The sequence below is a fragment of the Salinivibrio sp. ML290 genome, from assembly GCF_001995695.1.
Classification (GTDB): Bacteria; Pseudomonadota; Gammaproteobacteria; order Enterobacterales; family Vibrionaceae; genus Salinivibrio; species Salinivibrio siamensis.
Genome location: NZ_MUEY01000007.1, coordinates 115,344 through 173,014 on the forward strand (window position 1 = coordinate 115,344; position 57,671 = coordinate 173,014).

At 49.1% G+C, this 57,671-nt stretch carries 51 protein-coding genes and 5 pseudogenes (2 of these 56 cut by a window edge); 20 read left to right on the top strand and 36 right to left on the bottom strand.

Annotated features, from left to right (window positions below; genetic code table 11):
* The 7 genes from traF to BZG23_RS08140 form a co-directional block, all read right to left on the bottom strand.
* Positions 1 to 723, bottom strand: the 5' portion of a protein-coding gene (gene traF / locus BZG23_RS08110; RefSeq protein ID WP_077606615.1) for a conjugal transfer protein TraF. The gene continues 408 nt to the left of window position 1, outside the view; the window shows 723 of its 1,131 coding nt (coding positions 1-723); it begins with the start codon at positions 721 to 723; its stop codon lies beyond the left edge, outside the window.
* 123 nt (positions 724 to 846) lie between these two features.
* Positions 847 to 1,749 carry a DUF2861 family protein gene (locus tag BZG23_RS08115; protein ID WP_077606616.1) on the bottom strand — a complete coding sequence of 301 codons (903 nt, stop codon included), beginning with the start codon at positions 1,747 to 1,749 and terminating at the stop codon, positions 847 to 849.
* Positions 1,749 to 2,414 (bottom strand): response regulator transcription factor, encoded by a 666-nt coding sequence (locus BZG23_RS08120; protein ID WP_046075870.1) that lies wholly within the window; start codon positions 2,412 to 2,414, stop codon positions 1,749 to 1,751. The genes BZG23_RS08115 and BZG23_RS08120 overlap by 1 nt, the downstream gene beginning before the upstream one ends.
* Positions 2,386 to 3,825, bottom strand: a complete 1,440-nt coding sequence (locus tag BZG23_RS08125) for an ATP-binding protein (protein WP_046076074.1) — start codon at positions 3,823 to 3,825, stop codon at positions 2,386 to 2,388. The genes BZG23_RS08120 and BZG23_RS08125 overlap by 29 nt, the downstream gene beginning before the upstream one ends.
* A 155-nt stretch (positions 3,826 to 3,980) precedes the next feature.
* Positions 3,981 to 5,357, bottom strand: a complete 1,377-nt coding sequence (gene pntB / locus BZG23_RS08130; protein ID WP_046075871.1) for a Re/Si-specific NAD(P)(+) transhydrogenase subunit beta — start codon at positions 5,355 to 5,357, stop codon at positions 3,981 to 3,983.
* Between the two features lie 9 nt (positions 5,358 to 5,366).
* Positions 5,367 to 6,920, bottom strand: coding sequence for a Re/Si-specific NAD(P)(+) transhydrogenase subunit alpha (locus BZG23_RS08135; protein ID WP_046075872.1), 1,554 nt, complete (start codon positions 6,918 to 6,920; stop codon positions 5,367 to 5,369).
* Positions 6,921 to 7,232: 312 nt separating this feature from the next.
* Positions 7,233 to 7,514 carry an HlyU family transcriptional regulator gene (locus BZG23_RS08140; protein ID WP_077606617.1) on the bottom strand — a complete coding sequence of 94 codons (282 nt, stop codon included), beginning with the start codon at positions 7,512 to 7,514 and terminating at the stop codon, positions 7,233 to 7,235.
* 663 nt (positions 7,515 to 8,177) lie between these two features.
* Between BZG23_RS08140 and BZG23_RS08145 the strand changes: the two genes are divergently transcribed.
* Positions 8,178 to 9,110: a hypothetical protein gene (locus tag BZG23_RS08145; protein ID WP_198532124.1), complete on the top strand. Its 933-nt coding sequence runs from the start codon at positions 8,178 to 8,180 to the stop codon at positions 9,108 to 9,110.
* A 229-nt stretch (positions 9,111 to 9,339) separates the two neighbouring features.
* Here the strand turns inward: BZG23_RS08145 and BZG23_RS08150 are convergent, their stop codons facing one another.
* Positions 9,340 to 11,088 carry a bifunctional metallophosphatase/5'-nucleotidase gene (locus tag BZG23_RS08150; RefSeq protein WP_077606618.1) on the bottom strand — a complete coding sequence of 583 codons (1,749 nt, stop codon included), beginning with the start codon at positions 11,086 to 11,088 and terminating at the stop codon, positions 9,340 to 9,342.
* A gap of 107 nt (positions 11,089 to 11,195) precedes the next feature.
* On the opposite strand from BZG23_RS08150, the pseudogene BZG23_RS08155 reads away from it, so the two are divergent.
* Both BZG23_RS08155 and ylqF read left to right on the top strand, forming a co-directional pair.
* Positions 11,196 to 12,107 (top strand): annotated as a pseudogene (locus BZG23_RS08155) (NAD(P)-dependent oxidoreductase); the annotation flags it as partial.
* A 325-nt stretch (positions 12,108 to 12,432) separates the two neighbouring features.
* On the top strand, positions 12,433 to 13,377 hold the full coding sequence (gene ylqF / locus BZG23_RS08160; protein ID WP_077606734.1) for a ribosome biogenesis GTPase YlqF: 945 nt from the start codon (positions 12,433 to 12,435) through the stop codon (positions 13,375 to 13,377).
* A gap of 70 nt (positions 13,378 to 13,447) precedes the next feature.
* Here the strand turns inward: ylqF and BZG23_RS08165 are convergent, their stop codons facing one another.
* The 3 genes from BZG23_RS08165 to nrdD form a co-directional block, all read right to left on the bottom strand.
* Positions 13,448 to 14,638, bottom strand: a complete 1,191-nt coding sequence (locus BZG23_RS08165; RefSeq protein WP_077579160.1) for an amino acid aminotransferase — start codon at positions 14,636 to 14,638, stop codon at positions 13,448 to 13,450.
* A gap of 74 nt (positions 14,639 to 14,712) precedes the next feature.
* Positions 14,713 to 15,210 (bottom strand): anaerobic ribonucleoside-triphosphate reductase-activating protein, encoded by a 498-nt coding sequence (gene nrdG, locus BZG23_RS08170; RefSeq protein WP_077606620.1) that lies wholly within the window; start codon positions 15,208 to 15,210, stop codon positions 14,713 to 14,715.
* 8 nt (positions 15,211 to 15,218) lie between these two features.
* Positions 15,219 to 17,360 (bottom strand): anaerobic ribonucleoside-triphosphate reductase, encoded by a 2,142-nt coding sequence (gene nrdD, locus BZG23_RS08175; RefSeq protein WP_077579162.1) that lies wholly within the window; start codon positions 17,358 to 17,360, stop codon positions 15,219 to 15,221.
* A 350-nt stretch (positions 17,361 to 17,710) separates the two neighbouring features.
* Between nrdD and BZG23_RS08180 the strand changes: the two genes are divergently transcribed.
* The 4 genes from BZG23_RS08180 to BZG23_RS08190 all read left to right on the top strand — a co-directional run bounded on the left by BZG23_RS08180 (position 17,711) and on the right by BZG23_RS08190 (position 20,160).
* Positions 17,711 to 18,556: an endonuclease/exonuclease/phosphatase family protein gene (locus BZG23_RS08180; RefSeq protein WP_158010038.1), complete on the top strand. Its 846-nt coding sequence runs from the start codon at positions 17,711 to 17,713 to the stop codon at positions 18,554 to 18,556.
* Positions 18,557 to 18,678: 122 nt separating this feature from the next.
* On the top strand, positions 18,679 to 18,822 hold the full coding sequence (locus tag BZG23_RS16595; RefSeq protein WP_158010265.1) for a hypothetical protein: 144 nt from the start codon (positions 18,679 to 18,681) through the stop codon (positions 18,820 to 18,822).
* A gap of 92 nt (positions 18,823 to 18,914) precedes the next feature.
* The gene (locus BZG23_RS08185; protein WP_046075884.1) at positions 18,915 to 19,232 is read left to right on the top strand and encodes a hypothetical protein; all 318 of its coding nucleotides are present in this window, start codon (positions 18,915 to 18,917) and stop codon (positions 19,230 to 19,232) included.
* A gap of 100 nt (positions 19,233 to 19,332) precedes the next feature.
* The gene (locus tag BZG23_RS08190) at positions 19,333 to 20,160 is read left to right on the top strand and encodes a DUF2797 domain-containing protein (RefSeq protein WP_077579164.1); all 828 of its coding nucleotides are present in this window, start codon (positions 19,333 to 19,335) and stop codon (positions 20,158 to 20,160) included.
* A gap of 71 nt (positions 20,161 to 20,231) precedes the next feature.
* Here the strand turns inward: BZG23_RS08190 and BZG23_RS08195 are convergent, their stop codons facing one another.
* Positions 20,232 to 20,456, bottom strand: a complete 225-nt coding sequence (locus BZG23_RS08195) for a DUF3389 family protein (protein ID WP_077579165.1) — start codon at positions 20,454 to 20,456, stop codon at positions 20,232 to 20,234.
* A 5-nt stretch (positions 20,457 to 20,461) separates the two neighbouring features.
* The gene (locus BZG23_RS08200) at positions 20,462 to 20,908 is read right to left on the bottom strand and encodes a hotdog fold thioesterase (protein ID WP_046076078.1); all 447 of its coding nucleotides are present in this window, start codon (positions 20,906 to 20,908) and stop codon (positions 20,462 to 20,464) included.
* Positions 20,909 to 21,092: 184 nt separating this feature from the next.
* Here BZG23_RS08200 and BZG23_RS08205 point away from each other — a divergent pair, with 184 nt between their 5' ends.
* Both BZG23_RS08205 and BZG23_RS08210 read left to right on the top strand, forming a co-directional pair.
* Complete coding sequence (locus tag BZG23_RS08205) at positions 21,093 to 21,917, top strand: M48 family metallopeptidase (RefSeq protein WP_077579166.1); 825 nt, start codon at positions 21,093 to 21,095, stop codon at positions 21,915 to 21,917.
* 144 nt (positions 21,918 to 22,061) lie between these two features.
* Entirely contained in the window at positions 22,062 to 23,612 is a 1,551-nt protein-coding gene (locus BZG23_RS08210; protein ID WP_198532125.1) for a sensor domain-containing diguanylate cyclase, read from the top strand.
* A 28-nt stretch (positions 23,613 to 23,640) separates the two neighbouring features.
* On the opposite strand, the gene BZG23_RS08215 is transcribed toward BZG23_RS08210, so the two are convergent.
* From BZG23_RS08215 to BZG23_RS08225, 3 genes are all read right to left on the bottom strand, one after another.
* Positions 23,641 to 24,108, bottom strand: coding sequence for a PAS domain-containing protein (locus tag BZG23_RS08215; RefSeq protein WP_069362946.1), 468 nt, complete (start codon positions 24,106 to 24,108; stop codon positions 23,641 to 23,643).
* 4 nt (positions 24,109 to 24,112) lie between these two features.
* Positions 24,113 to 25,114, bottom strand: a complete 1,002-nt coding sequence (locus BZG23_RS08220) for a response regulator (RefSeq protein ID WP_077606622.1) — start codon at positions 25,112 to 25,114, stop codon at positions 24,113 to 24,115.
* A 124-nt stretch (positions 25,115 to 25,238) separates the two neighbouring features.
* Complete coding sequence (locus BZG23_RS08225; protein WP_077606623.1) at positions 25,239 to 26,804, bottom strand: hypothetical protein; 1,566 nt, start codon at positions 26,802 to 26,804, stop codon at positions 25,239 to 25,241.
* A gap of 286 nt (positions 26,805 to 27,090) precedes the next feature.
* On the opposite strand from BZG23_RS08225, the gene BZG23_RS08230 reads away from it, so the two are divergent.
* Positions 27,091 to 28,239: an acyl-CoA desaturase gene (locus BZG23_RS08230; RefSeq protein ID WP_077606624.1), complete on the top strand. Its 1,149-nt coding sequence runs from the start codon at positions 27,091 to 27,093 to the stop codon at positions 28,237 to 28,239.
* Between the two features lie 93 nt (positions 28,240 to 28,332).
* On the opposite strand, the gene BZG23_RS08235 is transcribed toward BZG23_RS08230, so the two are convergent.
* Positions 28,333 to 29,307 carry a CobW family GTP-binding protein gene (locus BZG23_RS08235; protein ID WP_077606735.1) on the bottom strand — a complete coding sequence of 325 codons (975 nt, stop codon included), beginning with the start codon at positions 29,305 to 29,307 and terminating at the stop codon, positions 28,333 to 28,335.
* A 213-nt stretch (positions 29,308 to 29,520) separates the two neighbouring features.
* Between BZG23_RS08235 and BZG23_RS08240 the strand changes: the two genes are divergently transcribed.
* Positions 29,521 to 30,909, top strand: a complete 1,389-nt coding sequence (locus BZG23_RS08240; RefSeq protein WP_077606625.1) for a TldD/PmbA family protein — start codon at positions 29,521 to 29,523, stop codon at positions 30,907 to 30,909.
* The gene (locus BZG23_RS08245; protein WP_077606626.1) at positions 30,906 to 32,258 is read left to right on the top strand and encodes a TldD/PmbA family protein; all 1,353 of its coding nucleotides are present in this window, start codon (positions 30,906 to 30,908) and stop codon (positions 32,256 to 32,258) included. Before BZG23_RS08240 ends, BZG23_RS08245 begins: the two co-directional genes overlap by 4 nt.
* A 25-nt stretch (positions 32,259 to 32,283) precedes the next feature.
* On the opposite strand, the gene BZG23_RS08250 is transcribed toward BZG23_RS08245, so the two are convergent.
* Positions 32,284 to 33,189 carry an alpha/beta hydrolase gene (locus BZG23_RS08250; protein ID WP_077606627.1) on the bottom strand — a complete coding sequence of 302 codons (906 nt, stop codon included), beginning with the start codon at positions 33,187 to 33,189 and terminating at the stop codon, positions 32,284 to 32,286.
* A 97-nt stretch (positions 33,190 to 33,286) separates the two neighbouring features.
* Positions 33,287 to 33,877 (bottom strand): TetR/AcrR family transcriptional regulator, encoded by a 591-nt coding sequence (locus BZG23_RS08255; protein ID WP_046076083.1) that lies wholly within the window; start codon positions 33,875 to 33,877, stop codon positions 33,287 to 33,289.
* A 417-nt stretch (positions 33,878 to 34,294) separates the two neighbouring features.
* Between BZG23_RS08255 and BZG23_RS08260 the strand changes: the two genes are divergently transcribed.
* The 3 genes from BZG23_RS08260 (at position 34,295) to BZG23_RS08270 (ending at position 39,310) form a co-directional block, all read left to right on the top strand.
* Positions 34,295 to 35,686 carry an L-cystine transporter gene (locus BZG23_RS08260; protein ID WP_046075893.1) on the top strand — a complete coding sequence of 464 codons (1,392 nt, stop codon included), beginning with the start codon at positions 34,295 to 34,297 and terminating at the stop codon, positions 35,684 to 35,686.
* 185 nt (positions 35,687 to 35,871) lie between these two features.
* The gene (locus BZG23_RS08265; protein WP_077579173.1) at positions 35,872 to 36,435 is read left to right on the top strand and encodes a PhnA domain-containing protein; all 564 of its coding nucleotides are present in this window, start codon (positions 35,872 to 35,874) and stop codon (positions 36,433 to 36,435) included.
* Between the two features lie 199 nt (positions 36,436 to 36,634).
* Positions 36,635 to 39,310 carry an EAL domain-containing protein gene (locus tag BZG23_RS08270; RefSeq protein WP_077606628.1) on the top strand — a complete coding sequence of 892 codons (2,676 nt, stop codon included), beginning with the start codon at positions 36,635 to 36,637 and terminating at the stop codon, positions 39,308 to 39,310.
* A 290-nt stretch (positions 39,311 to 39,600) separates the two neighbouring features.
* On the opposite strand, the gene BZG23_RS08275 is transcribed toward BZG23_RS08270, so the two are convergent.
* The 15 genes and pseudogenes from BZG23_RS08275 to BZG23_RS08340 form a co-directional block, all read right to left on the bottom strand.
* Positions 39,601 to 40,338, bottom strand: coding sequence for a hypothetical protein (locus BZG23_RS08275; protein ID WP_131825373.1), 738 nt, complete (start codon positions 40,336 to 40,338; stop codon positions 39,601 to 39,603).
* Positions 40,339 to 40,417: 79 nt separating this feature from the next.
* Positions 40,418 to 41,197: a hypothetical protein gene (locus BZG23_RS08280; RefSeq protein WP_077606630.1), complete on the bottom strand. Its 780-nt coding sequence runs from the start codon at positions 41,195 to 41,197 to the stop codon at positions 40,418 to 40,420.
* 66 nt (positions 41,198 to 41,263) lie between these two features.
* Positions 41,264 to 42,220, bottom strand: a complete 957-nt coding sequence (locus BZG23_RS08285; protein WP_077606631.1) for a hypothetical protein — start codon at positions 42,218 to 42,220, stop codon at positions 41,264 to 41,266.
* 1 nt (position 42,221) lies between these two features.
* Entirely contained in the window at positions 42,222 to 43,178 is a 957-nt protein-coding gene (locus BZG23_RS08290) for a hypothetical protein (protein ID WP_077606632.1), read from the bottom strand.
* Between the two features lie 25 nt (positions 43,179 to 43,203).
* Positions 43,204 to 46,755, bottom strand: coding sequence for a toxin VasX (locus BZG23_RS08295; RefSeq protein WP_077606633.1), 3,552 nt, complete (start codon positions 46,753 to 46,755; stop codon positions 43,204 to 43,206).
* Positions 46,748 to 47,554: a DUF4123 domain-containing protein gene (locus tag BZG23_RS08300; protein WP_077606634.1), complete on the bottom strand. Its 807-nt coding sequence runs from the start codon at positions 47,552 to 47,554 to the stop codon at positions 46,748 to 46,750. The genes BZG23_RS08295 and BZG23_RS08300 overlap by 8 nt, the downstream gene beginning before the upstream one ends.
* Positions 47,551 to 47,811, bottom strand: a complete 261-nt coding sequence (locus tag BZG23_RS16900; protein ID WP_077606635.1) for a hypothetical protein — start codon at positions 47,809 to 47,811, stop codon at positions 47,551 to 47,553. Before BZG23_RS16900 ends, BZG23_RS08300 begins: the two co-directional genes overlap by 4 nt.
* Positions 47,778 to 49,334 (bottom strand): annotated as a pseudogene (gene tssI, locus BZG23_RS08310) (type VI secretion system tip protein TssI/VgrG); the annotation flags it as partial. The pseudogene tssI and the gene BZG23_RS16900, both read right to left, overlap by 34 nt.
* Positions 49,325 to 49,777: pseudogene (locus BZG23_RS08315) on the bottom strand (contractile injection system protein, VgrG/Pvc8 family); the annotation flags it as partial. The pseudogenes BZG23_RS08315 and tssI, both read right to left, overlap by 10 nt.
* A gap of 231 nt (positions 49,778 to 50,008) precedes the next feature.
* Positions 50,009 to 50,443, bottom strand: a pseudogene (locus BZG23_RS08320) (Hcp family type VI secretion system effector); the annotation flags it as partial.
* A pseudogene (locus tag BZG23_RS08325) lies at positions 50,440 to 50,820 on the bottom strand (Hcp family type VI secretion system effector); the annotation flags it as partial. The pseudogenes BZG23_RS08325 and BZG23_RS08320, both read right to left, overlap by 4 nt.
* A 284-nt stretch (positions 50,821 to 51,104) precedes the next feature.
* The gene (locus BZG23_RS16465) at positions 51,105 to 51,458 is read right to left on the bottom strand and encodes a hypothetical protein (RefSeq protein ID WP_198532126.1); all 354 of its coding nucleotides are present in this window, start codon (positions 51,456 to 51,458) and stop codon (positions 51,105 to 51,107) included.
* A gap of 9 nt (positions 51,459 to 51,467) precedes the next feature.
* Positions 51,468 to 51,725, bottom strand: a complete 258-nt coding sequence (locus tag BZG23_RS08330) for a glutathione S-transferase N-terminal domain-containing protein (protein ID WP_025744429.1) — start codon at positions 51,723 to 51,725, stop codon at positions 51,468 to 51,470.
* Positions 51,726 to 51,910: 185 nt separating this feature from the next.
* A complete protein-coding gene (locus BZG23_RS08335; protein WP_077606640.1) occupies positions 51,911 to 52,429 on the bottom strand; it encodes a GNAT family N-acetyltransferase in 519 nt (172 codons plus the stop codon).
* Between the two features lie 12 nt (positions 52,430 to 52,441).
* Positions 52,442 to 52,843, bottom strand: a complete 402-nt coding sequence (locus BZG23_RS08340; RefSeq protein ID WP_046075574.1) for a GFA family protein — start codon at positions 52,841 to 52,843, stop codon at positions 52,442 to 52,444.
* 364 nt (positions 52,844 to 53,207) lie between these two features.
* Between BZG23_RS08340 and BZG23_RS08345 the strand changes: the two genes are divergently transcribed.
* From BZG23_RS08345 to BZG23_RS08360, 4 genes are all read left to right on the top strand, one after another.
* On the top strand, positions 53,208 to 53,888 hold the full coding sequence (locus tag BZG23_RS08345; protein WP_052708106.1) for a hypothetical protein: 681 nt from the start codon (positions 53,208 to 53,210) through the stop codon (positions 53,886 to 53,888).
* A gap of 92 nt (positions 53,889 to 53,980) precedes the next feature.
* Positions 53,981 to 54,313, top strand: a complete 333-nt coding sequence (locus BZG23_RS08350) for a hypothetical protein (protein ID WP_077606641.1) — start codon at positions 53,981 to 53,983, stop codon at positions 54,311 to 54,313.
* Between the two features lie 146 nt (positions 54,314 to 54,459).
* On the top strand, positions 54,460 to 54,915 hold the full coding sequence (locus tag BZG23_RS08355; protein WP_369795711.1) for a CreA family protein: 456 nt from the start codon (positions 54,460 to 54,462) through the stop codon (positions 54,913 to 54,915).
* Between the two features lie 50 nt (positions 54,916 to 54,965).
* Complete coding sequence (locus tag BZG23_RS08360; protein WP_077606642.1) at positions 54,966 to 55,520, top strand: DUF1415 domain-containing protein; 555 nt, start codon at positions 54,966 to 54,968, stop codon at positions 55,518 to 55,520.
* Here BZG23_RS08360 and BZG23_RS08365 read toward each other — a convergent pair.
* Positions 55,481 to 56,176, bottom strand: coding sequence for a fumarylacetoacetate hydrolase family protein (locus BZG23_RS08365; protein ID WP_077606643.1), 696 nt, complete (start codon positions 56,174 to 56,176; stop codon positions 55,481 to 55,483). The two genes, BZG23_RS08360 and BZG23_RS08365, sit on opposite strands and share 40 nt — an antisense overlap.
* 154 nt (positions 56,177 to 56,330) lie before the next feature.
* On the opposite strand from BZG23_RS08365, the gene BZG23_RS08370 reads away from it, so the two are divergent.
* A complete protein-coding gene (locus tag BZG23_RS08370) occupies positions 56,331 to 57,023 on the top strand; it encodes an HAD-IA family hydrolase (RefSeq protein WP_046075578.1) in 693 nt (230 codons plus the stop codon).
* Here BZG23_RS08370 and BZG23_RS08375 read toward each other — a convergent pair.
* A protein-coding gene (locus tag BZG23_RS08375; RefSeq protein WP_077606644.1) for a GntR family transcriptional regulator crosses the window boundary here: on the bottom strand, positions 56,979 to 57,671 show its 3' portion. It continues 27 nt past the right edge of the window; only the last 693 of its 720 coding nucleotides appear in the window; its start codon lies off the right edge, out of view — the gene reads right to left on this strand; it ends in the stop codon at positions 56,979 to 56,981. The two genes, BZG23_RS08370 and BZG23_RS08375, sit on opposite strands and share 45 nt — an antisense overlap.

A 57,671-nucleotide genomic window follows, 5' to 3' on the forward strand; every position in this document is an offset into this window, starting at 1 on the left:
CCCCACCCGATAAGGGCCGGACTGCCAGACGGCGCCAAGGTCCAGGTTAAACGTGTTTTCTTCTTCACGGTAGCGGCTATCATCCCAATCATCCGTATCGTAATCGTCAACCGCGACACCGTAATTATAGGTGGTAATTCTCTCTAGTTTCGGCGTCACTCCCACCGCCACTCGCTGACCCGCGAGCTCGAGGTTAGTGGCCAACGCGACCCCTAACTCACCAATACCCGCGGCAATAATGGTCGCAGTTGAATTGGGGTTGGAAGTGACACCAAAATCACTGGTGTCGATATCAGGTAACACCGCGCCTTCAATCAACCCTGAGGTATAAAGGGTGGCCGAGACAGAGCCAGTAGGAATGCCGACTGCGGCACCGACGCCTGCATCGAGATACGCTTTATCGCCTTGCACCGCTCTCAATGATTGTTCAATTTGATTGGCATCATTGGTATCAAACGCATCTGCTACATCATCAAGCCCATCAACCAGCTCATCAGGGTCACGCACCTCAGCGCCAAGATAAGGCACGAGAACACCAAACGCGCTGTCAGGGTCAAGCGCCGCCAAAGCAGGATTATGAAAGCCAGCAGAGAGGTAGTCGCCCGATGCGACACCCACCCCGCCCATCGCATTGCCGCGCGCATCGGTGGGATTGGTTGCAGCCATCGCACTGGCAGAGCACGTGGCTAACGCTAGAACAAGTGCTTTCGTTTTAAAAGTCATTGAGCGGCCTCTATATTGTTTGTCTCGCTACTAAAAGCAAGAATAGAGGCAAAACCCAATGGGTGGAGAGCGTTCACTAAAACCTGTGAGCTTTATCAAACTACGACACATCTAAACGTCGTTTTACTGATTATCAGCCTCAGGCGCAATCGCCTCAAGTGAGCCAGGGTCCAAGTCCGGCAGATCAATCGCACGCCCGATGCGCTGTACTTCTTCTATCGATAACGCGCCTTGCCAGCGACGCTCAATCAAGGCAACACTGAACCAATACTGTCCATTGGGTACATCCAGCATGGGCAACTGAGTCGGGAGTCGTTTGTGCTTCTCTGCCGACCAAATCGGTGCGCCATCAGTTTGGTTTTGCGGATAAAGGTTAAGCGTCAAAAAAGGACGCTGGCAGGTTGAGTTAAAATCATCAAAAGGCGCAATGTGCCAACTGCGGGTGTCTTTCCAGCTCAGCGTTTGACGCGGCTGAGGTTGTGTCAGCAATAACCAACTAGACCATGTCTCTCCCGCCACTGACTCAGCGGTTAACTGGTAAAGCCCTTCAGAAACCGGCTCTGATAGCCCATCTTTCATAAGGCGCCAGCGATGTTGTTGCTCTGTCGATAAATCGTCACTGATGACGGTTTCGTCCGGCCATTTTTTCAGTGTAAACGCCTCAACGCCAGGCTGCGACTCTCCCGCCACTTGGACGCGGTAGTAAACGCGACTGGTAGTCTGCACCGTTTCTCGACGAATGGAGACATTATTCAGCCAATCCGGCAACGTCTGACGACTCAAACTACGGCCACAATCTTCAGTAATGGCCAGTGCCAATAACTGAGCCAGATGATCCTGACGCGACGCTGAAAGACTGGGCTGTTGCCACGCCTCAATCATCGATTCGACACTGGCCGCGGTTTTCCCCTCTAACAGGCGCTGATGGGCACTGGTTAATGCATCATTGCCATCAAACCATGCTGCATGCACACCACTTGCAGTCAAAATCGTCAGTAATGTTCCAGAAACGACCCACTTTTTCATCATGCTTTCATACGGTAGCCAACGCCACGCAAGGTTTCGATATTGACCGAAGGTAGCTTTTGCCGCAGCTGTAATATGTGCGTATCGACGGTGCGAGTTGTGGGATAATGGTTGTAGCCCCACACTTGATCCAATAGTTCATCACGCGTAAATACCCGTCCCGCATTCTTGGCCAAAAAGTGTAAAAGGTCGAACTCAGTTCGTGTCAAAGTCATCTCTTCTTCGCCACAAAATACCGCTCGGCTCGCGGTATCAATACGCACATCATTGATAATGAGGTCATCGCTCGAGACTTCCACCTCACCCACGGGATGGCGAAGATGCACACGCACGCGCGCAAGCAACTCGGCCTCCGCAAAGGGTTTGGTGATATAGTCTGTGGCGCCGGAGTCCAGGCCGCCTACACGATCGCGCACCGAGACCATGGCCGTCAGTAAAATCACAGGAATGGTTTTAAGCTTATTCCAATCCGCTAGCCACTCAATGGAGTCGCCTTCTGGCAATTGGCGATCGAGGATCACGAGATCGGCATCTCTCCATAATTCGGCCACTTTTGTCGCATTTTCTGCATATAAGCAGCGGTAGCCTGCTTGTTCCAAGCTTGCCAGTAAACCATCAGCCAGGTTGGCATCATCTTCAACCAGAAGTAACGTCGCTTGCGTCACAATGAATCTCCAAAGTAAATGTGGTGGGTGGGCCAGATAAAATTAACTTCCCCCCCATTCGCTCAATCATGGATTCTACAATCGTCAGCCCCAGTCCAAGTCCACTTTGGCTGACAAAAGGTTTGCGTATGTGTTTCCAGTCCTTGGCCGTGAGTTCCCCTTGATCGCGTATCGCGATCGTAAAACGATCCTCAGACACGTGAGCATGAACATCGACGGGTGCAACGCCATATTTGACCGCATTAGCAATCAAATTGTTCAACGATGTTGCTAACCAATAAACATTCGCTCGCACGGCACCATCTTGGCTTACGTGTAACGTAACTTGGTGCTCGTCGCAAATATAACCCAACCACTCTTCAACAGAAGGGATCGTCTCTTTACTGAGAGGTTTCTGGTTGGATTGTAAATAATCTTTACTTGCCTCTGCCAATTGTTTTAGGCGTCGCGAATCCTCGCAAAGCCGGCGGAACTCCTCATAAAAATCATCGGGTAAACTATCAAATTTGCGCCGAAAGCCCTCCACTGTCATGGAGAGGCTCGCAATCGGCGTGCGCAGTTCATGGGTGAGAATTTGCAACACCAGCATACGCTCTTGCATCAACCGGCGCTGCACCGTCCAACGGTTAAACGCCCAACCACCCAGTGCCACAAGGTTGATAACGATTAATGCTCCGACCAAGTAGGGCCAATAACTGGGCGCTTTTTCCTCATTCCAACAAATGTTGCCCACTCGCGCCAAACAGAAATCTTGCTCCCCACGAGGGGTGATCCTTAAATCAAACTCGGCCAGTAATGGCTGCCATTGCGAGGCTTGGTATAAATGGTAATAACTGCCAACGCGCACCCACATCTCATTCTGACTGATTAACGATTTAGCGCCGCTGTTTAAGGCATCAACGGCATTAGACTCCATCCGCTGCAATCGTCCCAACAAGCTGTCTGGTTCTGCTTGAGGCCGCTCTTGAATATGAAAAAAACGCATTAGTTCGCTGCGCCGCTCAGGAAATTGCTCTGCATATTTTGCCGCGTAACTTCCCCCACCGGGATGAATAAAGCCAGACCGAGAGAACCATGCCACCGGAAGCTGAGTGTTATTACACATCGCTCGCGTGAACACCAACGGCTCTGTCACCTTTGGATTGACCGGCCACGGGCCTTGGCATTTTTGTGCAGCTTGATAAAGGCGGCGAATATCTTTTAAAGGATAATTAGCGCTCTGCGGCAACAAGCTATCGGGGCTAAGCAGCACACGAGGGAACGCACGGTTAATACCAATCAGGTTATAGCGTGCAACGGGATCGGCAAGCAATAACTGCGCACGAAAGGCAGTCATCTGTTCCGAGAACGTGCTCGCGGCCAAGGTTGGCCAGCCAGTCAATGTGAGAATGAGTAGCAGCAGAATTCGCATGATCGCAAGCTTACCATCAATTTTTATCAAAATGTCAGTGCCGTGTAAGTTCCAAGGCCGCGCCCGGCACTCTCCGTCACGCCAAAAGACGTAGCGAAAAAAAGAGCCAGTCGAAACTGGCTCTTTTCGGCAACGCCACCAATCAGTAGACGTCATTACAATGCTTTAAAGATCGCTTCAACGCTTTGTTTCGCGTCCCCAAATAGCATACTGCTATTGTCTTTGAAGAATAGCGGGTTTTGCACCCCGGCATAACCTGTGTTCATTGAGCGCTTAAATACCACCACATTTTTGGCGTTCCAAACCTCAAGGACCGGCATGCCAGCGATGGGGCTCGATGGATCGTCCGTTGCCGCAGGGTTTACCGTATCGTTGGCACCAATGACCAAAACCGTATCTGTGTCAGGGAAGTCATCATTGATTTCATCCATCTCCAGTACAATGTCATAAGGCACTTTGGCCTCAGCCAACAAGACGTTCATGTGGCCTGGTAAACGACCCGCAACAGGGTGAATCGCAAAGCGCACCTCAATACCCATACTCCGGAGTTTTTCTGTCACCTCGTAAACAGGGTATTGGGCTTGCGCAACCGCCATGCCATAACCCGGGGCGATGACGACGCTGTTAGACTCTTTCAGCATTTCGGCAACTTCTTCGGCTGTGCTTTCTCGATACTCACCGACTTCGTCATCACCAGAAGACGCAGTGCCATCAGAGCCAAAGCCACCGGCGATGACACTAATGAAAGAACGGTTCATCGCTTTACACATGATGTAAGACAGAATCGCCCCCGATGAGCCCACTAGCGCGCCTGTCACAATCAAGAGATCATTTGCCAACATAAAGCCAGCTGCAGCGGCGGCCCAACCTGAATAGGAGTTCAGCATCGATACCACCACGGGCATGTCTGCACCACCGATCGAGGCCACTAGGTGATAACCAAACGCTAACGCAATTACGGTCACTATCAGCAGTGCCGCTGTTGAACCTTCTGCGTTGACAAAGCTGATTAGCAACAGGAACGACACAACGACAGCAGCCAAGTTAAGCTTGTGGCGATGTGGCAACATCAAAGCCTTGGAAGAAATCACGCCACGTAGCTTACCAAAGGCGACAATCGAGCCGGTGAAGGTGATCGCACCGATAAAGACACCGAGGAAAATCTCAACCAAATGGATATTAAGCATCGCGCCCGTCAGCGGCGGGTGATCGATGTAGGTATTAAAACCCACCAATACCGCAGCCAAACCCACGAAACTGTGTAGCATCGCCACCAGCTCAGGCATTTCTGTCATTTCTACGCGCTTAGCGTAATAAATACCGATCGCGCCACCAATGACCATGGCCAGAATAATCCAGCCCACACCTTGCACTTCCGGCCCCCAAATAGTGGCAACCAGAGCGATCGCCATCCCGGTAATCCCGTAATAGTTGCCTGCGCGCGCTGACTCTTGCTTTGATAGCCCAGCCAAACTGAGAATAAAACAAAGCGCAGCGACAATATACGCAGCTTGTACCAATCCTTCAGACATTCTTTCTCCTTACCCTTTACGGAACATTTCAAGCATGCGCTTTGTAACAGTAAAGCCGCCAAATATATTGATGCTGGCGATCAACACGGCAATGAAAGCAAGGAAGGTTACAAAGCCAATGCCTTGTCCTACCTGCAATAACGCCCCAACGATGATGATGCCTGAGATCGCATTGGTCACGGACATCAGCGGGGTATGCAGCGCGTGAGTAACATTCCATACCACGTAGTAGCCCACCACACAGGCCAGTACGAAAACGGTAAAGTGTGAGAGGAATTCACTGGGGGCATAATTGGCAATCCACCCGAACGCCCCGGCGGCAGCGGCCATCAGGCCATACTTGGTCGCACGAGAGGTTTTTTTGGGTGCCGGCTTAGGAGCGGGTTCTGCTTTAGGCTCTGCTTTGGGTTGCGCAGAGACTTGAATCGGTGGCGCAGGCCAGGTGACCTCGCCTTCTTTGATCACGGTAACGCCGCGCACGACCACATCATCAAAATCAATTTGGATGTTGCCGTCTTTCTCTTTGCAAAGCAATTTGGTGAGGTTGACTAAGTTAGTCGCATAAAGCTGTGACGATTGGGTGGGCAAACGGCCGACCATATCGGTGTAACCAATCACTTTTACACCATTGGGCGTGGTGATCACTTGGTCTTTTTCCGTGTACTCACAGTTACCACCATTCGCTGCGGCGAGATCGACGATCACACTGCCCGGCTTCATGCTGTCAACCATCTCTTTGGTGATCAGCGTGGGCGCTGGCTTACCAGGGATCAGTGCGGTCGTGACAATAATGTCGACATCTTCTGCTTGCTGCGCATAAAGCTTTTCCGCCGCCTGATTAAACTCGTCAGACATTTCTTTGGCATAACCATCGCCACTGTCTGAGTTGTCTTGTTTAAAGTCGACTTCTAGAAACTCCGCGCCCATGCTCTCGACTTGTTCTTTCACTTCAGGACGAACATCAAAAGCACGGACAATCGCCCCCAAGCTACCGGCTGCGCCAATCGCCGCTAGCCCAGCAACGCCAGCCCCCGCGACAAACACTTTCGCAGGCGGTACTTTACCCGCCGCCGTGATTTGTCCGGTAAAGAAGCGACCAAACTCATGCGCTGCTTCAACCACCGCACGATAACCGGCGATGTTCGCCATCGAACTTAACGCATCCAATGACTGCGCACGCGAAATACGTGGGACCGCATCCATGGCCATCACATTCACGTTCTGCGCTGACAGACGTTCGAGTAATTCTTCGTTTTGAGCGGGCCAAATAAAGCTCACCAAGGTGGTGCCTGCTTGCAGCAATGCCACTTCATCTTGGCCTGTCTCTTCAATCACGCCTGGTGCATTAACTTTAAAGATGATGTCAGACTGCCAGGCAGCATCTGTATCAACAATGTTCGCCCCAGCTTGTTCGTACGCAGTGTCTTCAAAGCTTGCTTTTTCACCTGCACCCTTCTCTACTACGACGTCAAAACCGAGCTTGATAAGCTGCTCAACCGACTTAGGTGTCGCAGCTACCCTCGTTTCATTAACGAGCCTCTCTTTTGGAACACCAATCTGCATAGCTATTCCCTGAATGTTGGCTTATAAGAAATTTTTTTGGTTATCACAGGCGCTAAAACCGCGGCCTGAAATAGGTTCACTGACAAAAATAAGCATTCCAAGCGGTTTTATTCGCTTATCACGCTGTTGCGGTCTGTTGTCAGTATTTCGTGCTTAGCAACGCAACAGTGTTAACTTAACGAGTTTATTCCTTAATCACCACAGGGCGGGGATCGCCATTGGGGCATAAATGTGATCTGGGCTACACTTTATCCGAATTAATTGCTCATATTTATGCATTATTTTTGCTATCGCGCGATTCGTTGACGCCCCTCAATCAAATAGCCGATCACCGTTTTGATCAATCATCATCTTTGCTTTTGTGACCATCAAGCTGTTGGCATCTTCCTGACTTCCCAGCAAATCTGAGCGAATAAACGTATGAGTGAGTACCTTGTAATCAAGCGGTTTGCAAATGCGGCCACTGACACGATATTGACCGTTTTCGGCGGTCGATTCAGGGTATATTAAATAGCCTTGGTATTCTGTGGGGGTGACTGACATCTGTGGTTGTTTGTCGCTTCCCTTGGAAAACAGTGCAGAAAACCATCCCATCTTTTGTACTCCTCAATTGATCGCATTCGTCGGCTTAGCAAGCCACTCATTTTACGTAAACATTCGAGAACGATTAAACCATAAAAAAAACGCCACATCTCGATGATGTGGCGTTTCGCGTTCTATCCGTTTTAAGTCGTCTTATCGGTTTATACCAATATCACGCTGCAAATGTGCCGGTAAGCGACTGGCATCATAAGCGGGAGCGTGTGTGCTGCTAGTGAACAGCACATCCATGGCGTGAGCGATCAGTCCTTTGATTGTTACCGCGTAAGATCGACGAGAACGGGGCATATTAACCGTTGCAGTCGTCATAAGATCCTCGCTTTGTTGTCTTAATCACTCGCCGCAAATTATAAGGTGCTGCCCCGAGATTTAAACTGATGAAAATTAAACCAATGGATTAGTTTTTCTAATCTAAAGTGCTTGCCGGTTAGCACGTATTCATTATGTTAAGTTGCAGTAAAATAAGCTAATCACTTACCTGACATACAAACCATCAATGAATTCAGTTTGTCTGTTTGAATTCACTGCTCGCTCCCTTATCCTGTCTGACTTTTTGTACGATAAGGCGTATTAATCATTGAAAAAGACTATTTTTCACTCGATTAGTTGTGTAAACCTGATAACATCGTGATTACACATGTGACCAAGGTGTTGACCATGCTCGCGTTTCTCGCCAAACATTCAGCGTTGTGTCTTTTTATTGCCGCATTGATTGGCTTTGCCTTTCCGAGCGTCTCGTTAGCCTTATTTCCGTTTTTACCTTATGTGCTATTCGCCTTGATGCTGTTTACCCTACTTGGCATTCATCAAGGCCTATTAGTGAAAGCGTTAGCTCAGTGGCAGGTCTGGGTGTACGCATTAGTTCACTCAGTGCTACTTACCATACTCACTTGTTCTCTCGCGTGGCTACTCGGCGCGTCTGCACCTTTGTTACTTGCCATCAGTGGTATTTGCGCTACTGGATCTTTGTTTGCAACACCAGCCATCATTCGTTCTTTGGGAATGGATGCGCTCATCGCCATGGCATATACCATTGCTTCAACGTTGCTGATGCCCGTGGTCTTGTTTATTAATCTCACGGTGCTATCCGGTGACTCATTTTCACTGGACCTGCAAAGCTATGCCGTGCGATTGGTGATCTTCATTTTTGGGCCCATGCTGTTTGCCGCGCTTTTTCACGCGCTGATCAAACCAGAAAAGCTCAAACGCATTCACAGCAAACTGGCACAGTTTACGATTGTGCTAGTGTTCAGTTTTCCATTAGGGCTAGTAGGGCCATTCGGGGCAATGTGGCAAAACGACTCTGGGTATGCGTTAGAACTTTTAGCCATTTCAGTTGCAATTTGCATACTTTTTTTCATCATTGCGTATGGGCTATATCGCAAACGGGGGCGGGAGGCGAGCATGATCGCCGCCGTTTCGGCGGTCAATCGGAATGTACTGCTAACGTACACCGTTGCCGGTGCCGCGCTCGGGCCAGCATTTCTGCCATTAATCGGCGCGATACAGCTGCCAATCTATTTACAACCATTGTTAGTGCGTTGGGGAACCCGGCTCAAACAGGCTCCCCCGCAATCCGCGGATCAGTAAATGGGTTAAATGACCGGCACAAAGTAGACAATCGATGCCCAAGCCACCAACCAAAAACTGATCAAGCCGATATCAAACCAATCACGTTTTTCCATAACCCCTCACCTTTCGATAGTGTGTCGATCAATTCAGGTTCACTCTATGTATCGACAATCTTGTCAAAAACTTAAACGGCAATTGTCTGCCGTAAACACCAAGCTGACTATCAATAAGCAAGGGATAGGCCAAGTTATTCACCCCAGCAGGTTTTTCTCTCACCAGACGTTCGGAGGTAACACACTAAAGGCTCAGTAGGTAGCGCTAACACTGGCTGCTGACGCGCATAGTCAATAAAGCACTCCGCCATGGATAAACCAATCGAGCGACGGTGGCCGGTTTGAATCGCATCGTATCCTTCTTTTCCTTGGGCGGTATAAGATGACGACACACCTGTGTATTGTCGCTCATTATCTATGGCTATCCAGTGATTACCGCGCTTTATCTCGAGTTGTGTTACCCGCGCACCCATCGGCTGCCACGCTTCGTAGCGATAGCGTATATCGGCGCAATACGGAAAACTGCCTGACCCGAGGCCCGTCATGCCATTGTCTGTGGCATTGTTGATTGCGCCTTCAATCGCACGACGGATCTGTGCCCCGGTTACCTGGTAGGCGATCACGTCGATAGCAAACGGTAACAACGCGCCTGCAATTAAAGCGGCCGAGAGCGGCCCGGCGTTTAAACTGACTCTCACGCCACCCGCATTATGAATAGCAAAATCGGCTTCAATACCTTGCTCACGAGCCGCCCATAAAAAGCTTTCTGTCACCAGCGGCGCCACTTCGCTGCCGCCCTCGCTGTCAGGCACGCGCACATGACGGAGTCGTTGAGGCACATGTGTGACAACGTCACTTTCTAGTTGCGCCACATGGGGACGGTAGGTGCGCTGTAGATATTGTTTCAATGCAAGATCACTGGGTAATATCAGTACATTGTCTTGTCGGTTAAGATAGCTTCTTACTGCTTGATATGAGCCTTCAGTCAATTGCTGTTCCCGCGAGGCATCCATCGCGAGACTGCGCCCGAGCAACAAGTAATTTTGACCATCAAAGGCAACTGGCCGACCGTTTTCATCGATAGATAACGTAAAGCGGCCGATGGCTTGCGCATGGCAACCCGCTTGCACAATCCAGGTATCATTGACTTTATAGCCGTAGGGATCTTCTTTCGCCAAACCAAGGTTTTGAAAGTCTCCCTGCAGCACATGGGTATGTCCTCCCACAATCACATCAATCCCATTAACCGCAGCCGCTAATTCCTTGTCTTTGTCATAACCCAAGTGGCTCAATAGAATAATGGTGTTCACGCCTTGTTGACGCAAAAAAGCTACGGTGTTTTCGGCGATGCGTGTTGCAGGCAAGAAAGGAGTATCATGATCAGGGTGTGCCAATGCCGCCATTTGCTCAACCGCTAAACTGAAGATGCCCACTTTGTGTCCGGCATAGGTTTTAATGAGTGCACTCGCGCGCTCCTCCGGGGCGATGTATGGCAGTAAAGCGGGTTTCTCACTGACGCGCTTGTCCTTGTCTTTTGACTCATCCGCCACATGCCAATTCCCCGCAAGCAATGGGAATTGAATATCATCAAGAAAGTCAGCCACGGGGCCATTCCCTTGGTCAAGCTCGTGATTACCAATCGCCATCGCATCAATACCGAGTCGATTCAGCAAATCTGCATTCGCCTTACCTTTGAACAAGGAGTAATACAGAGTCCCTTGAAAGCAATCACCTGCGTGCAGAAAAAGGAATGCATGGTCATCTTGCTTAGCCTGCTCACGAAAATGTGCCACGGCTGAAGCAATGCGTGCGAACCCGCCGCTATTGGCATAAACCGGTGTCGCATTATCATCCAAGTTTAGCGAGACAGGCGTGGACTCAAAGTGAGAGTGCGTGTCGTTAATATGGGCAATCGTTAACGAGAAAGGTTGTCGTGCTGTCATAATTATCCGTGTTACAACACAAAAAAGGATGATACAAGCTTAACATTGACACATGCAAGAAAGGTTAAGTTTCTGATAAATTAACGACAACGAAACGACAAGGAAGCAAGATGACCATGCAAGTTAATGATATCAAGGTGGCCTTTATTGGCCTAGGCGTGATGGGCTTTCCAATGGCTGGGCACCTTCAGCGCCACGGCTACCCAACTTGCGTCTATAACCGTACCACCGGCAAAGCCGAAGCTTGGTGCGACGCCTATTCAGGCACATATGGAATAACGCCAGCCGAAGCCGTGGCTGATGCTGACATCGTCTTTATGTGCGTGGGAAACGATGATGACGTACGCAGTGTGGTGTATGGCGATATTGGTGTGTTAGCCAATATGAAAAAAGGCAGTACGCTGGTCGATCACACCACCACCTCTGCCGAGCTGGCCCTTGAGTTGGCACAAGTATGCGAGCGTCAAGGCCTGAGCTTTCTCGATGCCCCCGTCTCAGGCGGCCAAGCCGGTGCGGAAAAAGGCGCACTCACCATCATGGTCGGTGGCACCCCTAATGTGTTCAGTAACGTTGAACCGGTCATGAACGTCTATGCCAGCGCAATCCAGCATATTGGCCCGCATGGCAGTGGTCAACGCTGCAAGATGGCTAACCAAATATGTATTGCCGGCGTCTTACAAGGCTTATCCGAGGCACTCACCTTCGCGCAATCCGCTGATCTCGATATCGAAAAGATGATCAATGCCATTAAGCACGGGGCCGCAGGCTCTTGGCAAATGGAAAATCGTGCTTTGACCATGGCAGAAGACAGTTTTGATTTTGGCTTTGCGATTGATTGGATGCGTAAAGATCTGGGCTTTTGTTTAGAAGAAGCCGCCAAGTTAGGCGTGGGACTTCCCTTAACCGAGCAGGTGGATCAACAGTATAACAAGTTACAAGCGCGCGGCTATGGCCGTTGCGACACCTCGGTCCTGATCAAGCAGTTTGATACAGATACCAAACCATCTTCATCGACCTGATCCAAACACGCGCCTTTCCTCGGCACCTGAGGCAGAGGAAAGGCGAAATAAGGTGTATAATAAAGTTAACCAATAAGGAGGGTTGCAATGACAGCTATCTATGTAATCTGCGCCATCGCCATGATGATTGGCCTGTTCACCTTATACGCCCCCTCTATTGAAAAATGGTGTGATAAGCAATTAAGCCCGAGAAAGAAAGATACGTAGTTAGTCACACCTGCCCCAGCTTTTCTCATCCCTCTGATTAAGTGGTATGATGCGCGCCATTCTTGCGCCACTGACTGATATCGTGTTGGCGCACTGGCATCAGCAAGGTTGTACAAACATGGTTAACAACAAAATCCAGTGGTTTCCTGGGCATATGCATAAAGCTCGCAAGGAGATCGAAGAGGTCGTCCCCAAGATCGATGTGATCATCGAGGTGCTCGATGCGCGCATTCCGTTTAGTAGCGAAAACCCGCTCATCAGCACGCTGCGTGGTGAAAAGCCGGTGATCAAGGTACTGAATAAGCGCGATCTGGCCGATCCGACGATGACCGAAATGTGGATGGCTCACCTAGAAAAAGAGCAAGGCGTGTCGGCGATGGCAATCACTACCTCGCACCCGCATGAAGTCAATCAAATCATGGATCGCTGCCGCTCACTCGCCCCACACCGTGAAACCATGGGAAAAAACATTCGCTCGATGATCATGGGGATCCCCAACGTCGGCAAGTCCACCATTATTAATAGCCTTGCTGGCCGAGTGATAGCCAAAACCGGCAACCAACCCGCGGTGACGCGCCAACAACAGCGGATCAACCTGCAAAACGGCGTGGTGCTATCCGATACACCCGGGATTTTATGGCCAAAGGTTGAGAACCCACACAGCGGTTTTCGTCTCGCGGCAACCGGCGCCGTTAAAGATACGGCAATGGATTATGACGAAGTCGCCTTTTATACCGTGGAATACTTGGCGAGCGCCTATCCCGAGCGGCTTAAAGAACGCTATCAGCTTGATGTATTACCCGAAACAGACATTGAGTTAATGGAAGCGATTGGTGCCAAACGCGGTTGTTTGCGCGCGGGTGGACGGGTCGACTTGCATAAAGCCTCAGAAGTGCTGTTGCACGACTTACGCGCTGGTGCGCTGGGTGGCCTCACTTTAGAAAAACCGGATATGATTGAAACCGAGCTGGTACAGGTTGAAGAAGACAACGCCCGCCGAGAGCAAGAAAAAGCCGCTAAAAAAGAGGCCCGCCGTAAACGTTACCTCAAAAATAAGCGATGATTTAGATATAGACGAACAAAGGGGCTTAAAGCCCCTTTTTATTAAGTCTCGACCATTAGCGCCGCAGCAGTTAGCCGTTGCGTGTCACATCCACCAGCGCATCGGCCAGTCTATCAATATGACGTTCAGCCAAGCCGGCAATGTTAATCCGACTATCACCCACTGCGTACACACCATGTCGGTCGCGTAGCTGATTCACCTGATCAACCGTTAACCCGAGGACAGAGAACATACCACGGTGGTGCTGAATAAAATCAAAATAACCATCGCCCGTACGGTCGCGCAGTGCTGCTGTCAACCCTTCACGTAACGTATTGATCCGAGTGTTCATCGCCTCAATTTCATCTCGCCACTGTTTGGTGAGGGCGTCGTCGGTGAGGATGGTTTCAACAATCGCGGCACCGTGATCAGGCGGCATGGTATAAGTGCTTCGCGCAAGCTGAAGGATACGCCCTTTCGCATTTTGCGCTTCTTGGGCAGATTTACCCACCACAATCGCTGCGCCAGTGCGCTCACGGTACAACCCAAAGCTCTTAGAGCACGAGGTGGCAATCAACATTTCCTCGACGTTGTCAGCGAGAATACGCAAACCACGCGCATCTTCCTCTACCCCATCACCGAAGCCCTGGTAGGCAATATCAACAAACGGTGTGAAACCATTGCGGTTAGCAAGCTCGGTAATCGCTTCCCATTCTTTCAAGCTGATATCAGCGCCCGTGGGGTTATGGCAACAGCCATGCAGTAATACCACATCGTCCGCACCAGCTTGCGACAAGGCATTAAGCATGGCATCGGTATCCACCATTTTGGTGTCGCGATTAAAATACGGGTAGAACTTGACCGTCAGGCCTGCCGCTTCCATGACAGGTTTGTGATTCACATAGCTAGGATCGGTCAACCACACAGTGGTCACCGGCTTGGCCAGATTCATCAAATCAGCCAACATGCGCAGTGCGCCACTCGCACCTGGGGTTTGCACCGCCGCACATCGGTGGTAAGCATCGGTCCCTTTGAGCAAGAGGTCAACCATGGCTTGGTTGAAGTTTTCATTACCCGCCAGCCCGACATAGGCTTTGGTTTGTTGGCTTTGTGCCAGTGATTGTTGCGCTGCTTTAACGGCGTGCATGATCGGCGTTTGACCCTGACTGTCACGGTATACGCCAATGCCCAAGTCCATTTTGTGCTCACGCGGATCGTCACGATACGCCAATGACAAGGAGAGAATCGGATCCTGCTGAGCAGGCGAGAGCAGATCTAACATAGTATTACGTCCTTTAAAGCCTGAATGCTCAAGATACGCTATACCCTACCCCATGCGGGAAAATTGGCAACCTCTTAACCATGATTCTCTTGCCCTTTTCGGGCACGCTCGGACAGAAAGTGTACGCATTGATTGGCACTTCCCCGCCACACTAAATGAGGATCCGCTTCATCTTGGATAAACTTGCCGTCAATTAATACATCAACCAAATCGACAACATCTCGCTGTTTTGATGACAATTCTGCCAATGTATAGCCTGTCCACAGCCAAATGTCTTTGCTCGGTGCGCGGCTAACCACCTCTTGTAACAATTCTTTTACACTGTCGATATTAGCAGGATGAAGCGGATCACCACCGCTCAATGATAATCCTCGGCGCGGGATCCGTGAATCGAGTAAGTCTTGAACAATCTGCTCTTGCATCAGATCAGTGAAAGGATGGCCGCTGTTCAGCGGCCAGGTGGCTTTGTTGTAACAACCACGGCATTGGTGTTCGCACCCCGATACAAACAAGGTACAACGTGTGCCTGGCCCGTTGACCACATCAACGGGAAGGTATTGGTGATAATTCACGCTTCCCCCTACATGTGTTTCACACGGCGAATCACTTCTTGCTGTTTACCCGGGTTAAAAGGTCGCGTATCAGGGCTTCCTAAATAGCCGCACACACGTCGTGTCACTGACACACGTGCTGGGTCATGATTGCCGCAAGCCGGACAAGTGAAGCCTTTACTGGTGCAATTAAATTCGCCGGTAAAACCACACTCGTAGCATTCATCAATCGGCGTGTTGGTACCATAGTACGGCACGCGATCGTAGCTGTAGTCCCAAACGTTCTCTAACGCTTCTAGGTTGTGTTGAATGTTGGGGTATTCCCCGTAGCAAATAAAGCCGCCATTGGCTAAGCGCGGATAATCCATCTCAAAATCGATTTTATCGTAAGGCGTCACCTGCTTTTCCACATCCAAATGGAAGCTGTTGGTGTAATACCCTTTATCTGTCACCCCTTCAATCACACCAAACGCCTGGGTATCGAGCTGACAAAAACGACTGCACAAGTTTTCACTTGGGGTGCTGTACAAACTAAATCCATAACCTGTTTCGGCTTTCCAACGCTCGGTCGCATCATGCAAATAAGCCACGATCGCTTTGGCTTTCTTTTGTTTCACCACACTGTCGTAGATGTGCGGCACGCTACCGTACAGCGCATTGATAGTCTCGTGCAGGCCAATGTAACCTAGCGAAATGGACGCACGCCCATGTTTAAAAATATCACTGACATCATCGTCTGGGTTCAAACGGATACCACATGCGCCTTCCATATATAAAATCGGTGCCACCCGCGCTTTCACCCCTTTAAAACGAGCAATCCGGGTATCGAGTGCCTGGCGCGCAAGGCTTAACGTTGCATCAAGGCGCGCATAGAACTCGTCTTCGTCCCCCTCCGCCTCAATGGCTAAACGAGGTAAATTAACGCTGACGACACCCAAGTTGTTACGTCCTTCATGCACCAGTGTACCGTCCTCTTCGTAAGCGCTTAAAAAGCTTCGGCACCCCATTGGGGTTTTGAAGGAGCCCGTGACTGATACCACTTGGTCATAATTGAGAATATCTGGGTACATACGCTTAGAAGCGCACTCGAGTGCTAATTGTTTGATATCGTAATTGGGGTCACTCGGGCGGCGGTTTAAGCCCTCTCGGATACAAAACACCAATTTCGGGAAGACGGCCGTTTTTCGATTTTCACCCAAACCAGCAATCCGATTCGCTAAAACAGCACGTTGCACCGCACGTGCCGCCCAACTCTTACCTAAGCCGAGGCCAAAGGTGACAAAAGGAGTCTGCCCATTCGCCGTGTGCAACGTGTTGACCTCATACTCCAACGACTGAAAGGCATCAAAACACTCTTTATCAGCACGGGCGCGGGCATAAGCGTCGGGATCACTGATAGACCACTCACGCGCCACCAACAAGTGCTTTTGATAACTGGCTTCAACATAAGGGGCCAGCACTTCATCAATGCGGTTAATCGTGGTGCCACCGTAAATATGACTCGCGACTTGTGCGATGATTTGCGCGGTCACCGCGGTAGCGGTTGAGATGGATTTGGGCGGCGCAATTTCCGCATTGCCCATCTTAAAGCCTTTTTGCAGCATGCCAGCCAAGTCAATTAGCATGCAGTTGAACATCGGAAAGAAAGGTGAATAGTCCAAATCGTGATAGTGAATTTCACCCGATTCATGCGCTCTTACCACGGCACTGGGCAACATGTGTTGTTTGGCATAGTGTTTGGCGACGATCCCCGCGAGCAAGTCACGCTGAGTGGGGATGACTTTACTGTCTTTGTTGGCATTCTCGTGCAGCAATTCAGTGTTAGTTTGCCCGACCAGCCCTTGTACTTCATGATTCAAACGGCCACGGCGCTCGCGAGCGATGTCTCTATCATGGCGATATTCAATATAGGCACGTGCCACCGCTTTATGCGGTCCGGTCATGAGGACATCTTCAACGGCATATTGAATATGATCAATATCCACCTCGGCCTCGCCAGCAAACTGCGTCGCGATGGTATCTGCTAAGCGGAGGATGTCTGCGTCGGTCAGTTGACACAGCTCAGCCTCTCGCATCGATTGCGCCGACTCTCGCGCACATGTCACCGCCTGGACAATCCGATCTGCATCAAATGGGACGCGTGTTCCATCGCGCTTAATTACCGCTGGCATATGCCCTCCACACTATATATAGGATACAAAATACACTAAAACACAAGATGTGGTATTAGATAGCAACTAGGGGGCACATTGTGTTGACACAGATCATCGAAGTCTCGAATAACGTCCAACCGACGAATCAAATGCCTATCTGTACCGCAATCTCACTGATCTTCGTTATGATAGTTATCAGTTAAAATCAAAGGTTCTCCGCAAAGTGCTACAATGCTCCACTGCATGCGCAACATTTCCAGTAGGATCACAGTGGAACGCGTAATAATGAGGTATCCACCATCGTACTTCGAGTTTTAGGCCTGCTCGTGCTTGTTGGGGTATTTTCGGCCCCTAGCTATGGACTGACAGTGGCAACATGGAATTTTGAGTGGCTGACCTTAAAGGGTGATCAACGAGCCGGCGTCCGTCATCAAGACGATTATCAACAGCTTTCGTCGATCTTTGTTCAACTCGCCCCCGATGTGTTGGCTTTTCAGGAGGTTGATAGTCCTGAGGCACTGGCACGAGTCATTCCCACAGAGGCGTATAATGTCTATTTTTCCGATCGTTATGCCGCCCTTAAAGACAGCACACAAAGTCAGCAACTGACGGGGTTCGCCGTCCGTAAAGACTGGAAAGTAGACGACCCTCGCGATCTGCGTCAAATCGCGCTACCTGGTTTTTTTGGCGTGCCCTCTCTGCGATATGGCACCTATATTGTGGTCACACCGCCGGGCCAAGAACCGGTTCATATGCTGTCGGTGCATCTTAAGTCCGGCTGTTTTAAGCAAGCTCAAGCCTCACGAAGCTGCGAAAAGCTACGCAAGCAATTCAGTGTGTTAGCCGATTGGGTGCGTGAACATGGTGATAAAAACATCCTCATTGCAGGTGACTTTAATCGCTATATCAGTGAAAAGCAGGATCCGTTTTGGCAACAATTCCGCCAATCCCTTCTCGACGATGCCTCGAGACCAACAAACATCATCAACGTGACAGAGAGTGTCCGCGCACGTTGTAAAGCACGACGCTATAACTGGCGGACTCAGACCTGGAACCAAGTGATGTACAGTCGCTTAATCGATCATATTTTAGTCTCCGAATCGTTGGCGTCTCGGTGGCAATATAGTTTTCAGCATCATTTTGCCTATCATAACGTCATGAACTTCAGGCTCAGCGATCATTGTCCCGTCGTGGCGACGTTCAAACCCCAATAAGCGCTAAAAGTCATTGACCTACCAAAAAGATTGCGAGAGTCTAGCAAGCTGTCATGGTGATGACATAAAGGGTCGTTAGCCTTCCTTCATGTGGGCTGTTAGAGTCACCCAAGGAGAAAAAAATGGATAGTTTACAACATCAAGTCATCCCAACCGATGACGACCTATTAGCCGACTACTACGGCGATATTGGCGTGCTCCAAGGCCAAGACGCGCGCAGTGACAACGACGTATTTAGCGACGATATCGAAGACGCCACACGATAGGCGTTGATATCACGTTTCTAACATGACGCTGACAACCCCTTTTCCGCTGCGTAGTAGGTTGTCAGTAAATCCACCGATGTATCCGATGTCTTATGAAAAAAGGTCTCTCTACTGCGCTATTTGTTCTCTCTTTTTTATCATTTCACGCCTCTGCAGCGCCTGAGCTAATTGCCAAGTCCACGCTTGAGTTTGGTGATTTTGAAGAAACGGCCAACGTGGAGATACAAGGCGATATTCAAGAAGATGTCTTACGCCTGGCCGAACGAGGGGTGGCAAAAGAAGAGGCGGATTATTTCGTGATCAATCAGGTTAGCGAAGATACCAAGAAAGACCTCTTAGTGGTCTCCGTTACGCTTTATCGTGAGCACACCACAGACACACAAAAAAGCATAGAAGCTCGCCTCGGCTAATCCGTTTTCGAGACAGGCAGGTTGTCGCTTGCCTGTTTTCCTCTCTGCCTTACTCCGCTCTCTCCCATTTGCTACACTTGCCGCTCTTAATAAAACCATAATGAGCAAAGTCGTGATTGGAACCCTAGATAAGATGCGCACAGAAGCCGGTGCCGACGTACAATACTTTCTGCGGGTGGGTAATGAAGAGCTACACCTCAATCCATTGCTTGGGCAGAAACTAACCCTGACGCATACTGGCAATATCTTTTGCGATGCCTGTGGGCGAAAAACCAAAAAAAGCTATTCGCAAGGCCATTGTTACCCCTGCATGAAAAAGCTCGCGCGTTGCGATATGTGTATTATGAAGCCTGAAACCTGCCACTATGCGCAAGGAACCTGTCGTGAGCCCGAGTGGGGAGAACAGTTCTGCATGACGGATCATATTGTTTATCTCGCCAACACCTCGGGATTAAAAGTGGGGATCACCCGCGCTAACCAGATGCCAACACGCTGGCACGATCAAGGTGCCACGCAAGCTCTCCCGTTGTTTCGGGTTAAAACGCGCCAGATTTCCGGGCTAGTTGAAGTCGCGATGGCGAAACATGTCGCGGATAAAACCAATTGGCGCGCGCTCCTAAAAGGCGACAATGACCCGCTTGATCTTCACGCAGAGGCTGAACGTTTAACCCAAGCGATCGAGCCAGAATTAGCGGATATCCGTCTGCAATTTGGCAATGATGCGGTCTTGCCTGCAGCACTTGACGCCCTCACTTTTAGTTACCCTGTCACTGAGCACCCAACCAAAATAAGTTCACATAACTTTGATAAAAATGCCGAGGTGAGTGGGGTTTTGAAAGGCATTAAAGGGCAGTATTTGATTTTCGATACTGGCGTGATTAACGTGCGTAAATTCACCAGCTACGAAGTCAGCACCTCGCACAGCTAACGGCGCATCAAGTTAGCCTCTAACCAACCGTGCGAGTGATCGTTGCCACTAGCACGGTATGGGTAAGGTGGCTACTGAGGTTGGATGCCCGTCATATCTGAAATCAACGCAATATGTTGTGCACTTAACGGCAGTGACCAACGCACATCACCGGCATCAGCCACCAGCACATTGGCGTCGGCGATAATCTGTAACGAGTCAGATTGCACCTGCATGCTCAATTTCATTGCGGGCAATTGGATCACCACCTCATGCGCGGTCACGATTAGCTTACCTTGCTCTATATCGACCACCATCTTGCTCAGTCCTCCAAGGATTTATCGGCGCGCTTATCAGTGAGTACCGCCATAGTGAGTCGGCTCACGCACACATCCCGACCTCGTTCATCTTGGATGGTGATATTCCACACCTGCGTGGTTGCGCCGAGATGCACTGGGGTCGCCACGCCCGTCACCGTGCCTTCTCGCATCGCACGCAGATGATTGGCATTGATGTCCAACCCGACACAGTACTTTCCTTCTGGCACACACATGTTTGCTGCCAAGGAGCCTAGTGTTTCAGCAAGCACGACAGATGCGCCACCATGGAGCATGCCCAGCGGCTGATGCGTATGCGGTGCCACCGGCATGGTTCCTGTTAAACTCTGCGCATCAAAAGCCGTATATTCAATCCCTAAATGCGCGACCAACGTATTAGTCGAAGAGGCATTTAACCCCGCTAACGACATGTCTTTTTTCCAAATACTCACAATACTTTCACCCATTGCTGTTTATCCCGATGGAAAGGAAAACGCTGCGCGAAACGCGGACTATCAAGCCGCGCCTAACGCTGCCTGCGCGCACCAGTAGACGTTAAGCCAAGAAGCCAGTACATTAGCACTCTGATATCTTTGCTTATATTCACTGCGACTGTGGCGCAAAACGATACAGGAAATGACCATGCTACGCACTGCTAAAACCGTCATGCTATCTCTATGCCTGATGGTTATGCTTTCATCTTGCTCTCACTCGCCAACGGGACGAAACCAGTTATTGCTTTTTTCCGGTGATGACATGGCGAATCTGGGACAGCGTTCGTTTGAGGAGATGAAAAAGTCGCAACCTATCAGTGACGACAAAGCCATCAACGCCTACGTGCAATGCGTCACCGCCGCCATCTTAAAAGTGGTACCACCGCAATCCAACTTCTCGGAATGGGAAGTGGTGGTATTCGACAGTGATCAAGTCAACGCCTTTGCACTTCCCGGCGGAAAGATCGGCGTTTACACCGGACTGCTCGACGTTGCAAAAACGCCCGATCAATTGGCTGCAGTGATCGGCCACGAAATTGGGCACGTCCTTGCCGATCACAGTAACGAGCGCTTATCGCGCTCGCAACTCACTGCCTTGGGGTTGACCATTACCGGCATCACTCTTTCTGATAACCCCTATGGCGATCTTGCCCTCGCAGGGCTTGGGCTTGGCGTCCAAGTGGGGATATTGCTTCCTTATAACCGCGCTCAAGAATCAGAATCGGATAAGATTGGTCTGCAGTTAATGCATCAAGCAGGGTTTGACCCGAGCGCCAGCGTTACCCTGTGGCAAAATATGGCAAAAGCATCCAAAGGCGCGCCGCCGGAGTTGCTTTCAACCCATCCATCACCCGACACGCGTATTAATGCGTTACAAACAGGTGTCAATCAACTGCCTAACGTGCCCCATCGCTTGACATCGTCGTGCCCTCGACCACCATCAAAGAAACAGAGTAAAAACATTTAACTAACATAGTGAGCATCATCACAAAGCCTGCATACAAACACGGACAAAGCGTCGTCGCGTGAGAACAGCCCGTCCCCGTCACACAAAAAATTAACCTATATGTTACGCTTAAGTTTTCATTGGGGACGAGTGACGACACGCGTGATGAAGCCGTTTTTCATCTTATTTTTTTTTATACTGCAGGTGCCGTTTGCGTTCGCAACGACGCAAGAGACAAACGATCTTTTCGATCAGCTGTTTGAGAAACATGCACTGGTCATGCTTCTCCTTGACCCAGATACTGGTGAAATCAAAGCCGCCAACCCAGCAGCTAGCGACTTTTACGGCTATTCACAGCAGACGCTGACCCAAATGAATATCGCCAGCATTAATGCCCTGCCCCCTGATGCCGTCGCTGAAGAACGTAAGCTGGCGGAATTAGAAAACCGAAACTATTTCGTTTTCAGCCATATATTATCGGACGGCACGACCAAAACCGTAAGGGTATCCTCGATACCCATTATCTACCGCGATGAACCAACCCTTTTTTCAATTATCACCGATATCAGTGATTATCGGGCCACTCAGGCATCACTGTGGCACTATCAAAACCGACTCGAGCAAATGGTGGCACAACAGACCGAGCAAATCGCCACGCAAAAAAATCACCAACTGATTATTACATCCTTGATTATCATTGTGCTCGGTGCAGGGCTCGCGACAATGTGGTTTATTCTCGCTAAGTCACGACGCACCGAATATGAGCTGCAACTGGAGCGTAAACGCTTAGATGAAATAATCCGCGGTACCCATGTCGGCACTTGGGAGTGGCATATCCCTAGCGGAGAGCTGGTTATTAATGAGCGCTGGGCAGAAATTTTGGGATATCAAAAACACGAGCTGATACCTGCCTCATTTGAAACCTGGAAAAAGCTTTGTCATAGCGAAGATTTCGCGCGCGCGTCTAAAGAAATTGATGCCGCCTTTAGCGACTCTAACCCTTTTTATGAATGTGAGTTTCGCATGCTGCATAAAGATGGGTTTTGGGTTTGGATCTTGGCCAAGGGTAAAGTCATGGAGTGGGATCGCGACCATAACCCAATTCGCATGGCGGGCACGCACCAAGATATCAACGAAACCAAGCGTCTTTACCTGCAGTTTGAGCATATGGCGCATACCGACACCCTGACAGGCGCGCTTAACCGCGTCGCCTTTAAGCAGCGTGCGGATATTGTGCTGGCGCAAGCACGTCAGCAAGGCGCACATTTTGCCCTACTGTTTATCGATCTCGATGGCTTTAAGAAAATAAACGATACCTATGGCCATGACGCCGGAGACAGTGTGTTAGTGGAAACGACTAAGCGGATGGGCCAAAGCATCCGTAACTCAGATACCCTCGCTCGCCTGGGCGGCGACGAATTCGCGGTGATTTTAGAATATACCAGCCACTCAGAAGACGCAGCACGCGTCGCCGAGAAAATTATCTCCAGTCTCAATCAGCCATTTGCAATAGATGACCAGCAACACGCACACCTTTCCGCCAGCATCGGTATCGCTTGCTATCCAGATCATGGAGAGTCGGTCGAACAGTTGCTCAATTGCTCAGATGCCGCCATGTATTATGCGAAGAAATCGCTAAAAGGCGGCACTTATGCCGTCTGTGACCCTGATAATCATGCAACCACGAGTAACAACCGCGGGAAACAATCACTCTAGACACTCACGGTTGGCTATTTTGAGATGCTTATTTTTGCGCGGCTTGTTGTGATGGTGCTGTGGCACGCGGCGTTTGGCTCGCCAACGCCTCATTAGTCACATCCTGGATGGAGATAAACATGTGATTGACCTCACCCCGCGTATTCGCCATTGGATGCATGGTGACGTTTTGATACATAAAGGGGAGCTGACCGGTGATCGGGCGAACATGACGACAACGGAACAAATACGGGCGTTGCTGCCAGACAATAAAACTGCGACAACGGAGATCGAACACGGGTTGCGACTTGGCACGAAACCAAGGCTCATTGATCTCCGGAAACACCTCGAATAACGAGCGGTTTTGCACATCTTTAGCGTGTTTACCGCTATGGTGAACCATAAAGCCATTCCACATTTGGATATGGAAGTCTCTGTCTAACACAATCAATCCCATGTCGATGTGCTGTACCATGTCGAGCATCCAATGGAATTGGTCAAAATCTTCTGTGCTCATCGCATTACTCCTCATCCATTAGGTAGGCCAACTTCGCATCGAGCAGCTGCAAAGACTCATCCAGTAGCAATAGTAACAAATCGCATTTTATATCTGTCCCATCAATTTGATAACTGACTTCAATGGTCACTGTGCGTTTCCATGACCCTTTCATCGCCGCTATCAACTGATCCACTTCAGCGTGCTGACCCAAGAGCGCCGGATAGCTTTGCGAAAACTCTAACGCGCCTTGATCGCCTAAGCCCTTTAAAAAGGCACTAATCAGAATATTGCTAATATCGACCAGCAATTCGAGCTCGTTGTCGACCGACCCATCCTCGGGATAGTCCAACAATTTCACCATCTCGGTAATACTGGAATCACTAATCAGCATCAGCGCTTCGCCAGCGATCCCCTCCCCACTGAAACCCTGACACACACCGTTCATGGTATTTGATTGGGCCAAGTGCCGGATAGTCATCGTCAACTCGGTCACTTCAAACACATTGACCTGTGGCAGTGGCATGTGGACAAACACCCCGCAATGTCGGGCAAGTTTATCTGCTGCCTGCCCCATCGCAATGTTCACCACTTCCATGTAAATATCTCGGCGACTGAGTTTTTCTTTGGGCGCGTGTGAACGCTCGGTCTCTGACGCAGAAGCAGTCGGTAAATACGCCTTGATCAATGCATCGACGCGCTCACGACTGATGGGCTTTTTAACAAAGTCTTTGGCCCCCCGCTCCAGCACTTGCTGCTGGGCAAGCGGCTGAATGTCGCCTGAGACCACGACGACAGGCACCGTCATTCCGGCTTCTTGCATCGCTTCAAGTGTCTGATACCCATCAAGTTCCGGCATAGTCAAATCAAGGAACATGATGTCGATCGGCTGACTACTCAACACATCCAAGGCAACATTGCCATTTTCGGCAAAGTGCACGTCGGCATCCAAATCGTTGGGTAAGGTTCGCGCTAATTGCTTACGCGCGAGCGCAGAATCGTCAGTGATCAGAATTTGTGTGGTCAAAAGCCTCTCCTTTCCTACATCTTTACTGAGAGTATGGCTGGGTAAACACTGTAAGCATAAACCAATATCGCGAGGAATGAGGGCAAACCAGTCAAAATGCGATGATTCTTTTTATATCAGGGGGCTACTCTTGTCGTTGGCATAATTGAGCAAGGCGATCAGAGCGACTGATCAGGCTGGGCGCATGCAAGTAGAAATAATGCAAACATGTTAAACAAAGCTGAACGCATTCGTACACTTTTTCGCTGATGATCTCAGGCGAAGCGTCAAATTCACCGGTCAGTAACGCTTGCCAATCCTCGGCAAGCCTATCGATCAGAGTGACGTCTGTCTCTCGCTCAAGAATATGGCTCAAGGCCTTTTTTATCGGGATAATATCTTCACTCGCGGCAAAAATATTTCTCAGCGCAATAATCACATCCACCAATGCATCTTGTGTGTCTGGCTTTTTCGCTGCGGTATATAGACGAGACATTGCCAAGCGAATCCCCCTCGAGTCGGTGTCATCCACGAGCATACTCCAACGCTCAATATCGACTAAGTCTGTCTCACTGATAGCAACAGGATCGTCCGTTTCTGCCACTGAACCAAAGTCTTGTCGCCGGTTATCAAGCGAGAATGGATCGATACGCCAAACCCACTCTGGCGCCACAAAGGCTTTGTGTTCACCGAGGTAACAAAGCGCCATACACAAAACAATATTCAGCTCAGTGGTTTGTTGTTCAGTCGTGGCGTCCAATACCTCTTCTGGCCAATCATCGTCCTCTAAAAAATCACCAAAGTTAATCGCAAACGCATACCCCGACTCGAGCATGAACCCGTTATCGCGACGTTTAGCCATTAAACTCGCCGCTTGTAGGACATATTCCGCAATCCCTGGGGTATAGCGACGCACACTGCCCCATTTGGTATCCAGCTCGGCCAAGTTCGTGAGCGCCGCATTGCGAAAGCCCACAAACATCGGAATATGAGCGACTTCACCATCAGCTAAGCTACGTGCCATCTCCAACATTTCTTGCACCGTTTCTACGAACGTATCAGGGCTGACAACCCCACGAATACGCATCAGGTCGTAGCTATTAACCAGAATCGACACGGGTAAACTGGCCAAGCTGACCACGCCGCGGTGACCACTGGCGTCCTTATAATCACCACAGGTTTGCTGCGGCTCTTTTCCCGTGGTGGTAAATAACCGAGATAGCGCCGGATCGGCTGCCATGCGTTTTTGTACTTGTTTACTGACCGGGAATTGCTCAATGGCTGCGGTGAGATAACCGGCCCCCCGATAGAAAAGGTGCGGCCGTTGTCCGGCTTTAATAAGAAATAACGGATAGAGTTCGCCCGCCAGTTGGCAAAAAGCACTGGTTAAAGGGTCTGAACTGTTAACGCGCGTCGCCAACTCACCGCCCTGCTGCGCTCGCCAGACATTAAAGACGTGGCGGCCATTTTGCATCACGTGCGGCAGCCGATAGAAGAAGGATTGCTCACTCTCTCCCTGGTCCACCGCAGACACACGTAGCTGGCGACACAGCTCAATATATTGATTGAGTGTGTCGCGCTGAATCCGGCTCAAACCGAGTTTTTGCATCAAAATTAAGCGACCTTCCGCTTCTGTGACATTCAGGATGTAGCTCACCACGCGGTGGCCCATCGCTTTCACAAAATGCGGAATGGCCGGATAGGACATCATAGTTTCCTAACCTTGTGTTAATAACTCGCTGATATCAGTGAATGTCGAGGCATCTATCAATGCTATCGGCAACGTGGCGTAAAACTATACCGCTCAGAAGCATTCGCCCATTAAAGACATGACCTCTGTGGGTGATGTTAAAAAGTATAGTGCTTCCATCAACTTAGCAAGCCGAGACAAACCCTGAAACATTTTTGCGCACAAAGGCCGCAGTGAGGACTTGACCAAGCGGTAGCACGCACCTATTCTAGCGTACAAGTGTACGCTTAAATAAAGATAACGAGTTATGGATACCAAGGCTTCAACCTCTCCCCCTCAGAAACCACGCTTAATCTGGTTAAACATTAGCGTGTTTACCCTGACTTTTTTGATTGCGGTGATAGGAACACCACTATGGGCATGGCACCACGGTTTTGATTGGATGCAGATCACCGCGCTGATTGTCGCATTCAGCTTTTGTGGCCTGTCGATCACCGCCGGCTATCACCGGTTGTGGGCCCACAAAACCTATCAAGCCCATCCAGCTTTGCGCTTTATCTTCGCTATTGGTGGGGCATTTGCGCTACAAAACAGCGCGCTTCATTGGTCATCAGATCACCGCATTCACCACCGCCATGTCGATGACAACGATGTTGACCCGTACTCGGCCAAACGCGGCTTTTGGTTCTCACACCTTGGTTGGATGCTGCGCGAATACCACCCCAACCGCTACGGCGATTACAGCAACTGCCGCGATCTGCAAAAAGATAAGATCGTGATGTGGCAACACAAGCACTACCTTGCACTGACACTGGCCACCAACTTTGGCTTCCCTATCGCGTTTGGTTTGCTCCATGGCGATCTTTGGGGCGCGATTTTACTGGTCGGCTTTACTCGATTGGTGCTCAGCCACCACACCACCTTTTTCATTAACTCACTGGCGCATGTGTGGGGCAGCCAGCCTTATACCGATAAAAATACCGCGCGGGATAATGGCGTGCTTGCCTTGATGACCTTTGGCGAGGGCTACCACAATTTTCACCATATTTTTGAGAACGACTACCGCAACGGCATTCGCTGGTGGCAGTTTGATCCCACTAAATGGCTGATCAAAACCGCATCTTGGTTGGGCCTGGCGGAAAAGCTACGCGTGACCCCCGAAGAGAAGATTGAAAAAGCGCGTGCGACCATGCAATTGCAGCGTGTCACACAGCAGCTTAGTGACAAGCCACACGCATCGCATCGTCTGCAAATCCTACAACAAGAGTATGATGCCTTGGTCGCCAAAATGGCGGACTACTATACGCTGAAAAAACAGCTGTTAGCGCTTGAGCGTGACAAGCTGCGCGAAAAAGTCGAAAACGCCGAGCTAACCCAGCAATACAAAGATTTAAAAGTGCGTTTTCAGCAACAAAAACGTAGCTGGCAGGTGCTCACCGCCAAATACGCCAGCTAGCCGCGACGAGCAAGCGACACACGACAAACCGGCCACTTGGGCCGGTTTTTTATCGGATAAGAACGCGCCGCTGGCAAGATCTGTGTGTGCCAGTTAGTTAGGCGGGGTAAGAAAAGAAAGCAGGATCGACTCTAGCTCATCCCAAGGCAAGGCGTCGGTATCGATCACTTCGATGCGCGACTCGGCCTGTTCAATCGACATAGGCGTCACAGTAACTACCTGATTGGCGACATTAAACGCGTAAAAACCCTCGTCTGTATTGACCACCGCTTTAATCCTTTGGGCGTTGATGTTGCTTAATAGCCCATATAAAGCATCAAAGGGAAAGCAACAGTGCGCGGCGAACAACCAGCCGCAGCTGACATAACCCTGCCCTTGGTTTTCTTTGCGGGTATAGGTATCGTCCGGACCCAGTGCTAACGTGGTCATCGGCTCAGCATCGTTGTGATGGTGATGATAGTGCGCTCGACGGGCATGACGCGGTAACGCAAGCCACGCGGTCTCGAGCGCCCCTTGTTCAACGCCGGTTACCAAGCTTTTCTCGCCATCAAACGCGGCGACATAATCATAAAAGTTGGCGATTTGCGCCTCGCTACACTGGTCAAGTTTGTTTGCCACCACCACATCCGCAAGCGCGATTTGATCATGAAAATTTTGATTTTCACGATAGCGCACATCGTCAATACAACGCGGATCGACCAAGGTAATGGTCGCGCCCAGCGACAAAGAAGTATCGAAAGGCGGTTGAGTCAGCTTACCGATAATGTCTTTGGGATGACCGAGTCCCGTCGGTTCAATCAAAATCCGATCCGGCTTCTCAGCAAGCAAGGTATTTAGCCCCACCGTCATGGGTAGGCCGGCCACACAACACATGCATCCTCCCGGCACTTCCTTTACCAGCGCACCTTGTTCAGAGAGGATTGCGCCATCGACACCGACCTCACCAAACTCGTTCACCAAGATAGCCCAACGCTCATGCTCGGGTTTATTCGCGAGTAAATGACGAATCGCCGTGGTTTTCCCCACGCCAAGAAACCCAGTGATAATGTTGGCTGCGAACTGACTCATTGCTTTATCCTGCTTGTTATCTGCATCAGCGTAGTGTAACGGATTGCGCCACACTCGTCGCCTTTTGGTAAAGCACATTGAACCAGCCATATGCAGCTCAGTGAGTAGCACAAAAAATGATGAAATATCATGCACTCACTGCAAGTGGTGATCATTACGCATAAAAGCTTGGTAAAATAAAAGGTTCGCTAACACACTTCTTTAGGAGGAAGTATGCTGAATCCATCAACGGCAAAGTCGGTGATTGACCATGCCCTGTTTTTAGGAGCGGATTTCGCCGAACTCTTTGTCGAACGCCATCACTCAGGCAACGTGGAGCTGTTGTCTGGTGAGGTGGATAAAGTCAGCTCAGGGATTGATTTTGGTATTGGTATCCGGTTGTTTTTCGGTCATAAAGTGCTTTATGGCTACACCAACAGCCGCGATGAAGAACAATTGAAAAAAGTCACCAGCTTGCTGTGTGCGCGTGATAAGCGCGATCAAATCGCCACCGCTGGTCCACTTAATTTGTCCCATTTAAATGACAAACATCCGGTGTCTGAGCCGTTATCGACCGATCAACATGTGGCCGATAAGGTGGCGTTCTTACGCCAAGTGGATGCGCGTATTCGTGCCGAGAGCGATAAAATCGCGCAAATTATTGGTCGTGTCGGCCAACGTGAGCAACAGGTCGAGATTTTTAACTCTCACGGCCTGCATGTCACAGATACCCGCCACTACACGCGTATTGCCGCTACAGCGGTCGCAACTAACGGTGAAGAACAGTCAACAGGCTTTGATGCTCCCGGTGCACTCACAGGCTGGGAGTTCCATCAGGATATCGATCCGGTTGAGCTTGGCGAGCGTGTCGCACGACAAGCGCTGGTTAAACTCGGTGCCCAAGCCTGCCCATCGGGCGAAATGCCGGTGGTGATTGGCAACGGCTTTGGTGGGGTGATTTTCCACGAAGCCTGTGGCCACTTGTTAGAAACCACCTCGGTTGCTAAGCAAGCTTCCGTCTTCCATGACCAAATGGGCGAAATGATTGCCAGCCCTGTGGTGAGCGCGGTGGACGATGGCACCTTGGCGAATGCATGGGGCTCAATCAATATCGATGATGAAGGCATGGAAACCCAGCATACCCAGTTGATCAAAGACGGTAAGCTCACCTCCTTTATGGTCGATCACATGGGCAGCCTGAAAACCGGTTATGCGCGCACCGGCTCTGGCCGACGTGAGTCTTATAAATTCGCACCGACCTCGCGGATGCGAAACACCTTTATTGAGCCCGGCAACGACAGCTTAGACGCCATGATTGGCTCCATGGAGCGTGGCATCTACGCCAAGAAGATGGGGGGCGGCTCAGTCCAGCCCGGCACCGGCGAGTTTAACTTCGCGGTTCAAGAAGCTTACTTGGTCGAAGACGGCAAGATCACTGTGCCACTCAAATCTGCCACCTTAATCAGTACGGGACCTAAGGTGCTTAAAGAAATCAGCATGGTCGGCAAAGATCTTGCCCTCGCCGCCGGCATGTGCGGTTCGGTGAGCGGCGCTGTCCCCACCACCGTGGGCCAACCTGCATTGAAAGTCGATAACATCCTAGTAGGAGGCGGTAACGCATGAGTGAGCCAACCATTAAAGCAACCCTAAGCGATGCCGTCGATCAGGTCCTCAGCTTGGTTCAACAACAAGGTGCGCAAGCAGACGTGATTGCCAACGCCAGCGAAAGCTTGTCACTCAAAGCCGACCAAGGCGATCTCTCTGAGCACAAAGTCACCGCTGGTCAAGTGATCGGCGTGCGGGTGATCAAAGGGGATCAAGTCGCCACCAGCTATTCAGAATCGCTAGATAGCGACAGTCTTGCCAGCATGGTGAACGCCGCACTCACCAACGCAAGCTTTACCAAAGCCGACCCGGATCAGCAAATTCGCGCTGAAGGGCAGCAAATTGATCAGCAAGATCCCAGCTTGCTACAAGCAGATAACACCCCGATTGAAGACAAGATCGCGTTGGCGCTGGCCCTTGAGCAAGATGTGGTCAGCCAACCCCGCGCAACGGGGGCGCCCTACAATGGGTACAGTGAGCAAACCCAATATCAGTTGCTTGCTAATACTCTAGGCACACGCTGCTATCACAGTGAGCGTAGCTTTAGTTGCTACACCGCAGCACTGCTCAATCACGACGGTAAGCAAGCGATGCATCTCGGCGCCTCAGTGTCACGCCGCTTTGCTGATCTTGATCGCGCCCATGCAACTCAACTGGCCTACCAAACCGCTGACGCCTTGCTCGAGGGTGGCCCAGTGAAAACCGGTTCGTATCCGGTGATTTTTGAGCATGATTGTCTCAGCGAATTGCTGGGCGCCTTTGGCAGCTGCTTCTCCGGCGATGCGGCCAAGCGCGGGACTAATCCGTGGCATGAAAAAGTCGGCAAGCCCGTTGCAGATACGGCGCTCACCATCACCGATGTGGCAAGACTTGATGGCGGGATGCGTATTAAAGCCTTTGATAGCGAAGGCTTTGCCACCGCCGACACGCCTTTGATTGAAAACGGCGTCTTAGTCGGCTTTTTACACAACAGCGCCACGGCGCAGCATTTTGGTGTTCCCCATACGGCTAACGCCGGCCGCAGCCCCAAAGGCGGTTTGGATGTCACTTCTCGTCATGATGTGATTGCCGCAGGTAAACACAGTGATGCAGACGTGCATGCCGGTGAATATCTTGAGTTAGTGTCACTGCAAGGTGTGCATTCAGGCGCTAATGCCATCAGTGGCGACTTCTCTTTCGGTGCAAGTGGGTTTGTCTGCCGAAATGGGAAACGGGTTCGTCCGGTTCGCGGGATCACAGTCGCCGGCAATTTCTATACCATGCTCAATGAGATAGATGCCATCGGCAATACCGTGTTACCCAACTATGATGGCGCCTTCTTTGCGCCACGCATCCGCTTCGCCCGCTTATCCATCGCGGGTGAATAACGGCGCATCTTCTAAAGGCATCGGTTTAGGCTGATGCCTTTTTATTCTCGGTTTGTGCTTCCACACTGTGTACCGCAGGATTCATCTTTGCCGCCAAGTCGGTAAATGCCTGCAAGGCGACGTCACTGGTCAGAATACGCCCGTGCCCCAACCCTTCGGTGGCTAGCACAGTCACATGCGGGTAGCTGGTTGCTCGCTCGGTGACGGCGAAGGAGGCAAACCGGTCGTTTTTGTCGTGAGCAATCACCACCGGATGACGGCGACGCGACAATTTCTCGAGCGGCTCAATAGTCTCGATCGGATACCCGTGCTGATCGCCTACTTCTTGGACAATTTCATCAAATAACTTCAGTGAATACCCCGATTTACGGACCGTGGCGTATAAATTCTCGCGATAATTCAACACGGGGGCGACCAAAAAGAGCGGTAAATCATCCACCTGGGGGTGTTCGCTTTCCAACACCGCGGCAGCGCCCATACTGTGCGCAATCACCCCAGAGACATTATCGACTTGATCTAATACATCATTGATTGCCTGTACAAAACCGGGAATATGGCTCTCATTCCCCTCACTCTGTCCATGTGCGGGATGATCGAATGCCACCGCACGAAAGCCCAATGAGGCAATGTGCGCCATCAGAGGGAAAAACTGGCTGGCGGATCCAGACCAGCCATGCGTCAGCAGCCAAGTTGGCCCCGCCCCCAAACTATACATTTGCAAGACCCCTGCTTGGCTTTGCACTTGAGAGCGCACTAAACCTTCAGGCTCTGCGTTCACCATTGGACTGCGCGTTGGGGTGAGAAACAGCTTACGCGCCACTTTTCTAGCATGTCGAGGTGCCAAGCGGTGATGACAACGGCTCACCGCCCCCACGAGCGTGCGTTTGGCGCTAAAGCGACCCGGCGTTGAAAAATACACTTTTTTACTCATAGTCATTGAATCCTTAAAATCGAACGAGTGTTCGTTTTTACGCTGAAAAACAACCTCGTTGTTTTCAATGCGACACTCTCTTCATCTTATTGGGTAATTAGCGGCGGCTTTGCGCGAGCAATTGCTCAACACCATGCCAAAAGCGTGTTCCTTCCGGCGATTCAAGTGACAAACGCAGAAATAACTGGCTACTCAAATAGTGCCCATATAACTGATAAACAGCTTGCCACGTATCGAGGTCGGCACGAAACTCTCCGGCTTGTTTGCCCTTTTCAAATTGCGCGGCCAGGTAATCAAGCCACTGGCGAGTAACACGTTGCAACGCCTGATGGATGGGATCATTGCTCGCGCGCTGCTCATGCCACGCATCTAAAAACAAGCACTGACCCTGAAAGTGCTGATGCCAACCCATCCAATTACGCAGTAAGTGTTGCAATTTGGCCTCAATACTCGCGTGGTCCGCTTCACGGCTCGGGGTGATCACCCGCTCGACAAAGCAATCGCCCGCAAAATGGACCACGGCGATCTGCAAGTTTTCTCGCGAATTAAAATGCGCAAAGAGACCACTTTTTGACATTTGCACGTCGCGCGCCAAACTACCTATCGTTAAACTCTCCAACCCATATACACTGGCAGCTTCAAACGCGGCTTCGAGAATACGCAATCTCGTTTGCTCGCGCTTAGACAGCGAGTATGTTGAGTCTGCGGAAACGGCCATGACACTCTCCCTCAAAGCAGCCGAGTTGATACGCCACTATCTATTGCTAACAGTGGCGCAGTCGGTTCACTTTAACCCAACGATGCCTTCATTTATAGTACGAACGTTCGTTTTTATCCAATTGAGATTCGCTCCGACCGTGTCATCGCCTCCAACATTGGTAGACCTTTCATGCTATTGCACACTGACTCAGCAAATATTGCTGAAATTTTGCGCCATATTCTTTTTGGTTTTAATAAGTGCTTTTTTTATCTAGTAAGAATGTGACACAGGTCTTCATTGCATGCACCTTCCGGCATATGATGCCAAGCAATCGCTAATCCTCGAATACATTGAACGGGGTTAGAGCTTCACGTCATTATAATTCTCTAGATTGGAACGCCGACTATGACAGTTATCCTTTTAAATCTGATCGCTTTTGCGCTGTTGCTGGCGGTGCTTGTCAAATTGCACAAGCAACAAAAATCCTTATCCACACGTGTGTTTACAGGCCTCGGCTTGGGGGTTGCCTTCGGTGCGGCGCTGCAAGCGTTATACGGTGCTGACGGCGCGATCACGCGCGAAACCATCAACTATATCAATATCGTCGGCTCAGGCTACGTCAGCCTACTCAAGATGATCATCATGCCGTTAATTACGGTGTCGATTATTGGCGCGATTTTGAAAGTGAAAGACTCAGGCTCACTGGGCAAAATTTCCAGCTTGAATATCGGTATTTTGCTGGCCACCACCGCCGCGTCTGCGCTCATTGGTGTACTCGTCAGCAACCTTTTTGGGTTGTCTGCGCAAGATATCGTACAAGGTGCGCGAGAGATGGCGCGTGGTGCCGCCTTGGAGCAGCGCTTGGGCTCGGTCGAAGACTTATCACTAGCTGATATGATTATCTCTTTCTTCCCACAAAACCCATTTGCAGATTTAGCCGGTAGCCGTCCAACCTCGACTATCGCTGTGGTGATTTTCTCTGCGCTCGTGGGTATCGCTGGTGTCACATTGTCGCGCACTCAACCTGAGCTTGGCGAGCGTTTTGAGCGCTTTATGGATGTGGCTCAAGAATTAGTGCGTACGTTGGTTCGAATGATCATCGGCCTCACTCCCTACGGTATTTTAGCTTTGATGAGCAAAGTGGTAGCTGGCTCAAACGTAAGTGAAATTCTTGAACTTGCCAACTTTGTTGCCGCCTCTTATGTAGGCTTAGGTGCCATCCTAGTCATGCACTTGGTATTGATTGGCCTTGTCGGTATGAGCCCAATTCAATATCTCAAAAAAGTGCTCCCTGTGCTGACGTTTGCCTTTACGTCTCGCTCAAGCGCGGCCACGATTCCACTCAATATCGATTCGCAAATGAAGAACTTGGGTAACGATCCGGCCAGCGCCAATTTCTCAGCGTCATTCGGTGCCACCATGGGTCAAAATGGCTGTGCCGGCTTGTATCCAGCTATGCTGGCGGTCATGATTGCGCCTACCATTGGCATTAATCCACTCGATCCGGGCTTTATCGCCACCTTGGTTGCGATTGTCACTGTCAGTTCATTCGGTATTGCCGGTGTGGGCGGCGGCGCGACCTTTGCGGCACTGATTGTACTCTCGGCACTAGATATGCCAGTCGCGCTAGCGGGTCTGTTGATTTCTATCGAACCATTAATCGATATGGGTCGTACCGCTGTGAACGTGAGCGGCTCAATGACGGCCGGTACCCTCACCTCTCGATTGACCGGTGGCCAAGATAAGACCATCTTCGATCACCATGAAGTGGTGAAGCAAGACACGGCAAATGCCTAATTATTGAAAACAATAAACGTTACCCATGCCACGCCCATGCGTGGCATTTTTGTGTTCGTACTGAGCCTACATAAAGCAACGTCATGCGATGACCTAATCCCTTACAACTTGTAAGAAATTATTTCAGCGATTACACTCTGCAGCACTGTAACTGCAGGGATCCCCTGCCAACCGTGAGATAATCAATGAGTATTGAACAAACGCTTCAGGCGCGCAGTGGCGGCCAATGTGAACTCTGCACCAGCCCAGACAACTTATCTGTGTATGAAGTCCCGTACTCGCCCGACACCACAGCGAACAGTTGCGTATTGGTTTGCAGCACGTGTCACGACCAACTTCAACACCCAGACAATATGGATGTGAACCACTGGCGCTGCCTGAACGATAGTATGTGGAGCCAAGAGCCTGCGGTACAGGTAGTTGCCTATCGCCAGCTCTCTCGCCTTTCTAGCGAAAGTTGGGCGCAAGATAATCTTGATATGATATATATGGAAGACGATGTCCGTAAGTGGGCAGAAACCGGTCAAGATATCGAAGAAGTCAAAGTATTGGACGCTAACGGCGTGACACTGCAAAAAGGCGACGACGTGACCGTGATTAAAGATTTGCCCGTTAAAGGCTCAAGCCAAGTGATCAAACAAGGCACGGTGATACGCGGCATTAACTTGACCGATGATCCTACTCATGTGCAAGGAAAAGTAAACGGCCAAACCCTGTTTGTGATTGCAGAATTCTGCCGCCGTAAATGAGCCTCAAAGCAATTGATGGGTCATCTTAGCCCACAAGCGGCGTCCTGGCGGCGCCGCGTTAATCACGCTTCCGCACAGTTTACACTGTAAAACGTTACGCCTTCCTCACCATCAAACCAAATAGATTGAACATTGGCAGCCCTTCGCCTATTTTCAAACCATGGCATTCGCCACCTGCCTCTTTTAATTGGATTTTTGCATGACTCGTAAGCCGTTTGTCACACTGCATAGCAAAGCCGCACTCATTTTTATTTTGGGCTTGTTGGCCATTTTTATTAGTAGCCTCATGGTGACACGGTATTTTTTTCTTTTCGGTATCAGCCATTTAGAAGGTATTGAGATTGCCCGATCCAATAATCAAGCTCAAGCCATTATCGAGCGGCTCATTAATAATCAAGCAGAATATGCTATCGATTGGGCGCATTGGGACGATACCTACGAATTGGTTAACGGACGCAATCCCGACTTTGCAGCAAGAAACCTAGAGGACGCCAGCTTAGAGTCTTTGGGACTCAACCTGATGGGGTTTGCTGATTTAAACGGGAACGTGATCGAAGCTAAAGTATTGAATGAAAAGGACGAGCACGCTTTTATCTCCGACATATATCAATCAGCGCCGGTGCACAACCACATCACCCAAAGATGGAGTACTCAACGACAATCCTTAGCTGGCTTACTTGAACTGCGCGGAAGAATATGGGTGATCAGTGTCAGCCCAATCAGAGACAGCTCAGGACAGGCTGAAGCTGCTGGGTGGATGATATGGGGCCAAGCACTGACGGGACGTTTTCCATCTGCCTATGAGAATATTTTGGCGGGTAAAAACACCCTCGTTACAACAACGTCAATTTACGCAAACACCGAGCTTCCTTCCATCGCACGGGATAATACCTACATTTCACGCCTGAGTCCGCTCCACGATCTCAATGGCGACCTTATCGCTATTTTAAAAACAAAAGAGCCGCGCCGCTATTACCAGCAAGGTAAGCAAGTGTTTTATTACTTGATTCTCGCGTTGGTTATCATCAGCGCGCTCATTGGCGGCTCGGTGTATCTCCTGTATCGACGAAAAGTGACTAAGCCGTTTATCTCTTTCGAGCGTGATGTAAGTGATCTACTGGGAGACACTGCGTCCCCATCCAAGTCAAAAGACACATTCAAACGCATTACCCAGCAAATTGAAGCTCTAGCTCAGTCTTCGTCACAAACAGAGCAGCAATTAAAAGAAGCATTATCAAAATTCGATGCGTTATATCACAGCCAACATTTGGGGATGATTGTTTTAGAAGGAGAAAAGATTGTTGATGTCAACCAGGCGCTTTTACAATTGCTCGGTCATCAGCGTAATACCTTACTGCATCGCTCTTTTGCCACACTGGTGATCAATGATGACTCTGCACTTAAACAGCTAATGCAATTTGAGCAACACCCCGAGCGTGAGACAACGCATTTTGAAACCACGTTACAAAGTGCCTCTGGGCAACCTTTAAATTGCGCCATAGAGGTGATCCGCCTCGAACGACAAGAAAACGGCGCCGTAATGCTTGCCGTAAAAGACATGAGTCAACAGAAGCGACAAGCCGCCTTGATTGAAACCTTGTCTCAACATGACACCTTATCAGGGCTGCTCAATCGGCCCGCAACCATTAAAGCATTAAACGAGGCCTTATCAGGGCCTAACCCAGTATCCACCATCTACTTTATTGCCACTCGGCTGCGTGAAATCTATGAAATATACGGCCATGCAGCTTATGACGGTGCCGTGAAACACATTGCTGACAGCCTGAGCCATCGTTTTCACGGCGTTACTGTGGGGCGTTTGAGTGAAAATGAGTTTGTGATCTTTAGCCATAGCAACGACGATAACAAACTCATTAATGAAGCCAACGATGTGCTAAGAGACAGTACTAACCATTCGACCATTACCGATACCGAGTTTGATATTGGTTTAAAAGCCGCGTTCGTTGATTCCCATCTTCAATTTGAGCACTTCGAAGCACTGGTGCACTGTGGCTTTTATGCGATAGAACAACAGCATGGGCCCAAGCAACATGTCATTATCGTAGACGATGCTCTGGCTCAAGCAGCTCAAGAGACCTTGGTGATCAACCGGAACCTCGTTGCGGCGCTCAAAAATCATGAGTTTACCGCTTTCTTTCAACCCATTGTCAATGCGACATCCAATCAAGTGATCGGCTTTGAAGCATTGGCTCGCTGGCACCATCCGGCTTTGGGCATGATCTCACCTGGTATCTTTATACCATTAGCGGAAAAACACAAACTCATTATTGAGCTCGACGAGCTGGTGCTAGAAAAAGCCTGTGCCTTTTTACAACAAATTCAACAACACTGGAGCAAACAGTCACAACATCGCCTGACTATTCACATCAATTTATCAAGCCCACACTTCGGCGCAAAATCCCTCGTCACCAACCTCAAACGGCTTATTCAGCAATATCAATTGACGCCTGGACAGCTGGTATTAGAGGTCACTGAAAGTATTTTGCTTGGTGCCGATCAGGAAACAATAAAACGGATGCACGATCTTAAAGCGCTTGGCGTCCAGCTTGCACTCGATGACTTTGGTACCGGCTACTCGTCCTTCAGCTCTTTGTGCAATTTCCCGCTCGATATTGTCAAACTCGACAAATCTTATATGAGTGAAATCGAGACAAATGAAAAAGCAAAAACACTGGTACGCAGCATCATCAACATGGCACAAGAGTTAGGAATGACTACCGTAGCAGAAGGTGTCGAAACCGCCTCACAACTGCGCATTGTTAATGTGTGGCGTGTCGATGAAATTCAAGGGTTCTATTTCTTCAAACCCATGAGTGCGGAGCAAGCGTTGGATAGGTTCGTGGGCAAAAACTAATAACCCGCTGGCTGAAATTCATTATATTAATGCTCCTAACCATGATAACCGTTTATGAAGCCCATCATATTGATGTATGAAGCCGACTGCATTTCAACGGCAATGCCTTTCAGCGTCTATTATTATGTATAATATCGCAGTTAAACCTACGATACTTTAGTATTCCAGACTTATATCGTTGTCCTTCGACCAACTACTGGTAACTCATGATAATCACGCTTGAGTTTAGCGATGAGAAGCGTACCACTATCAGCAGTTGACGTCATCTCGCCAGTTTAACTATGAGCGTTTCACTTATTATATTGATTCAGGCTCACGCGTTTATCTCTAACAATCCCTAAAAGAAAAAGAGCGAAACAAATCAAGTAAATAGTCGTCAATATACCATGGATTAGTAACTTATATTTAACGCTTTTGATCTTGTCATCCGTGACCGGAGAAAGAGTATTATCTAATATAATCAAAGAGGAGCCATCATGATCATTTTGATTACTTATTATCAGTCCTGACAAGGGGTAGTCTTTGGAAAACTCAATTCCATAGATATATCCTATTAATGTATTGATTACATGATGACCTATTCTAGAATCAGGCAGAGAAATTATCCAATCAGAGATGTCTTTTGCTGACATCAGGGAATTATCTTTTACTGGCTCCTTGACTTTAATTTTAACCTGGCATTGCTCTATATTTTCAGACTTCAAATTCTCAATATAATCAGATTTTGAGAGATAACCTGAGCTTTTATCACGAACACTTCCAATGACAGACAACAGATTGTTGTCATCCTTAATCCTAGAGTCATTCATACAGAGCATAAATCCAAATTTAAACGGCATCGCGAGTGCTCCTCGAATATGAATATAATCTCCTTCCGATGTATATTCAATACTTTCCAAGTTTCCTTTTTCTATATTTATATCTTGTTTAAACTCAGTAACACCACTATATATATCGTATGAGCGAGAAGATATTACATTATAAAAAAAGCCGCATGAAAAATGAGAAAAAGCAGTGCCCAAAAACACTTAAATGACGGCGTTCCAAAAAGTGAGAGCCTATCATCATTAATATATTCATTGTAGTTTACACACTCAGTGCTGAGTGCTATACCATTTGTTTTAGAGCAGTGTAATATATATGACTCGCCAGGGGATAATTTTTTTGCGGATCTCTGACAAGAATAGAGTCAATAACTTTATAAGAGTCAAACTCCTCTTTTCGCTGAGGAAGTTTACACTCCCCCTCGATTTTCATTAATCGATGCATACGTATAATTGCAAACGCTATTAATCCAACCACAATCAATAAAAATATCAATGTAATAGAAAGCCCCAAAGGGAAGTTAGCAGTAGACATAATGAGGCTAAAAATAGATATAGGTAGAGGTAAGAATAAAAACGCCTCGAGATAGACCTTATCAACAGGCCTCATCACCCACTCTTTTGGCAATTGTTCACTTTTCAACCTTTCATGAATCAGATCGATATCATTTATGTGAGTGGCAAACAAAGCATCTTTATAAATAAGACCTTTAACCTTAATGTGAGATTCTTGTTCTGAATAAATTTTTGGCGGCCAGAATATAGATTCAACTCGTATATTATCAATACAGTGATCAAACCAACGATTTTGGAAACCTGGTGACAACCATACAGAATTATATTTACCCTGATAATGATACACTGATTTTTCACTAAACCTACGCCTATATATTTTACGCATTTTTATTAAATCATTATCAGAAAGAGTGCTATACTTTTCTACCTGTTCTCTAAATTTGAGAATAGATTCATCTCTCTCCTTTTTTCGGGCACTATTATCATATAACCAAGAAAAAAGCGTCACACTCATAACTATTAAAAGAATAGTATATATAATCAACAAAGAAAGGCCTCCTATTAATGGGGATAGTTATGAGTACAATAACGAAAACCAGTGATGAAAGTCATATCAGCTATCTGCAAAGATATTGATTTTTGGACCGGTGGCGGGCGATGTTTTTTGTTGTTCTACTATTTCCGCTAGCGTCTTCTTGTAGGTTTCATCGCTCATACTTCGCCAGTAACGCGGGTCGCGGCCAGTTTGTTGATCATGGGCAGCGGTTACAGGGTCTTTGGCTCGAGCTTCTTCTAATACCAACATATCTGGCATCGGTTGACTCACATCCATGTAACGCTGGATCATATTCCACAAGCGCTGGTACTCCACCACTCGCTCGTTGGTGCCAATTAAGTTACTAATAGGTACGCCCACAGAGTAAGGCTGATAGCGATGAACTAGCATTAAGTTATAGTTCAGATGGCCTTGCGGACTCGGTGCTGACATCAACACACAGTCAAATTCAATAAAAGGATGCGTAAAGCGCACTTTATTGCCACGCTTATACAAGGTCACCATCCCGGTCTGACGGTTTAAGCTGTAAACAGGTTTGCTTTTTAAGAAAGGGGCTAGGAAATAATAGCCTTTACATACCAACTTGTAGTGTCCCCATATAAGCAAACAAGGAAGAGTAAAATAAAGGGTTAGGCCATAGGCAATTATTGACCAATCATCCAATCTTTTATCCCAGCTTGCGTAACCAAATAATAATGGATAGAGAAACACTGAATAAGCCAAAGGCAGAAATAAAACTAGTAATATTTTTGCCAATCCTACCATAAAAAAATATAGTTGAGACCAGCCTGATAAAGRTTCACTATCTAGGCTTTCTTCGGTCCAGAATGAAGGCTTTTCACTTCCTTCTGTCTCTTTTATTTTAGATGGTAATGTTTCTCGAGCAAGTGATAAAGTAATGGTGTCATTTGCCTTGGTAAAGGGGAATACTTGCCCTTTGGTTAGTAGCCGCTGCAAAAAGCCGTGCGGTGGTTTTGTGGGTTGTAGCGATAGCTGCTCGGTGTTGTAAACCATATTAGCTATCTGCAAAGATATTGATTTTTGGACCGGTAGCGGGCGATGTTTTTTGTTGTTCGGCTATTTCCGCTAGCGTCTTCTTGTAGGTATCATCGCTCATATCTCGCCAGTAACGCGGGTCGCGGCCAGTCTGTTGATCATGGGCAGCGGTTACAGGGTCTTTGGCTCGAGCTTCTTCTAATACCAACAGATCTGGCATCGGTTGACTCACATCCATGTAACGCTGGATCATATTCCAAAGACGCTGGTACTCCACCACTCGCTCGTTGGTGCCAATTAAGTTACTAATAGGCACACCCACAGAATAAGGCTGATAGCGATGAACCAACATCAAATTGTAGTTCAGGTGACCTTGCGGACTCGGTGCCGACATCAACACACAGTCAAACTCGATAAAAGGATGCGTAAAGCGCACTTTATTGCCACGCTTATACAGCGTCACCATCCCGGTCTGACGGTTTAAGCTATATACAGGTTTGCTTTTTAAGAAAGGGGCTAGGAAATAATAGCCTTTACATACCAACTTGTAGTGTCCCCATATAAGCAAACAAGGAAGAGTAAAATAAAGGGTTAGGCCATAGGCAATTATTGACCAATCCTCCCATTTCTCTATCCATTCTCCTTGACCAAAAAGTAGAGCATATGCGATTAATAAATAAAATAATGGCAAGAACAAAATTAATAGTATTTTTGCCAGCCCCACCATTAAAAAGTATAGTTGAGACCAGCCTGATAAAGATTCACTATCTAAGCTTTCTTCGGTCCAGAATGAAGGCTTTTCACTTCCTTCTGTCTCTTTTATTTTAGATGGTAATGTTTCTCGAGCAAGAGATAAAGCAATAGTGTCATTTGCCTTGGTAAAGGGAAACACTTGCCCTTTGGTTAGTAGCCGCTGTAAAAAACCGTGCGGTGGTTTAGCGGATTGTAGCGACAGTTGCTCAGTATTGTACATCATTAACTATTACCTGATTATTATTGCATTAGGAGCTTGACGCTGGTGTGTTAGCGACCAAGGTGGCGTTAGCCCAACCAATGTCGCTATGATCCTCTAACTCAAAACTAGGGACAGGACTTATTTCTGCATCTTCTTTGTTTTGGTCGAGTTCTAAAGTCGGGAAGCTGACCCCTTCTACCTCCAACCTTGTGCGGGTTATAAATACAGGTTTGTAGCGATTAATATACGAACGCAGTGGCAAAAGGCTGTAATCTGAACTGATACTAGGTACATTCAGATTATATGCAACAAAATGTGCTTGGCCTTCATCTGTTTTTTCTGTATGAATTATTCTTAAATTATCTCGGCTGAGGTTAACGATTTCACTGGTCGAGCGCAGGTTCCCCGTCCTATCGGTCGTCTCTGTGATTTTTTCGATCGCCTGGCGGGTATAAAATTCAATATCAAGTGTTTCTTCGTTCAATAATGAGGCTAAGTTTGTATTGACATGTATTACGTGAGTGGCACCAAGAGACTGCATACGGCGTTTTAGTTTTTCAGCAAAAACCGTCTCACTCTCAAGGTGATAGGCTTTCGTCGATAGGGTTAAGAACATGCCCAACAAGCGCTCATAGGCCGTTATAGGATCTAATAGGTGCTGATAGTCTTCATTGGGCTCTTCACCGAAGGGGCCATGCGTCATCCAGTTTTCTAACGGACTATTTTTCGAATATGAAAAGAGCACCAAGCCCGCTACTGATACACCTATACCCAGCCAAGCAATCGGGCCCATAGCAAATAGTATTGGTGCATTGGTAGCAAACAACCCTGTCGCGACTGTGGTAACGAAGGTGCCTATCGCCACCATCCCCATAGCAATACTGGCATCAATATCATTGTTTTGCCATAGACGAATCGCATCCCAACCAGCAATCGCCGCGGTTAAAAAACCAGCGGCAAGGCTGGCTAGGCCTATGACGCTCACTCTACCAAGTAGCCTTACTGTATTACTTTTAGACGCTACCCAACCGACCAGAGAACCGGGCACTCTAAAAGCAGTAGCATTTGATACAGTCGCAAGGCGAGAGGCATTTTGTGTGTAAAGATTTGAGGCATGTACTGTAGCGATTCCTAAGTCTGCTAGGACGCTGCCAACTTGCGCAAGTGAATAAACATCACGAGATCGTGTTAGATTACTAAAATGTTGAGCATTCACCATCAGGTTAACAAGCTCAATAACCGCAATAAAATAAGGAACACGTAGTCCCTCGTAGGCATTGCTGGCCGTCTGGTTGACATTGTTTAACGCTCGGCGGGTGTTGGCTTGATTAAAGGCTTCTGCCATCTGGCTGTCTTCTGACACCACAACCACTTTTAGTGGCAACTTAGGCCCAACAGCTGCGCGATCAACGCCGGGTATATCGCTAGACCTAAACGCATTTTTACCGGTTGAGGCCACCAATTTCCCTGACGCATTTTCATACATACGTGCCATGGGTGCTTTTTTTTGCTTGGTTTTAATGTATTCCCGATCAATATCACTTAGGCCCCAAGTCAGGCCATGCCCTGCTACGCCAACGACAGTCCCTTTAAACGCCTTTCCACCGACGGGTTGATAGGTGATGTCCCCCAACATTTCACTATTTGCTGATTTCATTAACCGCAAAACAGGTGCATAGGCGCTGTTAAACTCAATGACCTTTGCTTCATCAGCCAATTCTTTGCTCAATTCCAACAAGGTTTCGTAATAACCTCGAAGAATGGTATCTAGGGTATTCGCAACCCGTCGCACAGAACCAAAGTCGCCCTCTTGGTTGTTGTTGGCGGACGACACTGAGGCAAGWTCGAAGACTCGCAAATCTTCATCTTGAATATCCTGACCCTTTTTAAACCACAATGCGAGTAACTCAGGCGTTGCCAACCCATCGCCTAGATTAACWGGCTCTGGCGGCTCTTCCAACAACTCGTCCAAGCTAACACTTTGTTCTGCAGGGAAAAGTATCGGGTGCAAAGCTGAGCCGCCACTGGGCAGTAGAATATTCTTTGCTGTATCTAAATAGGGAGACATCCCCCGATCTTCATAGTGAGAGAGTTGGTCAAGTTTTTTCGTATTCACGCAAAGCGCAGATACCGCTTCCCCTACCAGCTTTTGGGCTGCCGCTGCATTGATATCGTTGAGTGAGCTGATATCTCGGATCACCACAGCCAGCCGCGGTTCCTCAATAATGCTTTGTACGTAACCTTGCAAATTTTCTATATCGGTGCAGCATATTTGACGCTCTACGGTGCGCAGTGTTCGATGAAAACGTCCCCCTAAGAAAGTATCCATCTCATCGTACGCAGCATGTGACGGATTTTCATTTTTGCCAAACTTGGGAGGAACAACTAACTTTTGCACTAACTCCGCAGAGCGGTAATGAGGTTGTTGGCTCATATCAACGTAAATTTGTTGCATGTAAGCCACACCACTTCGCGCGAGGTAAGTATGGTGTCTAAGATCAAAAAGCGGATCATCCAGCACAATGGCTCTTAAGTGACGTTGCTTGGCTTGAGCAAGATAGTCGTCTGTCGATTCCGCCTCCCACATTTCGCTCTCTCCAGAGTCGGGAGAAAGAATGTCCATCAGTGCAGAGTGTCTGAGCACATACTCGTAGCGGTGAGGTTGATGATCATAATACCGAAGCATATTCGGCGCGGATTCGCCATCTTCCCTCATGGATTCAAGCTCTCCCTTCACCGTTTGATAGGTTTGATTAACCCAAGCGCCGGATAGATCGCGATTGAGCTGCATCGGCTCGGCAAGGAAGAACTCTAATTCAGGCGCCCTCACTCGCATAGCAGGTAACGCTGTGACTTTCAGTATGTCTGACCCATCAACCACATTAAGACTGTCTAGCGCTTTAGCACGTTGCATTAACTGCTCTGGGTGTGCCTCAAGATAGTTCAGACGGGGCGCACTCCATTGCACTTCAGAAAATGCAATATGAACAACGGATTGCTCGTTTTTTGCTTTCGCGGGGATCCAAATCTCACCTAAGGGCATTCCTGTCGCAACACGTTCTTCATCTTTAAAGGGTTGATCTCGCCCCTCTCGATAACGATAGAGATGAACGTCTTTTAAGCACATTTCCCCGTCTTCAGGTGTAATGTGGATCTCTCGCCATGCTTTGTGGTTATAAAAAACATATAAATACCCCGCGCGAACAGGTGCCACACGGTCCGCATTGGTAACGGATTCCTGATATGACGGCAAAAGAGTGAGCGGAAGCACTGAGTGAACCAAGTAATCTTGTTCGTCTTGCTTTCTCTCAGTCACTGTTACATTTTCAAATAACGGTAGCTTAATGGGACCATCGTCGGCATCCACTTTCAACCAGACGTTACGATTTTCTTTCTCGTCGCTCCAGTCCCAGCTGTATATCGTGGTGTCATCGAGTTCGGGGTCTACCTTCTTCTTGGCTTCAAGAGAAGGTTGCTGCGTCATGTCTGTTAGATCATAAAAATCAAAATCCTGCTCTGCTCCATGTTGTATTCCTGTCACTTCAATAAGAAGCTTTTTGCCATCGCATGCAGGCGCTGAAGAAAACTTATCAGACATTTAAATACTCCCTAGACACCCATTTCTCTAATTGTTCCACAATGCTCGTTTCAGTCTGTCCTGGTGCGATTGTTAACGATGCTTCGTCCAAACTGATCGCATTTTCATGTAGGAGAGAGTGAACCTTATTGATTAACGCTTGGCTCTCTATTTGATGCTTTGCACAAAAGTGGCTAACTGCTTTTTGTTTGGGCCAGTCAAACATGTCAATGCCTTGCGTTTCAGCCCATTGCTGTATTTCTTGCTCTGTGTGCTTTTCGTTCAATGCATCTTTCTGTGAATCCGTCAGCTGCCACAATGACGACGATGCTTCTACGGTATTTGCTCCGAGGATATGCACCCACTCAGGTTGTCGACTGTGTATCTTCTGGTACACATAAGCCCCAGAGAGAATACCGAGCCAATCAGCGGTATCACTTGGTTCAGCAAGCAACAAAAAATAGCTTGCTACTGCCGGTACGTAGTAATGTAAAAAGCCTTTTCGCGCTGCTGAAAACTGCACTTGAAGGCGATTTCTTAACTGCGCTAGAACAGCGTCGAACCCTACCGTGTTTGGAGCCGAAAAGTATAAAGTCCTATCTTTGGATAGCTTATCGACAATGGGGTCATTCGCTCTCAAAGGAATAACAAGCGGACTACGCTCTATCATCACTGATAGCGGCGTCGATAAATAAAGTGGTTCAATATTGTGACCAGCAATAAGTCCATAAACCTCTTGATGCATGCCGTCATAGTCACTCACTAACGCATACCAGTTTATCGGCTCATCACCATGTGTGGATGCTAGATGTAAGCTCATACGTTGTTCCCACAGGGGCAGTCTGATAGCGGGCAACTACCGTCAGGTTGTTTGAGGCACGCTTGCGTAATTGGTGTTTCAGATTTAACGTCGGCAATAACTTGTTGCACAAGACTCGCCGTCGCTGGAACAGCGATAAGCGTCGGTGCCCCTTGCTGTGTTTCTGATGTGGTCATTACATCAACCGCTTGGATATCGGGGAGTGGCGCGGCTTCGGGATCGGCTAAGGCGTCGATGGTTTTTGGACGCTTGGCCATTTGGCCATTTGGCCATTAAAGCCTGGGCCACTGCCTGCACTGCCGCCTGAGTTTAGGTTCACTGAGGCACCAGAAGCATGCACGCCAGCTGCGTCCACTTTCACAAAGCTACCGCCGGCACTTAAGGTAACTTCTGCACCGGCTTCGATCACCAGTTTGGCGCCCGTTTTTAGGTGAATGTCACTCCCTGCATCTACAGCATGAACCTTACCGACTTTATAGTGCTCACTGGCTTTGACGAGGTTGGAGTGGTTACCACCAATACGGGTGCGACTCTCACCCTCCACGGTATGATGCGCATTACCCATCACACGATGAAATTGGTCATTGTGCACCTGATGGTGATTGTCATGACCTATCTCAGTCACCCGGTCGTTTTCTACCTCGGTGTGCCAGTCTTTTTGTGCGTGTAAATACACTTGCTCACTGCCCGATTGGTCTTCGAACGTGAGTTCGTTGTAGCCCTCGCCTTGATGACTCTCACTGCGCCAAACCGTCTTGGTTTTGTGTGCCGGCAAGGTATAAGGCGGCACATTGGTCGCATGATACGTGCGGCCGGTGATAATCGGTTGGTCCGGGTCACCGTGTAGGAAGGACACAATCACTTCATGGCCAATGCGGGGTATGGCCATCATGCCGTATTGGCTGCCTGCCCAGCCTTGCGCCACCCGTATCCAGCAGCTGCTTTTGTCATCGCCGTTGGAATAACGGTCCCACGGGAAGTGGACTTTCACTCGCCCGTGTTCATCACAGAAGATTTCTTCGCCATCCGGTCCCACCACGGTGCCTATCATGGGGCCATCCACTTGAGGTTTAGGCATGGGGGTTGCACGCCACGGGGTAGTAGCAGGGATAAGCATAAACTGGTTGTTGTAGGTCGTGGCCCCTTGGCCGCCCTCTTCTTCCAGTGCTTGCGGTTGGCTGCCTTGGTGGTGCACCCGTACCACTTGCCACGCTTGGTTGACGCCCTCATCCAGATGGTCGCTGATGGTAAAGCGATAGCCGGCTCTTAATGCCGGCTCATTGCTTTGGCCGTTGGCATGCTCGGCCTCACGGCGTAAGTACTCGAGGCGGGTTTGGTTAAACGCCTGCCCGGTGGTGTCGTCTTTAAAACGGCCCGGGAAGTCAAAGTGCTCGTAGCTGTCGGTACGCTGGTAATCAATGCCATCGGCTTGCGCGGCTTGTTGGAAGCTGTAGCTTGGCTTTTTAAAGCTGTAGTCTTTTAACGCCGTGTGGCTAGGGCGAGCCGCAGTGTGGCGTGTCAGCCCATAGATATACGGCGTATCGGTGCGTCCGCCACTGACAGCATTATAGGGCACAGGGCTGTCAAGCTGGGGCAAGCTGTCGGGCGCATCGGTTATTATCAGGGTGTGGGTCGTAGCATCGTGCTCATGGTGATACACCAAGCCTTCTTCTGCCGCTAAGCGGTGGAAGAAGGCTAGGTCGCTTTCTCGATGCTGGACACAGTATTCACGTTCGGCATAGTCACGGGTTAGCGAGAAGCTAACCTCCGTCACCCCCATTGCGTAGCATCGTGCTCATGGTGATACACCAAGCCTTCTTCTGCCGCTAAGCGGTGGAAGAAGGCTAGGTCGCTTTCTCGATGCTGGACACAGTATTCACGTTCGGCATAGTCACGGGTTAGCGAGAAGCTAACCTCCGTCACCCCCATTTCCGTGAGCAGGGTGTCTAGAATAGTCGGCACGGTTTGGTGCTGGAAGGTACGACTGTTTTGGCGAAGCGACAGGCGATATAAGGCAGGCACCAAGGTTAAACGGTAGCGGGTAAAGTGATGACCAATGTCACCTTGGCTAAAGGCACTGGCGATGCCCTGCACCCGTTTGACCAGCTCGCCATTGCGCCACAGTGTCAGCTGCACCGGCTTGTCGACCACTTGCTCTGGCGTGATGTCGGTATGGCGGCTCGCCAAGGCCACCTCATACTGGAACCCATACACTGGATTGCCATTCAGACCGGCTTGGTGAGAGAGGCACTCGTCCCCTTGGTAGTCCACCACCACGAACGGTTGCGGGTCTAGCCCCGCCACGGTTAACGCTATTTGCAATGTCGCCATCTGTGTATCCTTCGCCCTGCTTGTTTACCCTGATACGTTCAGCCAGACCCTGCCGTCTGGCTCAACGCACCACAGCCCGCCCGTAAAGGCAGGCTGTTTGTGTCTTCATGTCGCCATGAAGGATTAGGCTTCGATAGGCTTGCGCCAGTCGTCTGAGCCTGAGGTGCCTGCATTGACGTGGTCCCAGGTCACTTTGCGGTAAGACATCGACACCGTCAGRTTCTGGGTGAAGTCTGACTTCGCCGGGTCTTGGCAATGGGGCATCTCGCAGTGAATGTCCACAATCGAGGCGCTTTCCAGCTTGGTGGTAAAGAAGTTTTCTTGTTTGCCTTCAATCGAGGTGCGGTACCACTTTAGCTCGACCGTTGACATCTTCTCACCTGACGCCAGTGCGTTATAAAGCAACGGCACCGCTTTGTTGAGTGCGACAGTGAATTGGAAAGGCTTGTGCACACGTTGGCCTGACGGCTGACCTGACTGTGGGTCCGTTGGCACGGTCACATTGTGGTTAAACTGTTGTACCAGCATCTCGTCTTCGTGACCTTCCACAAACGCATCACAGCGTGAATGTCCACAATCGAGGCGCTTTCCAGCTTGGTGGTAAAGAAGTTTTCTTGTTTGCCTTCAATCGAGGTGCGGTACCACTTTAGCTCGACCGTTGACATCTTCTCACCTGACGCCAGTGCGTTATAAAGCAACGGCACCGCTTTGTTGAGTGCGACAGTGAATTGGAAAGGCTTGTGCACACGTTGGCCTGACGGCTGACCTGACTGTGGGTCCGTTGGCACGGTCACATTGTGGTTAAACTGTTGTACCAGCATCTCGTCTTCGTGCCCTTCCACAAACGCATCACCGATAGAATCGGCGGTGCAGGCACCGGCAGTAATCAAACCCTGAGTTTCACCTTCAATCGAGATATAACATGGCGTTGGCATAATCGCTCCTTTGTATGTCATGGAAGACACATCGCCACCGTGGCGGTGTGCCTGTTCGCTGTCTTATCTTGCGAAATGCATGCCAAGTTTTTTATCTATATAAATCAGATCCTTAGAATATGGCTGACCAATTTTTTGCACGTGCCAAGCAACTTCTTGCCAAGCCAAGCAAAAAGTTGCTTAGCCAGCAGGCTAACGAGTTGGTATTTGTGTTGTCATTTTCATCGCTATTTTTTTGAACCCACTTGGCATTGTTAGTGGGTCATCGCACACTTATTACTTCATTACGATCGCTGTTTGCGTGCCCAGTGGATGTAGTCTTGGATCACAGGCTCAGCGAGTAAAAGGTCGAGACTGTGTAATACGCGACCCAGGTGTTTTTCACTGAATTGGCGATGAATAAAAGCATGGCAAGGCCGACATACCCAAATACCGTGCTCACGCATGTAAGGTCGGGAAAAGCGCTTGGTGAACCATTTATTGTTATGACAAGTTTTGGGGATCAAGTGATGGAAGGTCAGCGGCCTTGAGTGCTGACACAGTGCACAGGGCGTTGAAGAAGGCGGAGAGGCAGGCATACAGGTAATAATACTTAAAAAGAAGGTCGCATCGATAACTGCGACCCTCGTAACCAGCATCTGGTTCAATTACGCGAAGTTGTCACGCAAGTATTCAATAATGTCGTCCGATTCATACATCCACTGTGTTTCGCCGCCTTGGTCAATACGCAGACAAGGCACCATGCCTTTGCCGCCCTCGGTCTGTAGGCGTTGCCATTCTTCGGCGTTAGCGTTCATATCCACCAGCGGAATATCTAACTTGAGCTCTGTCATGACTGCACGCACTTTATGGCAAAATGGGCAGTGCTCTTTGTGATACAAGCTTAGTCCGTTCAAATCAGCCATTATGTTTCCTTTTAGGTCATCAGGGCGGATTTTCAAATGCCGCCATATGTGTGAATTCATTCCACGTAATGATGGCATTGAACTTGGTCCCAACGCTAGTCGTTAGCCTGTTTTATTGGCACCAAATAAGCAACCTAGTGCATAATGGAGATTAACCCATCACCTCAAGGTCGCTTGCTCATCACTCAAACACTGGATAATGTGTTGCGGTAACAAAGACAGTCAATCACTTCGCCAGCCACGTGTGCCACGTTGAATTTTTTATCGCATAGGTTAAATCCATTCCGCTCTAACACCGTTTGTGATGCAATGTTGGTCGTAGATGCCATGGCGTTGAGTGTCACAAGTCCGTGCTCGCGCGCGATCTCTAACGCATACTTTACCGCTCGAGAGGCAACCCCCTTCCCGGTATGTTGCTCTGCAATGCGATACCCTAACGAACCTGATGCAGATACCGCATCAATTTGGCTGATATTAACCCGTCCCAAAAGCTGGCCCTCGGCATCCGTAATCAACATCGATACGTGTTGTCCTTTCTGATGTAAGGCAAGTAATTCACAGATGTGGTCATAAACACCTGCTCGGCGATAAAACGCCTCACCGCGCGATTCAATATAGGTTTCAAAATAAGCACGGTTTTGTTGTTCAAAATGGAACAACAAGTCCGTATCAGCCAGGATAAGAGGGCGGATCAGTAACTGCATCACACGACCGAATTAATCCGGCCCATGTTCAAACTGTTTTAATGACTCATTGGGCGTATGCCATGGTGCCTTCGACGCCGTGTGAATGTGAAAATTTGGCGCGCATTGTGGGGCGGTATCCAAAATTCCCAGACGAATATTGAACACATCCTTATTGATTTTATGAGAGAAAAGACTCGACCCACAGTGCCCACAAAACGCGAGAACCGTTTCGGCACTCTTTTCATAATAGCGAAGATGATCTTGGCCCGCGGTAACGGCCACTTTTTCAGCCTCAATACCACCGACTGACGAATAATCTGCCCCGGTGAATTTACGACATTCAGAGCAATGGCAATTACCCATATAAAGGAAGGTATCTGGCAATGTAAGACGGACACCACCACATAGGCAGCTAGCAGAGAGCGTGGACATGAGCATATCCCTATCTAAAGTATCAGACTTCATTGTCTACTCTTGCCTAGTAAAAAACAATTAAAATGTTTGATTTCATAGGCATAACTGTCAGTTAATCTGCGCCAAAGATGTTTCCTTATCTCGTCGTCAAAGTATTTACAGTGTAAATACTTTGACACTGCGTCGATCCAACTAGACGCTTGACGAGCAAACGCTCACAATCCTGACGCCACCCTGAACATATAGTGACATTAGTCACATAAATTATTGCAGTTTATGAAAGCGCCCCGTAATATCATTGTCATAAAATTTGGGATAAAGGTCACATATACGTGACGTGATCTACGGACGGGCTGATCGTTTTTATCAAGTTGAGGGTGATATGACACTACTACGATCTTCATGTGCTGCTCGTGCCGTGCTCAAAGGGGCAGGCAAGTTTTTTGCTGTCGCGTGCTATCTCGCCGGTATTGCCGGCATTATTCATTACAGTGTGGCCGCGCATAATGTCGCATCAGAGTCTTCACTTATTGAGCTCTCACAGTTGCTCCTGCTGATTCTCACCGTATTCACGTTTCGCCGCGTCGCCAAGTTCAACCCTACGCTTTGTCACGCAGCAAAGCTTATGAGTGGTTTTTTCTTAGTGCTGATGATCCGTGAGCTCGATGCCACACTCGATATCGTAATGCATGGTTTCTGGAAGGTACCCGCATTGTTGGTCACCGGATTAACTCTTTGGCCAGCGATCAAACACGGCCGTGACACATTCACCAGCCTTGCCCATGCGCTGAGTGCCAAAAGCAGTACGATGCTGATTGTGGCATTGGGGCTACTGCTGGTTTACTCACGCTTATTTGGAATGGGCGAGCTGTGGGAGCAAGCCATGGGAGCCATGTATGTGCGAGACGTTAAAAATATCGCCGAGGAAAGCACAGAATTAGTGGCATACTCACTCATTTGGCTCTCGGCACTGGGTTATTGGTTAGAGTCGGTAAAGCCAGGCCATATTGCCACTCCCGCCTCACTCACGCACTCGGCGGAGCATGATTTACCCGCTCAGTAACGCTTCAATTTCGTTCACAATTGCTCGGCGCCGCCAGTAGGCGGCGTCGTGGCTTGATGCTATCATTGGGGAAAAGAGCAGCAGGAGCCAAGATGATGGCGCGGACGTTTGTTTTCCTTTTAATTGTTTTTTCTACATTTTCCTATGCAAACTCGGATGACTCATCTCAATCCGACAAAGTCATAACCCACAAAAACGAGACGATTTGCAAATCGACCTTTAGCCAAGAAATGATTAGCCAGCAAATGACGTTTAGTAATCAAGCTAATGCGCAAGACGTTAGGCGCATTGCCGAGCGTAAAATTGCTGCAGCCCGAAAAAAATTCGCCGATACCGGCAGCTACTGCGATGCCGCCCAAGTATTAATGACGTTCGAGCCTAAATCCCTAGCAGGTCAAGACGGAGATGCGCAGTTTCGCGAGTAATAGCGAACAGCCTGCCATTGACTTACATCTTTTTGTCGGCGACCAACAATCATAGGCCTTCTTGGTCAACGCACACTTTTCCTCCTCCCGTCTAGGCTGTGATACACTCCCGCCACGGATAAACAAGGGCTTTGATGATGAAAAAAATGCTATTTGTAGTCGCGCTCGCCGCGGCGCTGGCTGGTTGTGACAACGATGAAGTTGGGGACGTAAGCTTGGGGATGTTTACCATGAAAGACATCAAGCTTAACCATCTTGTCGATCCTGTGGTGAGCGGGGTAACGTGCCATGTCGCCTCTGTTGAAGCTGACTTAAGCTTTTCTGATCCCAGTGATAGTGCCATCTCTTGTCGTCAAACCGGTGAAATTACGCCAGAGATGATTGCCAATATCGATAAAAGCGCATCGGGCGAAGTGGTATTTAGAAAATCAAAAAGTATTTTCTTCAAGTCGATGAAGATTCGTCGGATCTTTGATGTAAAAAATCAAACCTTGATGTATCTCTCTTACTCAACAAAAGAAACATCCGGCAGCTTTAAGCATAGCTTGTCCACGGTTCCTCTTTGGGGCACCAAAGCCTATCAATCACAGTCACAACAATAATCGTCGCTGCGTGCCTTTTAGGTGCATGTGCTGATTTAGGCAACAACTCGATGAATACAGTAGAAACACACATAAACGCGTGGCTAGATGACGTGGTGATCGGGCTAAATCTTTGCCCTTTCGCTGCTAAGCCCCGTCGCAAACAACAAATTCATATTGATATTTGTGACGCCCAAGATGATACCGAGATTTTAACCGCGATTTATCAGGCTTTAGTCCATCTTGATCACACCGATCCTGCCATCACTGATACCACGGTGGTCGTGGTGCCCAACGCACTCGCTGACTTTGATCACTACCTCGACTTAGTCGATGCTACCGAGGCGATGATTGACCACTACCACTGGCGGGGAATTTTCCAAGTTGCCAGTTTTCATCCCGACTACTGTTTTGAAGGCTGCGACCCTGAAGATAGCGAGAACTTAACCAATCGCTCACCCTATCCATGCTTTCACTTAATCCGAGAGGCCAGTATGTCACGCGCGCTCGCCCATTATGGCCAAGACCCAGAACAGATCCCCGCGCGTAACATTGCCCGTGTTTCAGCACTGACCCACGAAGAGCGTCAAGCACTCTTTCCTTGGGTAAAAGCCTCATCAGACTGAACCACTACCTGGGTTTGGGCAAGGTGTTGTCCCTCAAGCGACAGCGATAAAAGGTCGCCGTTTTCCAGCACACCAACCCCTTCGGGGGTGCCCGTCAACACAATGTCGCCTGGGCTCAACCAAAATATTTGGCTTATATGCTGAATAAGCGTGATCACGGGCATTAACATGGTCGCGCTATTTCCCTGCTGCCGCATCTCGCCATTGATGGACAATGAAAAGGCGACCTCACGCCAATCATCAGGCACCGACACAAAACGTCCAACCGCTGCGCTCCCCGCGAACGCTTTCGCCCGCTCCCAAGGTAACCCTTTTTGTTTTAAGCGGCTTTGCGTTTCACGACGGGTCAAGTCCAGCGCCAGTGTCATCCCGCCCAAGGCGTCTTCAACGGCTTGTTTAGTGGCATGAAATAAAGGTTTGGTGATTAGCACCGCCAACTCGGTTTCGTAGTGAACGGGGGCAAATGACGCCACTATCGCCAGCTTGTCATCCAGAGGTTGGATTGCACTCGGCGGTTTCATAAACAGAACCGGCTCATCCGGAATAGGATTGTTAAGCTCCCGCGCATGGGCAGCATAATTACGTCCTACACACACCACCTGTCCAACGGGCAAATCGATCGCCCCACCCTTTAACCATTGATGTTGATAACGCATCGGTTTCTTCCTTGCTAATGAAAAGTCGATCCCTGACTAATTTTGATAACGAAAAAGGCAAGAATGCAAGACACAGTTGGCATTTCCCGTGTCACTGACTTGTTGATTTTTCTATCTCGTCCAAGGATACAAAGAGAGATTGAAGGGAGAACGTATGCCGCAACATCCATTTGATCCCCCCATTCATTGCGTCATTTTTGATTGCGAGGGAACCTTAGTTGACTCAGAGAAATTATCCCACCAAGCCTTGGTAGAAACCTTCTCTACCTTTGGTGTGCGTGTTGACCTGCAAGACTCGCTCGATCATTTTGAGGGCGGAAAACTGACCGATGTCCTCCAGCAAACCTGCGAGCGAAGCGGCACACATATTCCTATTGATCAACTCGAGCCACGTTTTCGACACTTATGTCGTCAGTATTTCGAGGCTGAGTTAGCGCCAGTAAAGGGCATTGAAACCGTCTTACAGGCGCTTGAACAGCAAGGGATTGATGTTTGTGTCGCATCAAATAGTCCGGTAGAAAAAATGGCCCATGCACTTCAACTCACCAAGCTGTTGCCCTATTTTGAGCATCGCTTATTCAGTGCCTTTGAGACTAACAGCTGGAAGCCGGCCCCGGATCTTCTTCACTACGCTGCGATGAATATGGCATGCCCCACTGCCCAGTGTGTGTTCATCGATGACACCAACAAGGGCATACAAGCGGGGATCAATGCCGAGATGCGTACCATCCACTTTAACCCCAACCCCAATGTACCCACTACGGTGCACCCTTTGGTGACGCGGCTGTTTAAAAGTGAAGACTTACTCTCGTTTTTTCACAGGGCCAGCCTGAGCATCACGCGCTGAGCAACCACAGAGTGTCACCGCATGCTGCCGCCACCACTCCGTATCAATCCGGATAGTCTGACCCCCGTGGGCGTGCTGGATGTGCCACTCTCGGGTCACCATTAACACTGGCGTACCAGCAGGCACGGCCAATACACTAGCACGCTCACTGTCTAGCGCTTCCCATGTGCTCGACCAATACACATCCGCATCGGCTGGCGTGTTTAACAACATTGCTTGGTCGCCAGTTTGCCAGATGCTGGGGAAATAATCAGGATGGAGATACGTACGCACAAAGCCAACAGGGAGCTGTGCGATCTGAATCAGTCCCTCTCCCTCGAAGACCTGAGCAAATGGAGGCAGTTGCATCTGATCGCTCACCGACGCCGACGCCATGGGCGTCTTTTGCGATAGCCAAGCAAATTGGCCACCGTGTTGAGAGAAATTGTGCTGCCAATCGACGAGTTGGCTGGGATCATACGCACAAGGGGTGGGCGCCACAAACCAGCCACGTCGCTCTCGCCGATATATGCGTCCTTCCGCCTCAAGCACTGCAAGTGCCTCTCGCAAGGTGACACGGGTAGTGGAAAAGGTGTCTGCAAGCTGGCGCTCACCTGGGAGTTTTTTGTCCGGCGCCAATAAACCGCGATCAATTTGCGCTAATAACTG

Excerpts from the sequence above, each read along its gene's own strand:
- BZG23_RS08350 (WP_077606641.1), top strand. The coding sequence starts at position 53,981 with ATGATGGCGCGGACGTTTGTTTTCCTTTTAATTGTTTTTTCTACATTT.
- BZG23_RS08140 (WP_077606617.1), bottom strand. The coding sequence starts at position 7,514 with ATGGGATGGTTTTCTGCACTGTTTTCCAAGGGAAGCGACAAACAACCA.
- BZG23_RS08150 (WP_077606618.1), bottom strand. The coding sequence starts at position 11,088 with ATGACAGCACGACAACCTTTCTCGTTAACGATTGCCCATATTAACGAC.
- BZG23_RS08330 (WP_025744429.1), bottom strand. The coding sequence starts at position 51,725 with ATGGCTGATTTGAACGGACTAAGCTTGTATCACAAAGAGCACTGCCCA.
- BZG23_RS08165 (WP_077579160.1), bottom strand. The coding sequence starts at position 14,638 with ATGTTAGATCTGCTCTCGCCTGCTCAGCAGGATCCGATTCTCTCCTTG.
- BZG23_RS16900 (WP_077606635.1), bottom strand. The coding sequence starts at position 47,811 with ATGGCCAAGCGTCCAAAAACCATCGACGCCTTAGCCGATCCCGAAGCC.
- BZG23_RS08225 (WP_077606623.1), bottom strand. The coding sequence starts at position 26,804 with ATGATGTCCTATCCGGCCATTCCGCATTTTGTGAAAGCGATGGGCCAC.
- BZG23_RS08360 (WP_077606642.1), top strand. The coding sequence starts at position 54,966 with ATGAATACAGTAGAAACACACATAAACGCGTGGCTAGATGACGTGGTG.
- BZG23_RS08240 (WP_077606625.1), top strand. The coding sequence starts at position 29,521 with ATGCTGAATCCATCAACGGCAAAGTCGGTGATTGACCATGCCCTGTTT.
- BZG23_RS08145 (WP_198532124.1), top strand. The coding sequence starts at position 8,178 with ATGCTCGCGTTTCTCGCCAAACATTCAGCGTTGTGTCTTTTTATTGCC.
- BZG23_RS08215 (WP_069362946.1), bottom strand. The coding sequence starts at position 24,108 with ATGAGCACAGAAGATTTTGACCAATTCCATTGGATGCTCGACATGGTA.
- BZG23_RS08300 (WP_077606634.1), bottom strand. The coding sequence starts at position 47,554 with ATGAGCTTACATCTAGCATCCACACATGGTGATGAGCCGATAAACTGG.
- BZG23_RS08265 (WP_077579173.1), top strand. The coding sequence starts at position 35,872 with ATGAGTATTGAACAAACGCTTCAGGCGCGCAGTGGCGGCCAATGTGAA.
- BZG23_RS08250 (WP_077606627.1), bottom strand. The coding sequence starts at position 33,189 with ATGAGTAAAAAAGTGTATTTTTCAACGCCGGGTCGCTTTAGCGCCAAA.
- BZG23_RS08230 (WP_077606624.1), top strand. The coding sequence starts at position 27,091 with ATGGATACCAAGGCTTCAACCTCTCCCCCTCAGAAACCACGCTTAATC.
- BZG23_RS08115 (WP_077606616.1), bottom strand. The coding sequence starts at position 1,749 with ATGAAAAAGTGGGTCGTTTCTGGAACATTACTGACGATTTTGACTGCA.
- BZG23_RS08125 (WP_046076074.1), bottom strand. The coding sequence starts at position 3,825 with ATGCGAATTCTGCTGCTACTCATTCTCACATTGACTGGCTGGCCAACC.
- BZG23_RS08370 (WP_046075578.1), top strand. The coding sequence starts at position 56,331 with ATGCCGCAACATCCATTTGATCCCCCCATTCATTGCGTCATTTTTGAT.
- BZG23_RS08190 (WP_077579164.1), top strand. The coding sequence starts at position 19,333 with ATGAGCAAAGTCGTGATTGGAACCCTAGATAAGATGCGCACAGAAGCC.
- BZG23_RS08260 (WP_046075893.1), top strand. The coding sequence starts at position 34,295 with ATGACAGTTATCCTTTTAAATCTGATCGCTTTTGCGCTGTTGCTGGCG.
- BZG23_RS08290 (WP_077606632.1), bottom strand. The coding sequence starts at position 43,178 with ATGATGTACAATACTGAGCAACTGTCGCTACAATCCGCTAAACCACCG.
- BZG23_RS08185 (WP_046075884.1), top strand. The coding sequence starts at position 18,915 with ATGAAAAAAGGTCTCTCTACTGCGCTATTTGTTCTCTCTTTTTTATCA.
- BZG23_RS08355 (WP_369795711.1), top strand. The coding sequence starts at position 54,460 with ATGCTATTTGTAGTCGCGCTCGCCGCGGCGCTGGCTGGTTGTGACAAC.
- ylqF (WP_077606734.1), top strand. The coding sequence starts at position 12,433 with ATGGTTAACAACAAAATCCAGTGGTTTCCTGGGCATATGCATAAAGCT.
- nrdD (WP_077579162.1), bottom strand. The coding sequence starts at position 17,360 with ATGCCAGCGGTAATTAAGCGCGATGGAACACGCGTCCCATTTGATGCA.
- BZG23_RS08210 (WP_198532125.1), top strand. The coding sequence starts at position 22,062 with ATGAAGCCGTTTTTCATCTTATTTTTTTTTATACTGCAGGTGCCGTTT.
- BZG23_RS08135 (WP_046075872.1), bottom strand. The coding sequence starts at position 6,920 with ATGCAGATTGGTGTTCCAAAAGAGAGGCTCGTTAATGAAACGAGGGTA.
- BZG23_RS08335 (WP_077606640.1), bottom strand. The coding sequence starts at position 52,429 with ATGCAGTTACTGATCCGCCCTCTTATCCTGGCTGATACGGACTTGTTG.
- BZG23_RS08365 (WP_077606643.1), bottom strand. The coding sequence starts at position 56,176 with ATGCGTTATCAACATCAATGGTTAAAGGGTGGGGCGATCGATTTGCCC.
- BZG23_RS08205 (WP_077579166.1), top strand. The coding sequence starts at position 21,093 with ATGACCATGCTACGCACTGCTAAAACCGTCATGCTATCTCTATGCCTG.
- pntB (WP_046075871.1), bottom strand. The coding sequence starts at position 5,357 with ATGTCTGAAGGATTGGTACAAGCTGCGTATATTGTCGCTGCGCTTTGT.
- BZG23_RS08245 (WP_077606626.1), top strand. The coding sequence starts at position 30,906 with ATGAGTGAGCCAACCATTAAAGCAACCCTAAGCGATGCCGTCGATCAG.
- BZG23_RS08235 (WP_077606735.1), bottom strand. The coding sequence starts at position 29,307 with ATGAGTCAGTTCGCAGCCAACATTATCACTGGGTTTCTTGGCGTGGGG.
- BZG23_RS08340 (WP_046075574.1), bottom strand. The coding sequence starts at position 52,843 with ATGTCCACGCTCTCTGCTAGCTGCCTATGTGGTGGTGTCCGTCTTACA.
- BZG23_RS08345 (WP_052708106.1), top strand. The coding sequence starts at position 53,208 with ATGACACTACTACGATCTTCATGTGCTGCTCGTGCCGTGCTCAAAGGG.
- BZG23_RS16465 (WP_198532126.1), bottom strand. The coding sequence starts at position 51,458 with ATGCTGGTTACGAGGGTCGCAGTTATCGATGCGACCTTCTTTTTAAGT.
- BZG23_RS08270 (WP_077606628.1), top strand. The coding sequence starts at position 36,635 with ATGACTCGTAAGCCGTTTGTCACACTGCATAGCAAAGCCGCACTCATT.
- BZG23_RS16595 (WP_158010265.1), top strand. The coding sequence starts at position 18,679 with ATGGATAGTTTACAACATCAAGTCATCCCAACCGATGACGACCTATTA.
- BZG23_RS08195 (WP_077579165.1), bottom strand. The coding sequence starts at position 20,456 with ATGGTGGTCGATATAGAGCAAGGTAAGCTAATCGTGACCGCGCATGAG.